This window comes from Vreelandella sp. 162(4c), from assembly GCF_058152265.1.
The window spans coordinates 517,881-575,551 of the sequence record NZ_CM176981.1; the positions used below are offsets into that span (position 1 = coordinate 517,881).

Consider the following 57,671-nt stretch of genomic DNA (forward strand, 5'->3'; position numbering starts at 1 on the left):
AAAGCGCAGTTTAACGGCACGCTCGGTTTCGTCTACCACGTACAGAGTGTTGCTTGCCAGCCACGCCACGGCAGCCAGACCACCAACAATCAGCAGGGATCGATTATTAATCATTTACCGGCCCTCCCTGCGGATGGAGCTACTATTGGTATTCGATGAAGAGCTGGAACTGCCCTGGGTGTTGCGTAACCGCTCAAGCACACTCGGGTCTAGCTGTTCATCGCTATTGGCGCTTCCGCTCGAAGAGTTATTTCGATTACTGCTCCCACCGCTAAGCTGATCGAGGGGCAGATACATCAGCGGCGCGTTTTCGCTTACATCCAACAGCACCTTCGGCGAATTACTAAACACTTCTTCCATTGTGTCCAGGTACATACGTTCACGCATGATATCCGGGGCATTTGTGTACTCGGAGAGTAGCGAGTTAAAGCGGTTGGCTTGACCCTGCGCTTCAGCGACTACTGACTCACGGTAACCCTGCCCCTGCTCAACAATACGCTGCGCCTGACCTTGCGCTTCCGGAATAATCGCGTTGGCGTAAGCAATACCCTGGTTGATCGTACGCTGACGATCTTCACGGGCCCGGATAACGTCATCGAAGGCGTCAATCACTGGCGCGGGCGCCGAAGTGGACTCGATGTTAATGGTTTGCAGGCGAATACCGGCACCGTAGTTGTCGAGATAGGACTGTAGACGACTAGCAACCGAGCTACCCAGAATCTCACGGCCAGAGGTTAAGATATCGATCATATCGGTACCGCCGACGACGTGACGTAGTGCCGAATCCAGCGCATTCTCAATCGAGATAGCAGGATCGCGTACGTTAAGCACAAAATCGCGTGGATTAGCTACTTGGTACTGAGCAGAAATTTCCACTTCGACAATGTTTTCGTCGCGGGTCAGCATCGACTGGGTCTGCGACAGAGAGCGCACACGGGTCACATTGACCATACGTACATCGTCAATCAGCGGCGGATTCCACTGCAGGCCTGGATCTACGATGCCCTGAAACTCACCAAACCGCAGCACAACGCCGCGCTCGGATTGATCCACGAGGTAGAAGCCCATTGCAGCCCAAATAGCCAGCGCAACAATAATCAGCAGGCCTGGCAGCGCGAAAGGGTTGCGGTTCTTATCACTACCGCCACCACCGGTTTTCTTGCCGCCGCCTTTTTTGCCGCCACCCAACATGCTGTTGAGCTTGTCCTGAAACTTTTTCAGCGCTTCATCCAGGTCAGGTGGACCTTGGTTGTTGCCCCCTTTATTGCCATTGTTGCCGCCGCCATTATTACTGCCACGGTTTCCATCGCCGTCGTTTCCACCGCGTCGGCCGCCACTACTCCAAGGGTCGTGCTGGTTGCCACCACCAGGCTCATTCCAGGCCATACTTCGTCTCCACTAAGGTATTCGCTAACGCTAATGGCATCACACTTAGGCGGCACCACCGCGTTTTGATATTATTGCTCTATAAACCTTGTACCATTTTTATACAAAACTGCATACATGCAGCGTACTAGGATGGGTAATTAAGTCGCTTACCACTCATTGGTTTCACGCAGCGCTTCAGGTAAATAGGTGTTGGCTCGCTCGCCCAGTTGGGCCATCAACTGATTAAAGTCACGCCGCGGCAAACGCACATCAAGCACTGAATGCCCCTGCTCATCAAAGGCTTCCTCGCGAACGGCATTGAGCTCGTGCAACCCTGCCCGCAGCTTACCCTGCTCGGGAGTCAGTGTCAGCGAAAAGCCAATGACATCATTTGCCAAGCGCTCGGTCAGCGCCTCATGGAGCAGCTCAAGCCCCTGGCCCTGCTGGGCCGAAAGCCAAACCACTTCGGGCACACCATGCCCATCACGCTCTATACGTGGGGCACTATCGAGCTTATCAATTTTATTCATGACTTTGAGTACCGGCACATCATCGGCGCCGATCTCTTTGAGCACTAGCTCCACCTGCTCCACGTTTAACTCGCGGTCAGGATCTGCGGCATCGATCACGTGTACCAACAACGACGCTTCAGAGGCTTCCTGGAGCGTCGCTTGAAACGCCTCAACCAACTTGTGCGGCAAGTGGCGAATAAAGCCCACGGTATCGGCCATCACTACCGGACCAACGTCTTCAATCTCAAGCCGCCGCAAAGTAGGGTCAAGTGTCGCAAACAGCTGGTCGGCTGCATACACCTCAGAATTGGTTAAGGCGTTAAATAGCGTTGACTTACCGGCGTTGGTGTACCCCACCAGCGATACGCTATGAATTTCCGCGCGCGCACGCGCTCGGCGATTCTGGTCGCGCTGGCTGCGCACTTTATCGAGCCGTTTGTGAATCGATTTGATCCGACCACGCAACAGACGACGGTCAGTTTCTAACTGCGTCTCGCCTGGGCCGCGCAGGCCAATCCCACCTTTTTGCCGCTCTAGGTGTGTCCAACCACGCACGAGGCGAGTCGACATATATTCAAGCTGAGCAAGCTCTACCTGCAGCTTACCTTCATGGGTTCTTGCCCGTTGCGCAAAGATATCGAGGATCAAACCAGTACGGTCGAGCACTCGGCACTTGAGCTCTTGCTCTACATTGCGCTCTTGAGAGGGACTTAAGCTATGGTTGAAGATCACCAACTCTGCCTCATGAGCCGCGAGCAGTGCCCGCAGCTCTTCCAACTTACCTGACCCAATAAAGGTGCGCGAGTCAGGTCGGTGGCGGCTAGCAGTGAGAAGAGTCGCAGGCTCTGCACCAGCAGAGCGTACGAGCTCTAAAAACTCACCCGGGTCTTCACGTTTTTGTTCATCATGAAAATCGACGTGAACAAGAACTGCCGTTTCACCGGCGTCTGGGCGTTCGAAAAACAATCAATACCTCGTGGACTCTCTTGCTTCTCCAGCGGTGTTAAATCTCCGCATCCTGCTCTGCCGGGTCTTGCGCAGGCAAGCGTACGTTGCGAGATGGAACAACCGTGGAAATAGCGTGTTTATAAACCATCTGACTAACGGTATTGCGCAGCAGGATAACAAACTGGTCAAACGATTCGATCTGGCCCTGCAGCTTAATGCCGTTGACCAAAAAGATAGAGACCGGAATGCGCTCCTTGCGCAGAATGTTCAAGTACGGGTCTTGAAGGGACTGCCCTTTGGACATGTTGCTCTCCCTAAAACTGTCGTTGGGGTTAATTATCAAATGGCGTGCCCTACTGGTGCTACGCCGCACTATTTTATTACTGCCCGAAAGGCCGAATGATGCCCGAAGAGCCTAGTGATATTCGAAAGGCTCAAACACCCAGCCAATCGAAAACACACTACCTAAATTACCAGCTTAGCGAACTATCTTACGCTAAGCACTGCTGTCACGCACGAGTTTCAACACCTGATCCAGTGCATCTGAGCGCTGTGAATCTACCCAGTTAAGTTCTGGCCAGCTTCTTAACCAGGTTAATTGTCGCTTGGCTAACTGACGAGTTGCGATCACGCCTCGCTCAACGAGGGAGGCATAGTCATACTCACCTTCCAGGTACTCCCACACTTGGCGATAACCAACACTCTTCATCGCCGGTAGGCCTAAATGTAAGTCATTACGCTTTTTGAGGGCGGCGACTTCATTTATCAAGCCCTCACCCAACATTACTTCGAAACGCTGGGCAATGCGTTGATGCAGCAAGCTGCGATCACTGGGCGCCAAAGCTATCGACAACACGCGCCAGGGAAAGGTTTCCGGCTGTTGCTCCGCCCACAGCTCACTCATTGGCCGCCCACTGGCGTAGTACACCTCCAGCGCGCGCATGACGCGCTGCGGGTCATTGGGGTGAATGCGCTGGGCGGATAGCGCATCCACCTCTGCCAGGCGTTGATGTAGCGACAATAGTCCTTCGTTTTGCCACTGTGCTTCAAGCCGCTGGCGAATAGCCGGGTCGGCAGAAGGCAAGTTTGCCACCCCTTCGACCAGCCGCTTGTAGTAAAGCATAGTACCGCCGACCAGCAGGGGGACTTTGCCTGCCGCGCTGATTTGTCGCATAAGAGAAAGCGCATCTACACGAAAATCGGCCGCCGAATAGGGCTCTGCTGGATCGCGAATATCAATCAAGTGGTGAGGCGCACGGGCAAGCTCACTCGCGCAGGGCTTGGCACTGCCAATATCCATACCGCGGTACACCATGGCCGAGTCAACGCTAATCAGCTCATGCCCCAGGTGCTCGTGTAGCGCCATCGCAGCATCGGTTTTCCCAGCGGCCGTGGGGCCCATTAAAAAAATCGCCCAGGGGCGGGTATCAGCCATGCGCGGTTCCGTTAGCTAAGAAAAAGGTGATTACTGATCGCGCAGCTGTTGTTCAAGCATCTATTGGCCGCGCAAGAAGAGCCGATCAAGCGCTTTGAGCCCCATCTGCGTCCAGGTGGGACGACCGTGATTACATTGGTCGCTGCGCTCGGTGCGCTCCATGTCGCGCAGTAGCGCGTTCATCTCGTCGATAGTAAGCCGACGGTTGGCACGCACGCTGCCATGACAGGCCATAGTAGAGAGTAGTTCATGCACCCTAGCCTCGACTTGATGGGTACGCCCATAGCGCGCCAGCTCTTCCAGCATCTGACGCACCAGCGCCTCAGGATCAGCCTGGGCAAGTAACGCCGGCAGTTGACGTACCAGCAGCGTCTCTGGCCCGGCGATATCCAGCTCAATACCCAGCTTGGCAATTGACTCTTGCTCGCTCTCTGCCGTGGCCACTTCGGCCCGGCTAGCGGCAATGGAGACGGGCACTAGCAGCGGCTGCGCATCCAACCCTTTGGCAGCGGCCAGCTGTGTCTTCATGCGCTCATAGACGATTCGCTCATGGGCGGCATGCATATCCACCAGCACCAATCCCTCAGCGTTCTGGGCCAGAATATAAATGCCGTGCAACTGCCCTAGCGCAAACCCTAGTGGTGGTGGCGCAGTGGGGTCGTTATCAGGCATCGCCAGGGGCGCTTCACGCACCTCACTACCTCGCTCACTGGGAGGGCTCGGCTGAGGCGTTAACAGCGTTTCTTCGTGATTGGGGTGTAGCGCCTGATAACCCTGCATAAAGCGGCGCACGCGCTCAGCACCGGGGTGGCGATCCGGCGAGTGGGTCAGCGCAATCCCCTGCTGCTGCCAGCGGGGTTGTTCAGCCCCCATTTCTGAAGCTTCGCCCTGTGGCGATGCGCCTGACGTATCAGCCACCTCGGCATCATGCTCCTCTGCACTCTCAGCGGGTTTAGCCGATGCCAGGGAGTGATGGAGGCTCGAATAGAGAAAGTCGTGAACCATACGACCATCACGAAAGCGCACTTCATGCTTGGTGGGGTGGACGTTGACGTCCACAACGTCTGGATCAAGCTCCAGATAGAGCACAAAGACCGGATGACGGCCGTTAAACAGCACATCACGATAGGCCTGACGCACCGCGTGGGCGACCAAACGATCACGCACCACGCGTCCATTGACAAAAAAGTACTGTTGGTCAGCCTGTGAGCGCGAGTGGGTGGGCAAGCCAACCCAGCCGCTTAGCCGTATACCGCCCGCTTCGCGCTCGATATAGCGAGCATGCTCGATAAAATTCTTGCCCAACAGCGAGGCAATACGCCGCTCCCGGGCCGCCGCAGAGTGACCGGCGGGCAACTGGTGAATGACTTTTTGGTTATGGCGCAATACCCAAGCGATGTCGTAGCGGGATAGCGCCTGACGGCGAAATGCCTCTTCTACATGGGCAAATTCGGTCTTTTCTGTGCGCAGAAACTTGCGCCGGGCGGGGGTATTAAAAAACAGATCGCGCACGCCAACGCTGGTACCACGGGGGTGTGGCGCAGGTGTCACCCGTGCTTCCATGCCCCGCCCTTCCGCAACCACCCGCCAGCCATGGCGGGGGTCGTCTTCGGCATTGGAGATCAGCTCCAGCCGCGAGACGGAGCTAATCGATGCCAGCGCTTCACCGCGAAAGCCTAGCGAACTAACGCCCTCTAAGTCTTCCAGGCTGCCAATCTTACTGGTGGCATGGCGGGCCAGGGCCAGCGGTAAATCCTCTTCGCCAATGCCAATCCCGTCATCGCGCACTTTGATCAGCCGCGCGCCCCCTTGCTCGATCTCTACTTCGATACGCTGGCTGCCAGCATCAATAGCGTTCTCTATCAACTCTTTGGTGACCGATGAGGGGCGCTCAACCACCTCCCCGGCGGCAATCTGGTTGGCCAACCGCGGGTCGAGTACCTGTATACGCGGTGCGGTAGCGGTCATATCAGTCAACACGGCACCTCATGAACGGGGAATCTGTAACACTTGGCCAACACGAATCACGTCACCATTCAGGTCATTGGCCTGCCTCAACTGATTAACCGGCACGCCATGACGCACAGCAATCGCTGACAGGGTGTCTCCCGACTGAATACGGTACTCGTTACCCGAAGGGCGATGCTGATTATCACGCTGCCAGGCAAGCAGGCTGGCCGGCGGTGGGAAGCGCTCGAAATGCTCGCGCAAACCGCTGAAGATAGCCTGAGAAAGCCCTGATTGGTGTACTGGGTCGCGTAGCCGACGCTCTTCGTCAGGGTTAGAGATAAAGCCAACCTCGATCAACAGCGAGGGGATATCGGGAGACTTCAGTACCATAAACCCAGCCTGCTCGACCCGCGACTTATGCAGCCGGTTAATGCGGCCTAACTGCTCCAATACCTGACCACCGATCGAGAGCGAGTCATTCAGCGTGGCAGTCATAGTCAAATCCAACAACACGCCGCGCAGCACCTGGTCTTTATCACGCAAGGAGAGACTGCCATCGACACCGCCGATAAGGTCGGAGCGGTTCTCACTATCCGCCAGCCACTGGGCGGTTTCCGAGGTGGCGCCGCGCTGAGAAAGCGCATAGACCGAGCTCCCTTGAGGTCTTGGGCTGGTGAAAGCATCGGCGTGTATCGAAACAAAAAAGTCGGCTTTCTGCTCACGTGCCAGTGCGGTACGCTGACGCAACCCTATATAGTAGTCACCATCCCGCACCAGCACGGCTTTAAAGCCCTCAGTACCGTTCACTTCAGCGGCTAGGCGACGGGCAATTTCCAGCACTACGTCCTTTTCCCGTGTGCCTGAAGGACCAATCGCCCCTGGGTCTTCACCACCATGACCGGCGTCGACGGCAATAATAATATCGCGCCTTGGGTGCGGCTTGGCTTCCTGCACTTCTGTCGGCGCTGCCTCGCTAGGCGGCGCCACGCTGTCCGACAGCTGGCCTTGAGCAGATTCCCGCTGGGCCTGAATTTCCTGGTCCCGAATCATCGCCTCAATGGGGTCAATCGGATTCTCGACGGCACTCTCACCAGGATATTCGAGATCAACGACCAGTCGGTGGCCGTACTGGTCGTTAGGTGTCAGGGTAAAATGGCGTGGCTCAATTTCTCGATTGAGTTCAAGCACTACCCGCAGGCCCCCACCCTCCCGCACGCCGGTACGCACCGAGGTAATTGCACTGTCGTGCAAAGGCAGCGTACTGGGGTCGGTATCCATTTGGGTATCATCTAAATCAATCACCAACCGCGCCGGGTTCTCCAGCGAAAATACGTTGGCATTAGTCGCAGCGGAGAGATCAAACACCAGCCGGGCATGATCTGGCGCCGCCCAAAGCCGCATGCTCTCTACGCTGGACGCTTGTACATCAACCGCCGCCAGGGCAAAAAAACCGGCGGCTAATAAGCGATATACACCTGCCGCTATGCCCTTCATTTCCATTGAATCACACCGTTCTCCAACTGGTCAGAACCTTCTTTACTGACTGCACTTACCTTGCTACTTACCTTACTTCGCAATAATTCAAGCATACGCTGACCGTTATCACTACCCGCAGCTAATGAGACTAAACGCCCTTGCGCCACTACTTCCAAGGTTAGGCGCAGGTCAGGCGCTGGCAACCACCCTTCACCGCGGCTGGGCCACTCAATAATGGTGACTGCATCGTCGGCCAGCACGTCTCGACCACCAATAAACTCAAGCTCTTCTGGATCCGCTAAGCGGTATAAATCCAGATGATAAACCCGCTGATCGTTCAACTCATAAGGCTCTACCAAGGTGTAAGTGGGGCTTTTAACCGCCCCTTGATGGCCGTAAGCCCGCAGGATGCCACGCGTTAACGTGGTTTTACCGGCACCTAGCTCACCCTCTAGATAGACGAGCCCGCGTCCTTGCAATACGTGCCCGAGAGTTTCGCCAAAAGCGACCTGGGCCTCTTCGTTGTCTAATTGCACCTGCATGTGGGCTGCCTTCACGGATTAATCAATTTTCGCGCATAGGATGCCAGATCGCTGGCCAGCAGGCCACGCTCGCCTTCTTCCGCTGCCGCGCGATCGGCCGCTAACGCATGCACCATGGCACCTAGCCAGACACTAAACTCCACCTCGCCCCGCTGAGCAACCAACGCCCCCAGCATGCCGCTGAGCACATCGCCCATGCCGCCGCTGGCCATACCGGGGTTCCCGTAAGGGCACACCACCAAACCGCTAGGCCCAGCAATTAAACTGCCCGCGCCTTTTAAAATCACCACACCACCCCGAGCGCGTTGCAATGCCTGGGCAGCAGCGGGCCGGTCGGATTGGATATCGGCAACGGAACAGTTCAATAGTCGCGCGGCCTCACCGGGGTGTGGAGTCAAAATCCAGTTATCACGGCGAACCTCCGGCCACTGGCGCGCCAGGAGGTTAAGCCCGTCGGCATCTACCACCAGCGGCTTATCTGCCTGCAGCGCACTCTGCAGCACCGCCTGCCCCCAGGCAGCTTGGCCAAGCCCTGGCCCGACCACCACAACGTCAGCGTTACTGGGCAGTTCAGCGGCCTCAGCGCCACCGCGTACGCCATGAGCCATCACCTCCGGGCAACGCACCAAACTGGCGGCAATATGTTCTGGGGCAGTCGCCAAGCTTACTTTACCCGCCCCTAAGCGGGCAGCAGCCTGACAGGCCAGCAGCGCGGCACCTCCGAAACCAGGGGCGCCGCCCATGATCAGCACATGGCCCATGTCGCCTTTATGGCTGGTACGCAGGCGTGGTGCAAAAGCCTCTGCCAGCAGCGAATCATCCAGCCGCCAAGCCGTGGGGGGAATATCGAAATAGGCCTGGGCTTTGACACCCAGGGGTCGAAAGTCGATCTCGCCAGTATAGGCAGGGGCATCACCTGTATGTAATCCAACCTTATCGCCAATAAAGGTCACCGTGCAGGAGGCCTTCACAGCAATACCCGGTACCGCACCGGTGTCGGCAACCAATCCAGAGGGAATATCAATCGCCAGGACTGGCTGCTTTGCAGCGTTGATCGTTTCAATAGCACGCTTGAAGCGCCCCTCTACTTCACCGGTCAACCCGGTACCCAGCAATGCATCAACAATCACTTCGCCGGTGAGCTCAATCCCAGCGTGCCACTCCTCGCAGCCCACGCCCGCGGATGTTGCTAATTCTGCGGCACGGGCCGCGTCGCCGCTGAGCTCTTCAACGGACTTAAGGGTTATCCGCTGCACTTTGAGGCCCGACTGCATGGCTAGCGCTGCCAGCACGTGACCATCGCCACCGTTGTTGCCACTCCCACATAGCACGGTGATACTACGTGCTTGTGGCCAGCGGGAGCGGAAGCTGTGCCAGGCGCTTGAGGCGGCGCGCTGCATCAATGCAAAGCCATCGATACCCCCGGCGATCGTGCGCCGATCGAGTTCCTGAACCTGGGCGGCTTTATAGAGGGGGCGTAGCATGGAAGTATTCGGGACTGTCACGATCGCTCCTTTCACATGTTTTGATGGCTGCCAATGCGTTAGCATAGCGCGCTTAATGCCTTGCTGTTGATTGACTATGTCGAATTCCACTGCCTTTGCACGTTCTGATGGTGCAATGACTGATCAGAAACTTGCTCGCCTTGCCGACCTGATTAAAACCTGGGGGCGAGAGCTGGGTTTTCAGCAGGTGGGCATCACCGATACTGAACTGTCGGCTCATGAAGACCACCTCGACGCGTGGCTGGAAAAAGGCTACCACGGCGAAATGGGCTTTATGGCCAAGCATGGCACCAAGCGCACTCGCCCAGAGGAACTGGAACCCGGCACTCAACGCATTATCAGCGTGCGTATGGATTACCTGCCCGCCGAAGTGGAGAGCACCAAGGTGCTCGGTCAGCCCAACCGCGCCTATGTATCGCGCTACGCCCTTGGCCGTGATTATCACAAGCTAATCCGCAAACGGTTAGCCCTATTAGCAAAAAAAATTGAGCAGGAAGTCGGCAGCTTCGGTTACCGCGCTTTTGTCGACTCAGCGCCGGTGATGGAACGCGCCCTGGCTCAAAAAGCGGGGCTCGGCTGGTTTGGCAAAAACGCCATGCTGCTCAACCCCAAGGCGGGTTCGCTGTTTTTTCTTGGCGAACTCTATACTGACCTTCCATTGCCCATTGACGCACCGTTTGAGCACGAACACTGCGGTAGCTGTAACGCGTGCAAAGTGGCCTGCCCCACCGGTGCCATTGTTGACGATAAAGTGGTCGACTCGCGCAAGTGCATTTCGTATCTCACTATTGAGTTGCACGGGGCGATTCCAGTCGAGTTTCGTCGCGCCATGGGCAACCGTATTTACGGCTGCGACGACTGCCAATTGGTATGCCCTTTTACGCGTTTTACCCATATCACCCAGGAAGATGACTTTGCGCCGCGCCATGACCTGGATCGCGCATCGCTTATTAGCCTGTTTGGCTGGGGCGAAGCGGAGTTTCTGGATAAAACCGCTGGCAGCCCCATTCGGCGCATTGGCTACCAGCGCTGGCTGCGCAATATCGCCATTGGCCTGGGTAACGCGCCCTGGAGCGAGGCCGTTGAAGCCGCGCTCTGGGCGCGCAGAGCCTACCCAAGCTCGCTGGTGCGTGAACACGTCGCCTGGGCGCTTGAGGAGCAGCGTCTTAAACGCAGTGAGCGCATTGCCACTGACGCGTCTTAAACGCTACTCTTCTTAGCTATTCTTCTTCGTCGCTGCGCTGATCAACGCGTAAAAATGTATTGCGGTAGTGGGCCAGCTCGGCAATCGACTCTTTAATATCGTCCATGGCCAAGTGCACATTCTGTTTACTAAAGCCCGCCAGCGCACCGGGGTTCCAGCGTTTGGCCACTTCTTTTATGGTAGACACATCAAGATTGCGGTAGTGGAAAAAGTTGAGCAACGCAGGCATTTCACGCTCGAGAAAACGACGATCCTGATGGATGCTGTTGCCACACATGGGCGACGAACCTGCCACTGCGTACTGCTGCAAAAACGCCAGGGTTTGCTGCTCAGCTTCAGCGGTTTCCACTTGGCTTGCCTTCACGCGTGCGACTAAGCCTGATTCGCCGTGGGTTTTCTGGTTCCAGTCATCCATCTGCGCCAGCAGACTATCGGGCTGCTTCACCGCAATAACCGGCCCCTCGGCGACCACATTCAAATCCGCATCTGTAATGAGCGTGGCTACTTCAATGATGCGCTCTTTATTAGGATCGAGACCGGTCATCTCTAGATCAATCCACACCAGCAGATCATTCCGCGGCGCTGTTTTTCCTTCTGTTGCACCCGTCGTATCGTTGCTCATTACCGTTATCCTTTTGCCTAAATGGCTATTCAAATCATGCCATTGTGCCTTAAATTTACGCTTACAGTTAAACAAGGGCCTGTGGACGTTTCAGCGTGAATCACGACGAAACGTCCACAGGCCCTATAAATTCTCGCACTTTAACACGAGAGGAAACAGTTCCGCATCTGCCGCTGAAGCTATATCATCAGCAAACTATGCCGTTTTAATTATGGGTAAAGATTCACAAGCAGATCTCTGATTTAATTGGCATTTAAGTAGAAACAATGTTCACAAGATCGCCGTCACCCTTGGAAAGTTTATTAATATTGCGTGCCATCGTTAACTGGCGGCGCTTTACCGTACCGTGTGTCCATCCTGACATGTGCGGGGTCATAATCACGTTGTCTAATTCATGGAAAGGAAGAGAAGCGGGTAAAGGGTTAGACTCTGAGCCTGCTGGATAGACATACCAAGTATCTATGACCGCGCTAGCAATTCTCGACTCATTTAGGGCATCAAATAACGCTTTCTCATCAACCACGCGGCCACGACCAACATTGACAAAAACAGCGCTCCTTTTCATATCTTTAAACTCTTTTTGACCAATAAAACCTTCAGTATCTTTAGACAGCGGAAGCGTATTAACGACAATATCGACATCTTTCAACATAGAAGATAGATCATCAAAAGCATAATATTTTTTTATTTGGCTAGACGCTTCAACTATGCTCCTATTTGCTATTGAAACATCCATTCCAAAAGCATGAGCTCGACTTGCCAATTCTTTCCCAATATGTCCAAAACCGATGATACCTATGGATTCAGAAGATAGCTCAGTGCGTAGGCCTGATGCACCACCAGCCCAATACTCCCAGTCACCATGTCTTAATTTTTTATCAGCATCCGCTAGAGGAACATGTCTCAGCAGCAGAGCTGATATAATATACTCAACGATGGCTTGCTCATGGCCAAAACAATTACAGACCGTTGTTGTGCTTGGAAGCAGAGAGAGGTCTAAACCGTCATAACCAGCGCCTGGGACATGAAACAACTTTGTTTTTGTTAAAGTAGGTAGCGATGAATCATGTTTGACACCAACAATGACATCGGCACCGGCATAGCAAGCAATATCTTCTTCGGATTCGAGCGTATCTGGCAACAGTTTTATGGTGTGATCGTCCTCAAGAAGGGATTCAAAATTGCTAAAAAATGTTTGTGCATTTTTGCCATGAAAGACTATGTCCATGGAAGCTCCAGTATTGTTATTAAATTAAGGTTGTTTAAATTCCATTCTTACATCAAAGACACTAGGAGGTAATTCATCGCTTAAAACCGGCAACATATCTTTCACAAAGTCAATAAGCTTATCAGATGCCAGTGCGGCTTGTTCTGGCTTACCGGAAAGTATGGCATCCAGGACAGCGATATGACCTTCCACGGTACTATCAAGACTTTCCCCACCGGCAGTATAGGAATGATAAACCCAGCCAATTCTTCGAAAAATAGTATGCAGAGGTCTAAGCGTATACTGTAGAAAAGGCTCACCGCACGCGGAAAGCACCATTTGGTCTATTTTGCTATCATAAGCATTGAATTCAGAGATAGTTAAAGACTCACTTGTTTTTAACAAGTTAGCTATGTGGCGAAACTGACTTCTTTGCGCGTCGCTTGCCCTTTGGCTAGCCAGCGATATAACAAACCTTTCAAGGTCTCGACGTAAGTCAAGCAGTAATGAAGCACGAGACAAGTCTATTGGTGAAATCTGGACACCTTGTCGCGGATGAATAATCATTAACGTATCAGCAGCCAAACGAGTTGTCGCCTGATACACCGGCATTCGATTAAAGCCTGTCATCGTTTGTAAGTCTTGAATCCTAAGATGGCTGCCTGGCTTTAGCTCGCAGGTGACAATGAGTTCTTCAAGCTTATCATAGGCGAGATCAAGCAGGTTCTGACCCGCATTACTAGTTTTATTGCTCATATCTATTCAGCCATTGTTATCGGACAAAACTTACCTATTTTTCCATGCATAAGCTCGCCAAATAAAATATTATGCTTGGTAAATAAATAAAAATACTCATCGCACCTTTCATAGCAAACATAAATTTAACATTCAATCAACCTCTATCAAAAAAGCACAAAAAATTACCATGTAAAAAACTCATTTTCCGTCAAAATCAAGCTGAACTTTCATGGATTTTTCACGCAGAGAAGCTAGATCGAAAGCAGACTTTGCCTCTCCAAAAGGTATAACTGAAGATACGAAAGGTTTTAAATCAACCACCTTTCTATCAATAAGATCAGCTGCCTGGGAAAATTCCTCGTCAAAGCGGAAGCTCCCCATCATCTTAACCTCTTTAGCAACCGCTAAATTTAAGGGAAATGGAATCTCACCACCTAAACCGACCAAAATAATAATACCGCCGGGCTTAATAATCTCTAATGCCGACGCAAGTGCTTTGGGGCTACCCGAGCATTCAAAGATAACATCTTGGCTACCCTTCCCGTGAGCAAGGGAGGTCAACGCATCTGGTTGGCTATTGAGATTAACACTACGATGCGCACCTAATTGAGCCGCAATCGCTAAAGGAGCATCAGAAAGATCTGTCGCGGTAATATATTGAGCCCCAGCACGAGCAGCAGAAAGTACCGTTAAGCAGCCAATCGGCCCGCATCCCGAGACTAATACGTTACTCCCGACCAAAGAGCCTGCTTGGCGTACAGCATGGAGGCAAACGGCTAAAGGCTCTGCGCAAGCAGCATATGTCAGGTCAGTATCGGGTTGTAGCGGGTAGAGTTGTTGGGCTGGAATCGTGACATTTTGGCGAAACAACCCCTGTTGATGAGGAAAACGCATGGCACTTCCAAAAAAACGCATGTCTTCGCATTGGTTTCGTTGGCCATTTTGACAGTACTGGCATGTGCCACAAGGCATAGAAGGATTCACAGCCACCTTATCGCCCACTTTCAAATGTGAAACACCTATGCCAAGTTCCGCGACAACACCAGCTACTTCATGCCCTAGAACCATAGGCTCTTGCAACCTTACCGCACCAAAACCGCCGTTATGGAAGTAATGAAGGTCAGAGCCGCAAATACCACCTTTACTAATCGTTATTTTTGCTTCACCTGAACCAGGCGGATGCGCTTCTTGATGCTCTTCGACGCGCAAGTCACCGGGGGAGTGTATAACTATTGTTTGCATAAAGGCCCCCTATAGCACTGATATCATGCCGCCATCAGCATAAATTATTTGTCCATTAACATAGGCTGAAGCAGCGGAGCTAAGGTAAATGGCTGTTCCTGCGAGTTCCTCAGGCTTTCCCCAACGACGGGCAGGTGTTCGGCTTTTTACCCATGCATCAAAATCTGGGTTTGAGGTTAGGGCTTCATTCATATCAGTCAACATATAACCAGGCCCAATGGCGTTAGCCTGGATACCATGCTCTCCCCACTCAGCAGCCATGGCTTTAGTCAGCATTTTAACGCCGCCCTTGGCTACCGTGTAGGGAGCAACCGTTGCCCGGGCTAGCTCACTGGTTAGGGAACCTATATTAATTATCTTGCCGTAACCACGCTCAATCATTCTTTTTGCCGCTTCTCTGCCGACAACAAAAGCTGAGGTTAAATTAGTATCTATTACACGGTGCCAATCGGATGTTTCAAGCTCAACCATCGACTTTCTAAACTGCACTCCGGCATTATTAATCAAAATGTCAATATTGATACCAGCTTTATCGAATTTAGCGAAGGCTGATTTAACCTCGCTTTCATCGGTGACATCAAAAGCAGCGATTTCGACATGATAGCCACTCTGAGTCATCTCTCTTTCAGCAACTTCTAGTCGCTCTCGGTTCATTCCGTTAAGGATGATCGAAGCTCCAGCACTGGCAAGCCCCTCGGCAAAAGCGCGACCCAAGCCCCGTGAAGAGCCGGTAATGAGAGCGGTTTTACCTGTTAAATCAAAAAGATTCGTTGCCATGGGTATCTCCTTTAAAGTGACGTTTTTCTCACGCTCAAATCGGAGCGTTTAAAGAAAGTGGGCAGAAGCTCAACGCCAAGCCCTGGCCCCTCCATGGGGTATACAAAGCCATTCTCGATTTTGGGTACAACCGTTACCAACTCGGTGTACCAGCCTCGATAAAAAGCTCTTACACTCTCCTGAATGAGCGTGTTTGGCTGACTAAACGACATATGAATGGCGGCCACAAATCCAACCGGGCCAATACAGTCATGAGGAGCAAAAGGGCGATGCCAGGTTTCGGCAAGGGAGGCTATTTTGCGCCCTTCTGTTAACCCCCCAGTCCAGCAGAGATCGACCATAACCACATGGGTTGCGTCACGATCCAGCATGTCTTTATAGGGCCAACGAGAACCAAGCGTTTCACTGGCACACGTCCAAACAGAGGTAGAAGCGGCAAACTCAGCAAGTGCTTGCGGTGAGTTCATTCGGATGGGGTCTTCATACCAAGTGGGATTAAATTGCTCCAATTCCTTAGCAATATTTTTTGCAGTAGGTAAATTCCACTGAGAATGGAACTCAACCATAATGTCCATATCATCGCCAACGGCCTTACGTATTTCTTCGAAGGGCTTTATGGCTTTTTTCATTTGCGGTGAGGTGATGTACTGGCCACGCGTTTCAGCAGCAATAGGGTCAAATGGCCAGATTTTCATTGCCGTAATACCCGACTCCAGGAGATTTTCAGCTAACTGCGCTGGGCGGTTCATAAAGCCGTCCAGATCCTCATAAGGCCCCTCTGAGGCACCTATATTCCAATTTGAAACCGGCTTGATATTGTTGGTTCGAACGTAACGATAACCTGCGCAAGTGTTATATATACGAATTTTCTCCCAACAAAGCCCCCCTAACATTTGGTGGACTGGCTGGTTACATACTTTACCAAAGATATCCCAGAGAGCTATGTCGATAGCAGAGGCTGCGCGGTATTCAGCGCCTGTTGAAGACTGCGCCATGGGGAGTGATACCATCTCTTTGTGCAAAGCCTCAATATGAAGAGGATCTTTGCCCAACAACCGCTCGGAAAGTGTTTCGTGTATATGGGCCTCTACAGCCCCAGCACCATAAAATGTTTCACCTAAACCGACGATACCAGCATCCGTTTCAACGTGCACCCAAAGCACATTGGAAAATTCTTTTAGTCGATATGTTTTTATCGCTGTTATTTTCATTTTTAATCCTTTTTAGCTGAGTGCGGCAGGCAACCAAAGTGCTATACCAGGAAAAGCCAACATAAATACCAGTATTGCTATTTGTATAAGCATAAATGGCCAAAGCGAAGCGTATATTGTTTGAAGGCTGATCTCAGGTGGGGCAACACTTTTTAAATAAAATGCAGCCGGCCCAAATGGAGGTGACAAAAATGCAACTTGCATCGTTAGTGAAAAGAGCACACCAAACCATACTGGGTCATAACCTAAATGAGTTACAATTGGTACAAAAATAGGAATTGTAAGAAGCAGTATTCCAATCCAATCCATAAACAGTCCAAGCACAAAAAACACTAGCATCATAACCAAGATTGTTGCAAAAGGAGAAATACCTAGCCCAGCAATAAAGCTAGTAACATACTGTTGCCCCCCTGAGAGATTGTATATTCCAATTAATACCGCTGCGCCAAAAGTTACCCATAAAATGATACCGCATGACAGGAGCGTCCTTTTAAGCGCTTGCCACACTAACTCTTTGCAAAGCTCTTTGCGTGCATATATCACCATAAGGGTGGCGCCCACAGCTACCCCAGCTGCTTCTGTAATTGATGTTACTCCTCCATAGATGCACCCAAACACGATAAAAATTAGCAACAGAAACGGAAGGAAACCATGAATGATGTCCTTCCAACCAATGGCTTCGACTTCTACTTTATCGGGCATTGGGGCTAGGTTTGGATTTAACGTACAACGAATATAGATATAAGCATAATAGGCAAGCGCTAATACAAAGCCTGGAACAAATGAAGCGAGAAACAATTTATGCACTGAGACTTCGGCGGTGAGCCCATAAACAATTAGCACAATTGACGGAGGGATCATTGTCCCCAAGGAACCGCCAGCACAGATCACTCCAATTGCCAGTTTTTTATCATAGTTAAGCCTCAACATTTGAGGTAGTGCCACTAGACCGAGCAGAACAATCTCACCACCTATGATACCGCTTATGGCAGCCATAAAGATGGATATAACAAGCGTAACGGTCATTACGCCACCTTTTCGGTGTCCAAATAGTTTATTGAGACTATTGTAAAGGTCGTGGGCTATTCTCGATCTTTCTAACAGCGTTGCCATAAATATAAACAACGGAATAGAGAGTAACGCATACTCAGTAGCCAGCCCATATATAGTTTTGTGGGCAATGGCGATGACGGGAGTACCATAATTAAAGTAAGCGGTTGTGATCGCAAGAGAGCCCGCAGCAAAGGCCAGCGGCACACCTATGGCCATCAGAAATAGAACGCCAAGAACAAGTACTAGGGTAATTAACTCAATCGACACGTCCCTTCTCCTCAGCCAGTGAGCGAGTGTCGATCCCCCGCATATTGTTGACGAAATTGATAATCGCGTAGATCGCTATTATCAGTGCTGCGCATACTATGGCAGGCTTGACTGTCGCAGGTATGGGAGGGTTCCAAGCGGTACCAAAGCGCTCCCACGTTGACAATGCTTTCCATGAACTGGGCCAACCGAACCAGGATACCGCCAAGCAGTAAGTAAGCACGCAAACAAGCTGGATACAGTCGAATACTCGCTTTAACCAAGATGGCGAAGCGTCATATAAGACGGTAATACGAAGGTGCTGGTCGAGCTGCATTGCATAGACTCCTGCCGCCGCATAAAGAATCGCAGATAACCAAAGTGCCAACTCATTGGCCCAAAGGGTGGGAGCTTTAAATATATACCTGGCTAACACTTCATAAAAAGTGACGGCCACAATCACGAGTAGTAGCAAAGAAAAAAGTGCCGTTATTGTTTTTGCAATCGATGACTTATGCTTAGCAGGTGGCATAGAGTCTCTCCTTGAGTAAGCCGAGACCTAATGGCCTCGGTTTATTGGCATTTTCATCTATTCAAGGATGCCTATTTTCGTCATATAGGCGATATGTGAATCGTACGCGGCTTTTGCTTCAGGACTACGTGTCGACCAATCTTCCCACACTGCTTGAGCTGCTTCTCTGAATGCCTGACGGTCTTCCTCGCTCCAATCGTGTAGAGTTACGCCTTCTTGCCTAAGTTCTACTGCTGCTTGACGATCAAGCATCGTGGAGTCTTGAACTATCTCCAATGCAATGGTATCCAGAGCAGAACGAAGTATTTGTTGCTCTGCTTCACTAAGACTATTCCACTTTTCAAGATTCATCGCCACGTGCTCAATGGGGGCGGATGCAGACTCTGAGTGCAACACACTCACTGGATGGTTGATGGGCTTTCATGGTACTTGGTCATCAGCTCGCTCATCACTTCTATCGGACATTTAAACCCAAAGCGTTTTCGAGGTCGCATATTTAGCTCAAAGGCAATGGCGTCTAGCTCTTCCTGGCTATGCACTGAAAGATCCGTTCCTTTCGGTAAATATTGACGGATTAGGCCATTGATATTCTCATTGGCCCCCCGCTGCCAGGGGCTATGGGGATCGCAAAAGTAAATCGCAACACCGGTTTCTTGAGTAATTTTTGCATGGTGTGCCATTTCACGCCCCTGATCATAAGTCATGCTTTTTCGAGCGGTGGTCGGCATTCGGTTCAGGGCAGCACTAAAGCCTGCGACGGCGGATGTGGCGGTGGCGTCATCCATTTTTGCGAGTATCAGATAGCCACTACTAAGTTCTACCAAGGTGCCTACCGCAGACGCGTTATTCTTACCTTTAATCAGATCGCCCTCCCAGTGGCCGGGCATTTCACGCTTACTGACCTCGGGCGGACGTAAGTGAATGCTGACCATGTCAGGGATCTGTCCACGTCGATCCACTTCGCCACGGCGAGGCTTGCGTGTGGTTTTACCTTGTCGCAAGCAGTGAATCAGTTCCTTGCGAAGGTGGCCAACAGGCAAGGCATAAATGGCCGTGTAGATGGTTTCTCGGCAGACGTAGGCATCGCGCAAATCAGGTAGTTTCATCATTTTGAGCTTGCCGCTAATTTGTTCAGGAGACAAGCGTTGTCGCAACATATAAACGATGAGGTCAAAACGCTCCGTGCCCGGCACAAGCTTCTGTGTCGGGCGACAGGCAGCTCGACGCTTTTCTCGCTGACGTTGAGCGTGCCGGGCACAGTAACCGTTCTGGGCTATTTGGTTACGGCGTATTTCACGAGAGATGGTTGAAGGAGCTCGCCCTAAGAGCTGGGCAATATGCCGAAGGCTCATCCCTTGGGCTTGACCCACTTGGATGCTGGCACGTTCTTCAATGCTGAGTTCGAGGTAAGACATGGGACAACACCTTAGCGAAATGCTCAGGTGTTGCACTCAATTTCTGCGGCCAAGGGGCATTGAATGAAAACCCGGATAAGTAGCGTGCTCTGCTATATCGTAGAGACCTAAACCTTTATTCACTGCCAAGGTGGATGCATCCGCGCCGGAAACGGTTCCTGTGGACATCGCCGTAAACACTTCACCAAAAGGCATTACAACTGGGCCAGCTCCCAAACTTGCAAATATTTCAGACTCCATACCAGGAGGAGAGCGGAACTTCCAACCATCTATATCTTCTATCCCCGCCAACTCAGTAGTCGAGCTGAGAGCTTCAGGAGTCGCGACAAACACTCCAACCAAGTGCATATCAAATTTGTGGTATAGTTCGTTAGCTAGCTCTAACCCGCCTCCATCTTTATACCAACCGATTAACTCGAGAGGTGTGTTGTACCCTCCCATGATATCGCCATAAAATTGAAAGGCTGGATTTTTACCCGTTATATATCCTGCCCCCGTTGCATCACCATCAATAATACCCATACTTGCTGACTCAAATGCCTCAGACGCTTTCACTACTGCTGAGTCAGTATGCATTTTTATATCTAAACTACCGCCTGACATTTCGTTTGCCAAATCGGCAAATCGATTAAGTGCCTCTCCTTGTAATGATGAGGAACTATGATGTGTTTGGAAGTTAAGCGTTGTTACATCTTGCGCGTAACTGTTGGTTAAAGGCGAGAGTAAAGCAATGCCAAGCGCTGCTACGATAGATCTTTTTATAGTTTTCATAAGCTGCTCCATGTTTGCGATGCATGCCGTGATATATCACAAAATATTAATAGCAGCCCTCAGATTGCTGTGTCAAATAGCCCTTGGTGAAGATTTTTTAAAGACTCATAAAAAGACTAGTTAGATCTATGCTTATACAACCCTATAATGCAGCCTGGCTCAGATCATAAAATGTATAAGAATACATTTTATGTTATATAAAACATTTCCTTACGAGAGCCACAGCGATTTCAGATGCATACGACATAAGGTCATCTGATTTGACGCCCACAGTAAATGCGTAGTGAGCAGCTACAATGCCTTATACTAATTGATGAGTGCTCTTGAGACATTTCACCAGACAGAGCGAGCGCACAACCTTCGCGAATCTCACCTTGAGCACGGTTGCGATACCTTGTAATGCTTAGCCTTTTTAGGTGTTGATGAGAGCACTGCAATGAGTAGCAGACTTGAATGCAACCTGAATAGTGAAAAACAAAATAATACTTAAGGAGCCTCTGATTAACGTAATGAGTGAAGGCCAGACAAGGCAAAAATCAACGAAAAAGCGGAGTTTACGGGTTGTAAATGAGCATTTTGAGGCGATTTTTAACGCCGTATGGTCGAGCGCAATAGTTAATCAGAGGTTTCTTAAATAACACTGAAAATAGACCCTTCAAGCAGCTACAAAGGAGAGCTTGGCTACTTGATGGCATCTTTGATAAGTACAATCACACCTTTGATAGGTACAATGACATCTATTGTAGCGATCATCAGGTGGTCATGAGCAAACGTAAATTAAGTCGCCAGCAGCAGTGGCGAGTCGAGAAAGTCCAGGCGGAACGTGCCCAGCGCGCCGAAAAGCGCGATGTGCAAGACGCTGAAAAACTCTCCGCCGGTGAATACGGTGCCGAACAGCCGGGCCGTGTCGTTGCTCACTTTGGACGCACCCTGGAGGTGCGCAATAGCGATAATGAACCGGTGCGCTGTCACTTACGCGCCAACTTGGACGGCCTAGTCACCGGCGACAGAGTGATATGGCGCGCAGGACAAGAAGGCTCCGGCGTGGTGGTGGCTCGTGAAGAGCGCGATAGCGTGCTTAAGCGCCCAGACGCTCGCGGCCTGCTCAAACCGGTGGCCGCCAATATTGACCAGCTGTTGATCGTGTTTGCGGTAGAACCCGCACCTCACGCCAACCTTATCGATCGCTATCTGGTCGCCGCCGAGGCCACCGGTATAGCGCCAGTGCTGGTGCTCAACAAAACCGACCTGCTGCCAGAAGATGGCGGCGAGTTAGGCAAATTATTAGAACGCTATCGCAATTTGGGCTATCCCGTCGTGCGCACCACCACCGCTACCGAAACCGGGCTGGATGATCTGCGCAGCCAGCTTGAAGGCCGCACCTCGGTATTCGTCGGTCAAAGCGGCGTGGGCAAGTCTTCGCTAATCGACCTGCTGCTACCCGATGAAACCCTGCGCATTGGCGCGCTCTCGGAAGACTCGCGTAAAGGTACTCACACCACCACCACGGCACGCCTCTACACCATGAGTCGCGCTGAAGTGGCCGACGGCGATCTCATCGACTCACCGGGTATTCGCGAGTTTGGCCTGGTGCACCTCAACGAGCAGGAAGTCACCGACGGCTTTATTGAGTTTCACGACTATATTGGTCACTGCCGCTTCCGTGACTGCCGCCACCGCAATGAGCCAGGCTGTGCTTTACTCGCAGCGGTCGAGGCAGGCAAGATTCATCCAGCACGCTTTACCAGCTACCGGCGCATACTTGATAGCTTGGATAGCTAGGATTTAGAGGAGTTACTCATGAGCACCGAAAGCCAATCGTCGGAATCCAACCTGCTGCCGCTAATCGTTGAGCCTGAACAGCTGCAGGAACATTTGGATGACCCACAGCTGCTGATTATCGATGTACCGGTCAACGGCGATAGCTATCGCCAAGGCCATGTGCCTGGGGCTATCTTCCTCGATTTTCGCTACTTGATGCGCGGTGAAGGGCCTGTGCCCAGCGACGTTCCCAGCGTCGAGGCGCTATCAAGGCTGTTCAGTGCCCTGGGCTTAACCCGCGATACTCACGTGGTCGCTTACGACGACGAAGGCGGCGGTTGGGCGGCACGGTTACTGTGGACGCTAGACCTGATCGGCCACACTCGCTACTCCTATTTGAACGGCGGCATTCACGCCTGGCGCGATGCGGGCCTGGAGGAGAGCACAGAACCGACCGCCCCAACCCCCAGCGAATACCACGCTGAGTTTCTCAACCCCCAAGCCCTGATTACCTGCGACGAAATCAAAGAAAAGCTCGATGATAGGCAGTTTGCGGTATGGGATGCGCGCTCCAAAGATGAGTACGATGGCTTACGCGGTAACAACAAGCACCTGGGCCATATTCCGGGGGCGGTCAATATGGATTGGCTCCATGCCATGGATCGCAACCGCGCGCTACGTATACGCGATTACGCCGAGCTGATCACCGAGCTAGGCGCCCTGGGCCTCACGCCCGACATGGAAATTGCCACCCACTGCCAAAGCCACCACCGCAGCAGCTTCACCTGGCTGGTCGGCAAGGCACTGGGCTTTAATATGCGCGGCTACGCGGGTTCCTGGGGTGAATGGGGCAACCGCGACGATACGCCGATTGAGAAGTAATTCTCGACAGCTTGCGCCCTGGCGCCAGGAATACGTATAAGCAGACCGTCTTTTTCAGGGCCGGAAAGAGCTCCATGCAATTCCGGCATTCCCGCCATCCATGGCGGTCAGATGAAAAAGCCGAGCGCCCAGGGATGGGTTTACAGCGTGTCTGCGTTACGTATTGCTGGGTTAGCCAGGGCTGATATTTCAGCTCATTTAGGCTTTAAGCCACTGCTACGAAGATATTATTGTGACCCTTTCCCAAAAAGCCTTTTCGCTAATCCAATATCCGCTGCCTCACCACGCGATCTCGCGCCTAACCGGCCAGTTCGCCCAGTGTGACAATCCCTGGGTGAAAAACACCTTGATTGAAACGTTTATCAAACGCTTCAACGTTGATATGAGCCAGGCGCTAGAGCCAGACCCCACCGCCTACGCTACGTTCAACGACTTTTTCACCCGTGCGCTCAAAGCGGATGCCCGCCCACTGGGCGATGGCATCCTCAGCCCCGCCGACGGCACGCTCTCCCAATACGGACGCCTACAGGCCGGACAACTGGTGCAGGCAAAAGGCCACACCTACTCCGCGCAAACCCTGCTCGGCGGCGATACGGCACTGGCAGAAGAGTTCTTAGGCGGCAGCTTTGCCACCGTTTACCTCTCCCCTCGGGACTACCACCGGGTGCACATGCCGGTGACGGGTACGCTTAGGGAAATGATCTACGTGCCGGGGCTACTATTCTCGGTCAACCAAGCCACTGCCAACTGCGTGCCAGGCCTCTTCGCCCGCAACGAGCGCTTAGTATGTATCTTTGATACCGAGCACGGCCCCATGGCGATGGTACTGGTTGGTGCGATGATCGTCGCTGCCATCGAAACCGTCTGGTCAGGGCAGGTGACGCCGCTTGCGGGCTGCCCTCAGCGCACACAATTTAGCCAACCTATCACACTTGAAAAAGGCGCTGAGATGGGCCGCTTCAAGCTCGGCTCAACGGTGGTGATGTGTTTCGCCAAGCCGCCCAATTTCGCAAACAATCCGCTGGGCAGCATGGTGCAGATGGGGCAAACGCTGGGAGCTTATTGATGACCTTTCCCCCTGAACGACCTAGGTCGAAGCACTAGCCGCACCTGAGAGGAAGAGCTCGACACAGCGTCGAGCTCGAGCGTTGCACCGCGTCTCGTCAAGACGCACATGGCGACCAAGCAGAGCGTCAATGTGCCATTCACCAAGCAACATTCCCATAAACATACCGGCCGCTTCACGCGGATCGTCGAGGTCAAGACGGCCGCTATCCACCTGCTCGCTTAAGTAAGCAGCTAGCGCCTGACGGGTCTGGTCGGGGCCGCGAGTGAGAAACAGCTCACCAAGCTCCGGAGCCCGTTCGGCCTCAAAGGCTAAGCCGCGAACTAAACGGATCACGCCCGGCTCGAACACCAACGTCAGCATTCGGCGGCCTAGCTCGTACAGCACCTGCTCTAGGGCTTGGTGATCCCGTCGCCCCTCCTCCAGCACTGCCCAAGCGGTGGAGATATGACGCTCCATCGCCGCTGTGAATAATCCCTCCTTGTTACCGAACTGCTTATACAGCGTCGCCAAAGATCCGCCGGCGCGGGCAACCACTTCGTTAACGCTGGCACCGGCATAGCCCTGTTCAAGAAAAACATCCCGGGCAGCGTCCAGCAGACGTTCACGGCGCGCCACGCCGCGCGACGTTACGCCATCAGTTATGTTGGGATCTGGCGTGGTTGAGCGTGGCATTGACACTCCTATAGAGGTATATAAAGAAGGATTAATTATAAAGACGCGGCGCACAGAAGTAATATTTTTTGCCCTGGAAATGTAATGTAGCATTCATTACACTATTTGTCTTTTTCCCAAGGGAGGTGTCTTTGCCTCACAGGGAGCCCCTAGCAGGAGCGCTATTGCCTTAAGGAGTGGTCATGACATCGAATACTAAGCCGGGCGAGCCCCCGGATGAGCGCCAAAGCAGCCATACCGTCGCGGGTCAAGATGCCCACTCCAGCGGCAAAACTAGCCGCAAGTTACTCGCTATGGTGGCGGGGATTATCGTCCTGGCGGCGCTAATTTGGTGGGGCATGGGCTGGTGGCAAACCGGGCGCTTCATGGAAGAGACCGACAATGCCTATGTGCGCACCGACAGCGTCGCGGTACGCGCCGAGCTATCAGCGCGGGTCGTCGAGGTGGCGGTAGATGATAACCAAACGGTCAAGCAAGGCGATCTGCTGATACGTCTAGACGCCGAGAGCTACCGCGACCAGGTGACCCAGGCCGAGGCCCAGCAGGCAGTGGCCGCAGCCTCAATCGCCCAATCACACCGCCAGGTAGATTTGCAGCAGGCAGCTATCGATCAGGCCACGGCTCAGCAGCAGGCGGCCCAGGCTAATCTTGACCAGGCGCGCCAGCATCTGGAGCGCTCCTCATCGCTTGCCGCCAACAACTATGGCTCCCGTCAGCAGCGCGAAGATGACCAGGCCGCACTGAGTGTCGCCCAGGCAAAGCTTGCCGAAAGCCAAGCCGCGGTTGTCTCGGCCAGGCGGCAGCTAGCCGTGGCCGAGAGCGACGTGACCCGTGCTGAAGCCAATCTGGACGCCGCTAGCGCCGATCTTGACTATGCTCGCCACCAGTTGGATAAGACCCGCATCGTCGCCCCCCGGGACGGCGTGATTGGCAATCTACGCGTTGAGGTCGGCACCTTAGCGCAGCCGTCGCTGACGCTTTTGCAGCTGGTACCCATCGAGTCGGCCTACGTGGCAGCCAACTTTAAGGAGACCCAGCTCGAACGGATTCGCGTCGGCCAGCCAGTCGCGGTGCATTTGGATGCCTACCCGGATATTACCTACGAAGGCATCGTCGACAGCCTGTCGCCAGCCACCGGCACCGAGTTCAGCCTGCTGCCCCAGGACAATGCCACCGGCAATTTCAACAAAATCGTCCAGCGGGTGCCGGTCAAGATCCGCGTCACCGGCCCCACCGAGGCGCTGAGCCAACTGCGCGCCGGGCTATCGGCCGTGCCCGAGATCGATACTCGTCATCTTGAACCACAAAATGACTCCCGCCCTGCCCAGCAGTTGGCAGCGGAGCGGCCCAAGTCATGAGCGAGACGGTCGCCGGCTCGGTGACGGGCGTTAACGACATGCCACCCTGGCCACAGCGCATTGGCTTCATTGCTGCGGTGTTTGGCATGTTCATGGCAATTCTGGATATTCAGATCGTCGCCAGCTCGCTCAACGAAATCCAGGCGGGGCTCTCAGCCAGCGAGGATCAAATCTCCTGGGTGCAGACCGCTTACCTGATCGCCGAGATTGTGATGATCCCGCTGTCGGGCATGCTGATGCGCATTCTCTCCACTCGAGTAGCCTTCACCCTGTCGTGCGTCGGCTTCACCCTGGCGAGCCTGGGCTGCGCGCTGGCCACCTCGATCGAGCAACTGATCGTGCTGCGCGCTATTCAGGGCTTTATGGGCGGAGCGATGATACCCATTACCCAGGCAGTTAGCTTTTCGATCTTTCCCCGCCGGGTGATGGGCAGCGTGCAGGCGGTGATCGGCATGGTTGTCACCATGGCACCCTCTGTGGGTCCCACCGTGGGCGGCTACATCACCGAGACGCTCAGCTGGCACTGGCTGTTCCTGGCCAACGTGATCCCCGGCGTTCTGGTCTGCTGGGCCGCCTGGACATTTCTCGATATCGATAAGCCCAACCACGCGGTCGCGCGCCACCTGGACTTGATCGGCCTGGTATTGATCGCGGTATTTTTGGGCTCGCTAGAGTTTGTGCTTGAAGAAGGGCCCGGCGATGACTGGTTTGCCAGCCAGCGGATCTTGCTGTTCAGCCTGACCTGTCTGGTGGCGGGAGCCTGGTTCTTCATCCGCACCCTGCGCAGCGACCACCCAATCGTCGATCTGCGCGCCTTTACCAACCGCAACTTTGCCATCGGCGCCGTAATGGGCTTTATCATCGGCATCGCGCTCTACGGGCTGGTCTACATCATGCCGCTGTTTTTTGGCTATGTGCGCGGCTATTCGAGCCTGCAAATTGGCCAGGTGATGTTCGTCACCGGGCTGACGATGTTTCTTTGCGCGCCTATTGTCGGTCAGCTGTCCAACCGCCTCGATCTGCGCATTATGCTGTTTATGGGCCTACTGCTGGTCGGCGTGGGCACCATAATGAACGCCAATCTTACCGTGGAGTCGGGCTTTTGGCAGTTCTGCGTGCCGCAGATCGTGCGCGGCATGGGGCTGATCTTGTGTATCATTCCAGCCTCGCGTATTGCCCTGGGCACCCTGCCGCCGAGCGAGGTAGGCAACGCCAGCGGGCTTTTTAACGTGATGCGCAACCTGGGGGGTGCCATGGGACTGGCGCTGATCGATACGGTGCGCGACATCCGCGAGGACTTTCACTGGAATCAGCTCATTCCTGCTATCGATACTAGCCGCGAGGTCGTGGTAGCGGAGATCGCCAAATACCAAGCGATGCTCGCCGGCTCGGTGCCCGATACCTATCACACCGCCGTCGCCATGCTGGCGCAACGAGTCTCTCAGCAGGCACAAGTGCTGGCCTTTAACGACATCTTTACTTGGATGGGACTGATCTACATTGCCAGCGTACCGCTGGTATTCCTACTGCGGAGGATTTCGGCTTGACGGCTTGCAGCCTGTTAGCAACTAGCCGCTAACAGCTGGGCGTTGAGAATGTAAGCACGTCTTCCAGGCGTGCTTTGCCGAGTGCCAACTGAATCAAGCGATCTATCCCCAGCGCCACACCGGCGCCTTCGGGCATTCCGTGCTCAAGTGCGGCCAGCAGCCGCTCATCCACATCCACTTCCGGTAAGCCCAAACGGCGGCGCTCAGCGTTATCTTCAGCAAAGCGCGTGCGCTGCTCAGCCGCATCGGTCAGCTCATCGTAGCCGTTAGCCAACTCAATACCGTTAAGATAGACCTCAAAGCGGGAAGCCACCCACTCACCATCTGCATCTTGATGGCGTCGCGCCAAGGCTGCTTGGCTAGCCGGATAATCAACTACCACGCTTAGCTCCTGCTGGCCTAACTGCGGCTCGATCACCACGCTCATTAACAGGTCAAGACAGGTCTCGCGGCCTTCATCAGCTAAGGATTGGGCAGACATTTGTGCCCGCTCGGCAGCTATCGCCCTCAGCCTATCCAGAGACGTCGTGAACGGATCAACCTCTACGTAAGTATGAAACAACTCCCGGTAGCGGTAATGCACAGGTGGGCCGGGGAAACTGGGCAACAGTGACATAATGAGCGTCGCAGTCTCATCAATCAGTTGATCCAGCGTAAATTGGGGCCGATACCACTCCAGCATAGTGAACTCAATATTATGGCGGGCGCCGATTTCGCCATCGCGAAAACTTCGCGCAAGCTGAAAGATCGGCCCACTGCCCGCTGCGAGCAAGCGCTTCATATGGAATTCAGGGGAGGTTTGTAGCCATAGACGGCGCTGCCCTTTGTCCGTGCGCGCCAGAGTGTGCAGCGACACCAAATGGATATCCGTGCTTCCCCCCTGCCCCAGCACGGGCGTTTCCACTTCCAGCACGTCACGCTGGGCAAAAAAAGCGCGCACTTTGGCCATTAACCGCGCCCGTTCGCGCAGCGTTTCAAAGGACGCTGAGGGTTGCCAATCAATGGCCATAACGACTCCTTGAAAAAATCACCTTAAATAATAATGGCCACGCACAAAGCGTGGCCATTAAGACATACAAGCGCCCTGGAAAGCGATCAAGCGCGTGAGACGTAGTCCCCACTGCGCGTATCAATTTTCAGCACTTCACCCTGGTTGATAAACAGCGGTACACGCACCACAGCACCAGAAGACAACGTCGCAGGCTTAGAACCACCCTGTGCCGTATCGCCTTTCAAACCGGGATCTGTTTCCACGACTTCCAACTCGATAAAGTTAGGCGGCGTCACGGAAATAGCCTTATCATCCCAAAGCGTAATGATATAGGGTACCTGCTCTTTCAGCCACTTGATGGTATCGCCTAGCGCTTTTTTCTCTACCGCATACTGCTCAAACGAGCCATCGGTCTTCATGAAGTGCCACATATCACCATCGGTGTAGAGATACTCCATTTCTAAATCCATGACATCGGCACCTTCCAGCGAGTCACCGGATTTGAAAGTCTTCTCACCTACGCGGCCAGTCATCAAATTCCGCAGTTTAACTCGGTTAAACGCCTGCCCCTTACCGGGCTTGACCAGCTCGTTCTCAACGATCGCACAAGGATCGCCGTCGAGCATTACTTTCAGACCGGCCTTGAATTCGTTGGTAGAATAGTTCGCCATAATGTCTCTCAATCATCCATTTCAGTTATTTGTATCAACAGGTGGTGCGCGAAGCCATACTTTGCCGCTGTCAGCAGGTTTATATACCAGTAGCTATATGCCAGCAGCGTTGCAAATGGCGTCGTTAAATAAGTGCGCGCATGATAACCCGAAGGAGGGCTTTTTTGCAGGAGAACATCATTATTGCCGCGTCTGAAACGCAAAGCCATCGCGACTCACTAGCTCATTCCACTTGGCAGCAGCAGCTTTCTCATGCCATTCGCGATCCGCAAACACTTTGCGAACGGCTGGGCCTAAGCCACGACTGGTTGGCGGGCGCCAAGGCTGGACATGCACTGTTTGACGTATGTGTGCCTGAAGCGTACCTCAACAGAATAGCCTATGCCGACATAAACGACCCGTTGCTGCGCCAGATACTGCCGCTTGGCGAGGAAGCACTAACGCCACATGGCTACGTCGTCGATCCGCTTGAAGAAGCCGAACATCGGCCCATCAAAGGGCTGATCCATAAGTATGCTGGCCGGGTGCTGCTTATCGCCAGCCCCAACTGTGCCATCAACTGCCGCTACTGCTTTCGCCGCCATTTCCCCTACAGCGATAACTCCCCCTCCAGGGCGCAGTGGCAGGAAGCGCTGGATTACCTGCGCGCTGACACCACTATTCACGAAGCGATTCTGTCTGGTGGGGATCCGCTGGCCGCCAGCGATCGCCAGTTGGCATGGCTGGTGGAACAGCTAGAAAGCATCCCGCACCTAAAACGGCTGCGCATTCATACCCGCCTGCCGGTGGTGATTCCCAATCGGGTCGATGACGCCCTGCTTGGCTGGCTCTCCGCTACACGCCTGCAAAAGGTGGTGGTGTTGCATATTAACCACGCCAATGAAATCGACCAAGCGGTGGTAGACGCCTGCGCGCGCCTTAAGCAGGCGGGTGCAACACTACTCAACCAGAGTGTACTGCTGCGCAATGTGAACGATAGTGTCACGGCCCTTACCGCACTTTCTGAACGGCTATTCGAAGCAGGTATTCTGCCCTATTACCTGCATGTACTGGATCCTGTGCAAGGCGCTGCGCATTTTGATGTGCCGGACAGCGAAGCACGCGAGCTGGTTGCTCATCTTCGCGATCATTTACCCGGCTTCTTAATGCCACGCCTAGTGCGAGAAATTCCTGGAAGGGGAAGTAAAACGCCGTTGTGACGCATGTTGAAGAAACAGCCGGCACTGAGACGCTTGAATGGCTCAGTGCTGAAGCCTTAAGCCACAAGTTAGTTATACCCTCCGGATAGGCCCAGCATACTGAGCCACCAGCTCATCCGCAGTAAGCAGCAAAAATCCCTCAGCTTCTGCCTGGGCCACCAAAATTCGATCAAAAGGGTCTTTGTGGATGACTGGTAAATGAGCAACGTTAAGTGTATGCAATGAACTGATAGAAAGTTCTAAATAACCGTTATCCAGCAGCCCACGACGCAGCAAGTGCGGGTCAACGTGAAAATCAGGGCGTTGCAGACTGTTCTTAATGACCACTTCCCATATGCTGGCAGCGCTAAAATAGAGCCTGTTATCTTCGTCATTAATCATAGCTCGCGCATCAACAGAAAGCCTCTCCGGCGCTGCCGCCGCCCAGAGCAAAACATGCGTGTCCAGAAGTAGATTCACATCAACCTCCAAACATCTCGGCTATTTCCTCCTGTCCCATACGATCAAAATCATTAGGTATCTTAAACTGGCCTGCCAGAAATCCCAGACGCTTTTGCTGTCCAGAAGTAGGGCTATCAATGGCCGTCACGCGTGCCATCGGTTTGCCTGCTTTGGCAATAATAAACCCCTCCCCCTCGGCAGCCCTCGCCACTAGCTGAGACAACCGTGTTTTAGCTTCGTGAATATTGATAGCCTCCATATAAAATCTCCTAAAAATGCGACTTGGTTAGTAAGCTTAGTTTAATAGGTCTAGTTTAGCTGAGACGAACGCTTTTACAATGCCTCCCCTTCATTGAAAAAACAGCGCTGGGTGTTGCTACAGTTAATCAAGACATGTCACCCAGATCGTAAAAATATCGTTTTCTGCTAAAGTTATAGTGCTAACGATTTCTGACGTTGAATTAGCCTCAACGTTGGGCATCTCACTCAGCAGGAGGCCATAGCGTTATGTCACCATCCCTCTCGTCCAGACCGGGCGCTTTCGTCCTCTTAATAGCCTCGCTTGCCGGGCTGGCCATCGCTTTATATGCCTATTTCACACCACTAACCGGCGTCACTGGAACGCTTGGGGCACTGGTCGCCATTGTGGCCTGCCTCGCCCTTGCGGTGATGGCGTTACTTCTCTTTAAAGTTAGAGGGCGTGGTGCTTCCATCGTACTGCGGATACTCATACTGATGGGGCTTGCCGGTACATCTTTCGCCGGAATGCTGCTGCATCAGTGGTGGATCAGCGCAGCCATGGTAGTCGGTCTGATCGGCTTGATTGTTGATATGGTTCGCGCAACCCATCACGCCCGTCTCACCCACACCTGAGGAGCCGCCCATGCCGACATTATTACCCACCCCGTTTAAATCGATAACCCCAGGCTTAGGCGCAGTCACCGCCCTGGCGATCTGTTTTACGCCCTTGCCGTTACTGGCTCAGGGTCAACCCAGTGAGCAGGGGAATCCCGAGCAAGAAGAAGCGCCCAGTCGCGCTCCCATCCCGCTGGTGCCTGGCGAGCCGACCTGGAACAGCTTCCATGGCCAGCTTAATGCCCAAAAATATAGCCCGCTTGATCAAATCAATACTGATAACGTTGGCGAGCTGGAGAAGGTATGGGAAGTGCATACCGGCGATGTCGCGGATGGCTCAGGTGAGTTGCCAGCCACCGTTTGGTCAGCGACCCCGGTGTTTGCTAACGATACCCTTTATATTGGTACTCCCTTCTACCGCATACTCGCGTTAGACCCCGGTAGTGGCGAAGAGAAATGGAGTTTCGATACTCAATCCTCTCTGGAAGCGCTAACTCAACCCGCCTTGAAAAACCGTGGTGTGGCCTATTGGGAAGCCGACGATCCGGTAGCAGGCGAGCCCTGTCAGAAAATTATCTATATGGGCACCATGGATGCACAGCTTTTCGCGGTTGATGCCGATAGTGGCGAACAGTGCGCCGACTTTGCCGATAACGGTGTGCTCGACGTCAACCAGTGGAACGACACCAACGACCGCTGGCCGCTTTCGCTACTACAACCCCCTACCGTGGTGGGAGACCACTTGGTACTCGGCTGGGCAGGGATGGACTGGGCCTACGAACAGGCGCCACCCGGCACTGTTTACTCAATTAATGCCCGCACTGGAGAACGTGAATGGACGTTCCAGGCACTTTCCGATGAGATGCGCGATCAAAGCGGCACCGCCAATGTCTGGACACATATGTCCGCCGACGAGGAGCGTGGTTTAGTCTATCTGCCGGTTTCCTCACCCTCGCCGAACTACTGGGGCGGCAATCGCACCGAAGAAGTGCCTCTGGGCACATCCACCACTGCCCTGGATATCGAGACCGGCGAAGTGGTTTGGTCGCGGCAGTGGGTACATCACGATATCTGGGATTACGATATCAATGCCGCACCAACGCTGATGGACATCACAGTAGATGGTGAAGAAATACCGGCACTCATCCAGGCAACCAAAATGGGCTTTCTGTTCGTGGTTAATCGCGAAACAGGCGAAGACGTTTGGCCGATTGAGGAGCGCCCGGTACCCAGCGGCGACGGCAGCGTTGAGGGCGAAGTTTACGCGCCGACCCAGCCTTTCCCGACTAAACCGGAACCGCTGTTAGATCAGTCTGAAAAGCCCAACGTCTGGGCGCTGGCCGACGCGGTTAGCTTCGGAGAGTGTTCCGCATTGTGGGACGATCTTCACTATGAAGGCATGTACACCCCACCGACGACCCAAGGCGAAGGCACCCTTGGCTTTCCCATCAGCGCGGGCGGCGTTCAGTGGGGCGGCGTAGCCTTCGACCCCGAAAGCCAGACAGCGATCGTCAATACCTCGCACATTGTGCAGTACATAAAACTCTATAATCGCGAAGATTATGACAAAGCGGATAGCGGCTCCGGCAACGAAAGCGGCTTCGCCCCTCAAGAAGGCGCCCCCTACGGGATGCGCCTTGAGGTAGCGCTTAACCGGCTAGGCATGCCCTGCTGGGAGCCCCCCTTTGGCGAGCTTGTCGCCCTGGATATGACCAGCGGTGATATCAAATGGCGTCGTCCGGTGGGTGCATCGCAACAGTATGGCTTTTTTATGCCTGAGAGCTGGGGCTCGCCCACCATCGGTGGCCCGGCCGTAACCGCAGGCAATATTATCTTTATTGGCGCTTCCATGGATGCCAAGGTGCGTGCCTACTCCCTTGAGACCGGCGAGGAGCTCTGGTCAGACCAGACCGAAGCCCCCTCCGTCTCGAACCCCGCGGTCTACGAGTACAATGGCCGCCAATATGTCGCCTTTGTTTCCGGTGGCAATACCATTCTGAAAGACCAGGTGGGTGATCAGATCGCGGTCTACGCGCTGCCAGAGTAACCCTTAGCGTAAAACGGGGCGGCCTCAGAGGCTGCCCCGTTTACGTTAACAACTACTTTCTCTCACTGCTTCAGCCAAGATCACGGGTCTGAGGCTTGGTACGCCTGGCTAACTGATTGTTTGCCGCCCTAAAGCATACCCGCATCAGCGGCACCAGCAGCCACAGTATCGGCGTAAGTAGCCAGCGGTAAATAAAGCGCGCAATGAAGAGTACTGGCAGTAGCACGATGAGCCAGATAAGAAACTGACCGAGCCAAACCGGCCAGCCTAGCCAGGAAGAGAGGTTGGCGCCAAGTGCGCTCACAAGGCTTGGATGGCGAACCACTACATAGGCAGTGCCCGCCACAGCGGCTACTTTGGCCATACGTGGCAACGCCGCAAAACGCCCGCCACCACTCATTAACGCGCCTTGGCGCAAACCAGCACGAGTCCCCTGGGCTTCCACACTGCCCACCCGGGCAGCACGAGCGGCCTTGCCTGCCCGCAGCACCTTCACGGTGCTGGCCATCACGAGTAGATCGACACCGGCCCAGCCTAGATCGGCGGCGCCAATGTCGTCACCCCGCCGCCACTGGCTTTCCAAATCGCGTAGCCCGCTGGTGAAGAAATCGCCTAGGCCCGCAACCAGACGCTCACCCTGTAGCCACTCCACGTCGCCTTGTTCACTGACCACAAACTGGTTGAGCAGCGCGTGACCATTGGCATCCAGCAGCACAATGCCCATCTGCCCACGTCGATAAGGAGTAAACGCTGAATCCGCATCTCCCTCCTCATCGCTCCACCAGCGGCTGAATTGCTGATAACGCTCACCGACCCAGTACTGCGCCTTTAGCGTGGCCACATCGTGGTTGCGAAAGTAGCTAATGGGAAGTACGGCGTCAGCCCCATAGCGCACCAGTACTCGCTGAAAATTGGGCAGTAAGCCGTACTCCACTAATACATCGCGGGCCATATCACCGTGGCGCAAAATCGCCAAAGAGGCGCTCATCCACAGCGCCTGATCGTCAGCATAACTGAGAAACAGCGCATTGAGCTCCGCTGTTTCCTGCTGAAGCGCCGCCTCTAGCGAGGGCAATGCCCGCTGAGCTTCCAATCTTACCAGTTTGGACTCAAACGGCTCATGAGAGGCCAATGTTGATGCTAGCCCGGCGATCACTATCGCGGTTACTACCATTATCTGCCAGGGCCGCATTGCAATTCACCTCGCTCAACTGGTAACTGCAGGATTACCCCAACGTCTCTGCCGTTACGTTGGCCGCCGCAGGCTGGGTCGAATAGTGGCGATTGATCGCACTCAATACCCCCTTCATCGACGCGCTGGTAATGCTTTCATCGTTACCTACACCGAATACCGCTTTGCCGTCGATACGCACTTCCACATAGGCGATCGCTTCAGCGTCGGCGCCCTGGCCACGGGAGTGCTCGTGGTAGTCAATAATCTCTACATCGTGCCCTGCGGCTGCCAGTGCTTTAACAAAGGCCGCTAACGGGCCGTTGCCCTCGCCCTTTAACGTTTGCCGTGTGCCGCTCTCCTCAATTACGGCGTCCAGCGTGACTTTGGGGCTGTCGGGTTCAGACGACAAACGGTGGTTAACTAATGCAAAGGGCACTCGCTGCTCTAAATACTCATCCGAGAACGCCTGATAGATCATCTGCGAGGTGATCTCACGCCCGGTGCGCTCTGCCACTTCCTGAACGACCTGACTAAACTCGATGGAAAGCCGGCGCGGTAGCTCAATACCGTGTTCCTGCTCAAGCAGGTAGGAAACACCGCCTTTACCCGATTGGCTGTTAACCCGAATCACCGCTTCGTAGCTACGGCCCACGTCCAGCGGATCGATAGGCAAATAAGGCACATCCCAAACGGCATCAGGGTTGGCGCGACGATCCGCCATGCCTTTTTTGATCGCATCCTGGTGAGAGCCGGAGAAGGCGGTAAACACCAAATCGCCCACGTAGGGGTGGCGCGGATGCACCGGCAGTTGGTTGCAGTACTCCACTTCGCGCATGATGGGCGTGATATTGGAAAAGTCGAGCTGGGGGTTAACGCCCTGGGTATACATATTCATCGCCAGGGTGACGATATCAACGTTGCCGGTGCGCTCGCCATTCCCAAACAGCGTACCCTCAACGCGATCAGCTCCGGCCATCAGCGTCAGCTCTGCCGCCGCAACGCCGGTACCGCGATCGTTATGGGGGTGAACGCTGACAATCAAGTGGTCGCGGTTTTTGACGTGGCGACAGAACCACTCGATCTGGTCGGCGTAGTTGTTGGGCGTGGCGACTTCTACCGTGGCAGGCAGGTTCACGATCATGGGCTTATCGGCGCGGGTGCCATAAGCGTCCATGACCGCTTCGACGATCTCAACGGCAAAGTCCATCTCGGTGGTAGTGAAGAGTTCCGGCGAGTACTGGAACGTCCAGTTGGTTTCTGGTGCGGCGTCCATCTGCGCGCGAATCTGCTGGGTTGCTTCGACGGCGATTTGCACGCATTCAGCTTTATCGACATTGAACACTACCCGGCGAAACATGGGATCGGTAGCGTTATAGACGTGGACGATAGCGTTTTTGGCGCCTTGTAGCGCTTCAAAGGTGCGTTCAATCAAGTGCGGACGTGCCTGGGTTAGCACTTGAATGGTCACATCGTCAGGAATTTTATCCTGCTCAATCAGCGAGCGAACGAAATCGAAGTCGGTTTGGGAGGCTGACGGAAAGCCCACTTCTATCTGTTTAAAACCAACACTAAGCAGCATGTCGAATAAGCGCTGTTTGCGCTCCTGATCCATGGGGTCGATCAGCGACTGGTTGCCGTCGCGCAGGTCAACGCTGCACCAGATAGGCGCCGTCTCGATACGCTTGCTCGGCCACTGGCGGTCGGGCAGATCAACGGCCACAAAGGGGCGGTACTTTTTGGCAGGATCAGTCAACATCATGGCGGCTCTCCTAAAATCAGTCAGTTGTGGGCTTGTCGCTGTGCTTACCGCCCGCGTCATTCTGGTGTGTTGGGGCTGTCGAGTATGCTTGAGAGAGCGCTGACTCCATACGGTCAAGCTGCGCTTTCAGCCCGCGAACATCATTGCGCAGCGACTGCAGCTCGGCTTCTTCGCCTTCGCCGTTGTCCAGCGCCATTTGCGCGCTCTCTTTCTGCATCACGTCCAGCACAATACCAATCATCATATTGAGAAAGATAAAGGCGTTCAAAAAGATAAAGGTGAGAAAATAGATCCAAGCGTAGGGGTAGACCTCCATGGCCGGATACAGCACAGCGGTGGCCCAGCTCTCAAAGGTCGCCACCTGAAATAGCGTTAGCATGGCCAGGGAAATATTGCCCCACAGCCCCTCGTCTACATTGTGAAACAGAAAGCTCCCAATGGCAGCGTATATATAGAAGATGATAAACATCAGCAGTACCACATAGCCCATCCGTGGCACCGACTTCACCAGGGCGCTAAGTAGCATCTGAAGTTCAGGAATCATCGACACCAGGCGCAGTACCCGGAAAATGCGCAGCAGCCTGGCCAGTAGCACCATTTCCGAGTCATCCATGGGGATGAGACTGGCAGTCACAATCAGGAAGTCAAAAACGTTCCAGCCTTTTTTGAAGAAGTCGAGCAGGCTGCGCTCCGCGGCCATTCTGATTAAAATCTCAATCAGGAAAAATATCGTTACCGCGATATCGAGATAGAGCAGCCACTGCTCAACCTGAGTGGTTTCGTCGTAGGTTTTTGCCCCTATCACCAGGGCGGAAATGACGATAATGGCGATCACCATCGCTTCAAAAAACTTGTTTGACCGTAGCTTTTCAAAACGGGCCTGCCAGTTAGTAAAGGACTCACTCATGTAACAAAAAATCTCTCAACGGTTAATTCGCACACTTTATACTAAAATTACACACCTGCTACACAAGTGATATCCTGTTGTTTCACTTGATGTATCCTACGCCACCAGAACGCCTCTTTAGACGCCCTGTTGGTACTCTTTTGACTTTTTTTACTTTAGCCGCTGGATGATCCCCATGACACTGCTTTGGATAGCCTTATTGCCTCTGCTAGGCGTACTGGTGCCGGCACTCACCGCACGGCGCGGGCGCGGTTTCTGTTCCCTTGCAACGGCGGTGCTGCCCGCTACCGCCCTAGTAATGACGCTACTCAACGTGCCAGCTCTTTTAGATGGCGAGCAGCTACGTTTTTCGGTCACCTGGATGCCGGAACTGGCACTGAACTTGGCGTTCCGCCTGGATGGGCTATCGCTGCTGTTCAACCTATTGATACTCGGCATCGGTCTGCTGATTATTCTTTATGCTCACTACTATTTAGCCAAAGACGAACCCTATGGCCGATTCTACGCCTTCCTGATGCTTTTTATGGCGTCAATGGTGGGTATTTCAATGTCGGACAACCTGATTCTGCTATGGCTCTTCTGGGAGTTAACCAGCCTCTCTTCGTTTTTGCTGATCGGTTACTGGTCGCACCAGTCGGATGCCCGTAAAGGCGCACGCATGGCGCTAACAGTCACCGGCGCGGGCGGCCTTGCGCTATTGGCGGGCTTACTGCTGTTGGGCGATATGGCGGGCAGCTTCAATATGGGCGATGTACTGGCTAGCGGCGAAGTGATTCTGGCGGATTCCCGCTACCCGCTTATGCTGGGTTTGGTACTGCTGGGGGCGTTTACCAAATCAGCACAGTTCCCGTTCCACTTTTGGTTGCCCCACGCCATGGCGGCACCCACGCCAGTATCAGCCTATCTGCACTCGGCCACCATGGTTAAAGCGGGCATTTTTCTGATGGCACGACTGCACCCAGCCATCGCGGGTAGCGAGCTGTGGAGCGTGGTGGTCTCCCTAGTGGGCATCGTGACGATGCTATATGGCGCTTGGTTTGCACTGATGAAGACCGACCTAAAGGGTATTCTGGCGTTCTCCACCGTTAGCCATTTAGGCTTGATTACCGTGCTGTTGGGTATCGGCAGCCCCATGGCGATTTTAGCTGCCCTGTTTCACATTCTGAATCACGCCACCTTTAAAGCCGCACTGTTTATGAGTGCCGGTATTATCGATCACGAGACCGGCACCCGGGAGCTGAAACAGTTGGGCGGGCTGAAAAAAGCCATGCCAGTGACGGCACTCTTGACCACGCTAGCGGCTGCCTCAATGGCGGGCGTACCGCTATTTAATGGTTTCTTATCCAAAGAGATGTTCTTCACCGAAGCGCTAGCGACGCCCGTGTTAGGCGGCCTTAGTTGGCTATTGCCCGCGCTGGCAACACTGGGCGGTATCCTCTCTGTGGCTTACTCGCTGCGTTTGGTGCACGCCGTTTTCTTCAAACCGGCCCGTGAAGCACCACCGAAATCGCCCCACGAGCCGCCGCACCTTATGCGTTTGCCGGTAGAAATATTGGTAGCCCTGTGCGTGGTAGTGGGCCTGTTCCCGGCTTTTATGGCAACGGGATTATTAGAGCTCGCCAGCCAAGCGGTGATTGGTAGCCCACTGGATTTCCACCTGGCTATTTGGCACGGCGTGAATCTACCGCTCATCATGAGTTTGCTCGCCTTCGTGGTGGGTATTGCACTCTATTGGCGCTATGGCGAGGTGCGTCGATTTACCCAGCAGTTTGCCGGGGTCGATGCCCGGCGGGTGTTTGAGCGCATGCTTGTCTCCATGGGCTATCGCGCCGAGCAGCTTATTGCCAAGCTTGAAGGCAATTCGCTACAGCGTTATGTGGGCTGGCTCTGGCTAGGCGCATTAGTCATGGGTGGGATCGGACTGGTTCAGATCACTGACTTAACGGGTGCTGCTGGCAATCAAGAGCTGGATGGTATCCTCATACTCGGGGCGGGGATGCTGATGTTTGGCGGCGTGGCCACCGCTGCCACTCACCGCTACCGGCTGATCTCTCTGCTGATGCTATCGGTCGTCGGGCTCTTTGTGGCGCTCACCTTTGCTCGTTTCTCAGCACCCGATTTAGCGCTGACACAGCTTTCGGTGGAAGTGGTGACCATGATCCTGTTGATGCTGGCGCTATTTTTCCTGCCGCAGAAGACCCCACGGGAATCCAGCCCACTGCGCAACGTTCGCGATATGCTGCTGGCAGGCACGCTAGGCTTGGTGATTGCCAGCCTTAACTACGCGGTCATGACCCGCGAGACGCTGTCGATTTCCAGTTTCTTTGTGGAAAACAGCAAGCCCGGTGGTGGCGGCTACAATGTGGTCAACGTGATTCTGGTCGACTTCCGGGGATTCGACACCTTGGGTGAAATCACCGTACTCGCCATCGCAGGCCTGGCGATCTTTAAGCTGCTGAACCGCTTACGCCTGTTTATGCCGCACAGTGACGGCGAAGGCCGGGTATGGTCACCTGACCGCTACCCAGCGGTACTCACGTCAATTTCAATGACGCTGCTGCCACTGGCACTGTTGGTATCTGCATTTATCTTCCTGCGCGGCCATAATCAGCCTGGGGGTGGCTTTATCGCGGGGTTGATTACTGCGGTAGCCTTGATCCTGCTGTACATGGCCCGGGGTGTGGCGTGGGCGCAAGAACGTTTGGACTTCCCTTTCCAACCGGTAGCCGTCATTGGGGTGGCGATAGCCACTCTAACCGGGCTGGGTAGCTGGCTATTTGGTCACCCGTTCTTAACATCCGCATTTGGCTATTTCAGCCTACCGCTCATCGGCACCTTTGAACTGGCCACCGCGCTGCTCTTTGATCTGGGTGTCTACTTAGCGGTGGTGGGCGCTACGCTGATGATTCTTGCCAACCTTGGTAAGGTCACCACCGCTCACCGCCCGGTGACCGAAGCAAGCGAACAGGATGCCGACGCTAGCGCCGCCGCCACCTCTGCCAAGGAGCCTCGTTAATGGAACTGCTTTATGCGATGACCACCGGTGTATTGACCGCTTCTGGCCTCTATCTAACGTTACGCGGCCGTACTTTCCCGGTCGTGGTAGGCCTTACGCTGCTCTCTTACGCAGTGAATTTGTTCCTGTTTTCGATGGGAGGATTAACCACTGATGGAGCTGCCATTGTCTCCGAGGGTGCAGGTTTCGCCGACCCGCTGCCCCAGGCGCTAGTGCTCACGGCTATAGTGATCGGCTTTGCGATGACGGCGTTTGTGGTGATCCTGGCCATGCGGGCGCGGAGTGAAGTGGGGAACGACCACGTCGACGGTAAAAAGGAAGACCGAGAATGATGCAGCATCTAATTGTTTTCCCTGTCGTTCTGCCGCTAGTCGCGGGCATATTACTGCTCTATCAGCGCCAAGGATTAGTGCGTTACAAGCGCACGGTGAGTGTTGCTGCCACGGTGCTACTGCTGCTGGTTGCGATAGGCCTATTACGCCAAGCCGCCAGTGGTGAAGTCACCTACTACGCGCTGGGTGACTGGCAAGCCCCGTTCGGCATCGTGTTAGTGCTGGATCGCCTCTCGGCGTTAATGCTGCTGCTGACCGCCGTATTGGCCGTTGGCGCAGTAGTGTTTGCCTGCGCCGGTGACGATGAAAAAGGCAGCAACTTCCATGGCCTTTTTCAATGGCAACTACTGGGCATTAACGGTGCTTTTTTAACCGGTGATTTGTTTAACCTGTTCGTCTTTTTTGAAGTTCTGCTGCTGGCGTCCTACGCCCTGCTGCTTCACGGCGGCGGCAAAGCGCGCATTCAAGCCAGCGTCCACTACGTGGTGCTCAACCTGGCGGGGTCTTCGCTGTTTCTGATTGCAGTGGGGATTCTGTATGGCGCGACAGGCACGCTCAATATGGCCGATATGGCGATCCGGGTAGCCGAACTACCCGAAGAGCGTGACGGCTTAGTGAGCGCTGGGGCACTGATGCTGCTGGTCGTGTTTGGGTTAAAAGCCGCCATTCTGCCGCTCTACTTCTGGCTGCCCAAAGCTTACGCCTCGGCCCCCGCGCCAGTGGCGGCGCTGTTTGCCATCATGACCAAAGTGGGTATTTACGCCATTCTGCGCGTCTACTCGCTCATTTTTGGCGATAGCGCTGGCGGTTTGGAGGCGCTGGAACAGCCCTGGGTGTGGTGGCTATCGCTCGCTACCCTGGCTGCCGCAGGCGTTGGGGTAATGGCCGCAAGGGACTTACGACTGCTGGTTGCTTATTTAGTGCTGGTGTCAGTGGGCACGCTGCTGGCCGGTATCGGTATGCGCTCGCCACAGGCGGTCTCTGCGCTTCTCTACTATCTGATCCACACTACGTTGATCACCGGTGGTCTGTTCCTGCTAGCGGAAATGATTGGCCTACAGCGTGGCAAAGCGGGTACTCGCATAGTCAAGGGCCGCCCTATGGTGCAGGGCGCAGCACTCGCCATGTTGTTTTTCGTCGGCGCTATCGCCGTCGCAGGCATCCCGCCGTTCTCCGGCGCTTTCGGCAAAGCATTGATGCTCAATGCTGCCGAAGGCACCCAGCGACTATGGCTATGGCCGCTGCTGCTGCTAACCAGTTTAGCCTCGCTGATCGCCCTCTCCCGGGCTGGCTCTACGCTGTTTTGGCGTAGCCACCGGGGCACGATCAGCGGTACGCCGCTTTCCCGTTGCCAGTGGTTTGGGGTTATTTGGCTGCTGAGTGCAGCCCCTCTATTAGTCGCCATGGCTGGGCCAGTGAGCAGCTACACTCAAGCCACGGCTGAGCAATTAGCCACCCCCCAGGTGCTGATTCGCACGCTACTACCTGATGCTGGAGATGCCCAATGATTGCTCCGCGCTCCTGGCTACCCACGCCTGTTTTATCGCTACTACTGCTCGTCGTTTGGCTGCTGCTGGTACGCAGCTACGCCTTTGGTCAATTCGTACTCGGTGGCTCGTTAGCCATTTTGATCCCACTGCTGACCCACCGCTTTTGGGATGCGCGACCGCTTATCGCCAAACCATTCGCGCTTTTGCGGTTTATTTTCCGGGTGCTGGGCGACATTATCATCGCCAACTTTGAAGTGGCTTACTTGATCGCCAACCCGTGGCGCAAGCTTAAGCCTCACTTTATTGAATACCCACTCATGCTCGAAGAGCGCTTCACCATTACGCTGCTGGCCAGCACGATCAGCCTGACACCGGGCACCGTATCAGCCAATCTACGCATGGATGGCAAGTCGCTGCTGATTCACGCCTTAAACGTGGACGATGAGGAGGCGCTGATTAACCAGATTCGTGAGCGCTATGAACGCCCGCTCAAGGAGATTTACGAATGCTGAGCATTGCGCTTTATATCACCTTAGCCCTGGTGGTGATGGCACTGTTGATGAATCTCTACCGGCTTACCATCGGCCCCAGCCTGCCCGACCGGGTACTCGCCCTGGACACTATGTACGTCAACTCGATTGCACTGATCGTGCTGCTGGGACTATGGCTGAACAGCAAAACCTATTTCGAGTCGGCGCTGCTGATCGCGATGTTAGGTTTCATCAGTACCGTTGCGGTGTGCAAATATATTCTGCGCGGAGATATTATCGAATGAGTACCGTGATCGTCGCCTCCATAAAGAGGCAGCCGCTATGCCAGAAAGGCTCATGCCAGGGGGCGTTATGTCAGGAGTAATAGAGGCGGTTATTTCGCTGCTGCTGGTTGCTGGCGGCATCTTTGTGTTTATTGGTTCGCTAGGGATGGCCCACTTGCGTGACTTTTATATGCGCCTGCATGGCCCGACCAAGGCCACCACTCTGGGTATCGGCTGTATGCTGATCGCTTCGATGATGTATTTCTGGAGCGTGGATGGCAAACCCGATATTCAGGAAATGTTGATTACGCTCTTCCTGTTCATTACCGCCCCCGTTAGCGCCCACTTGCTGGCCAAGTCCGGCTTGCACCTGCGTTTAAAGCACGCTGATAAAACCCAGGGTAAGCCAGTAGAGCTGCGTCCGGAAGAAGTCGGCGATAAACCGGTACCCCACCCGGATAAAGGCCATGGCTGAAAGCTAAGCAACCTCGCTTTTGTCATTGCGAGCGAAGCGCGGCAATCTTGGGTTGAACTGCGCCTGCGCAGGTTGAGATTGCCGCGTCGCAGGCTCCTCGCAATGACACTTTGCGCGACTGTGCCAAAGCAGAATTTACGGGGTTAAATCCTGCTGGTGATAGCCCAGTAGATAGAGCACGCCATCAAGGCCCGAGGTTGAAATCGCCTGGCGCGCCTGGGCACGCACCAGGGGCTTGGCCCGAAACGCAATCCCCATGCCCGCTTTGGCAAGCATTTTCAGATCATTGGCGCCATCCCCTACCGCAATCGTTTGACCCAGGGTAAAACCTTCACGCTGAGCAATGGACTCTAATAGTTCGGCTTTGCGCTCGGCATCGACGATCGGTTCACTTACTTCGCCGGTTACCTTGCCATTTTCGATGATCAGTTCATTGGCATGGATCTCGTCAAAGCCCAGCTTCTCCTGTAAGTGGCGAGCAAAGTAGGTGAAGCCGCCGGAGAGGATGGCGGTGCGAAAACCTAAGTGCTTCAGGTTAACCATTAAGCGCTCTACGCCTTCCATTAGCGGCAATTCCTCAGCGATCTCCGCCAGCACGGACTCATCCAAACCTTCAAGTTTGCTCATCCGCTCACGAAAGCTCGCTTTGAAATCCAACTCGCCGCGCATGGCACGCTCGGTGACTTCTGCGACTTCATCACCCACGCCATGGCGGCGGGCCAGTTCGTCAATCACTTCAGCTTTGATCAGCGTGGAGTCCATATCGAAACACACCAAACGGGGCTGAACGTGATCGCGAGTATTCGCTTGGACAACAATATCGACACTCAGGGTTTCGCTCAGTACCAATGCCGCATTGCGGACAGCTTCAATATCCACCTCACCTACCAGACGGTACTCAATACAGTCGATGCACTTATTCTGCTGTAACGAGGCGTCGGCAAGGCGCTGGGTGCTCTTTTCTTGTAGGCCAAACTGCACGATCAGTGCATCTACCTGGGATTGAATATCTGCGGTTAAACGTGCCGCTAAAACGGTTAGGATCAAGTCACCGCCTGCCATCACTTAGCTCCTGCCATTATTTACTCTCCTGCCTCTAAACGGTCGACTTTCTGGAAGCCACGGGGCAACTTGCTACCGCGGCGGCCACGCTCACCGCGATAATAAGCTAAATCGTCGGCTTTTAGGGTTAGCTTACGCTTACCAGCATGAATCATTAACGCCTCACTGGCAGCGAGCACCACCATGCCGGTAACAAACTCCTCCCGGCGGGCGGCGCGTGGGCCAGGGATATCGAGCATCTTATTGCCTTTGCCTTTGGACATTTCTGGTAGTTGATCCAAGGGAAACAGCAACAGCCGACCTTCGTTTGAAACCGAGGCAACCCACAGCTCATCGCCCTCTGGCACTTCAACCGGCGCCATCACATTGCAGCCTTTGGGCAGGCTAAGCACCGCTTTGCCGGCTTTGTTTTTACCGGTAAGTGTATCGAGCCGTGCCACAAAGCCATAACCGCCGTCAGTGGCGAGCACGAAGCGCCGCTCCGGCGGTGCGAACATCAGTCCCGCCATTTTCGCCCCAGCGGCAACGTTCGCGCGACCGGTGACCGGTTCCCCCTGCCCCCGCGCACTGGGAAGATTGTGAGCAGACAGCGTATAGGCACGCCCGGTGTCATCCAGCAGCACCAGCGGCTGATTGGTTTTACCTTTCGCCGCCAGTTGGAAGCTATCCCCGGCTTTATAGGAGAGCCCCTCGGGGTCGATATCGTGCCCCTTGGCCGCACGAATCCAGCCTTTATCGGAGAGCACCACGGTAATCGGGTCAGCGCCCAGCAGCTCCACTTCTGAAAGCGCCTTGGACTCTTCGCGCTCGACCAGCGGTGAGCGACGCTCATCGCCATGCTCTTTACCTGCTGCGCGGATCTCTTTTTCAATCAGCGTAGTGAGCTTGGCTTCGCTGCCCAGCAGCCCCTCTAGATATTTGCGCTCTTTTTCCAGCTCATCCTGCTCGCCGCGAATTTTCATTTCTTCGAGCTTGGCAAGGTGACGCAGGCGTAACTCTAAAATGGCTTCGGCTTGGCGCTCAGAGAGACTAAACGTTGCTATCAGCGAGGCTTTAGGGTCGTCCTCCTCGCGAATAATGCGGATCACTTCGTCCAGATCAAGGTAGGCAATTAGCAAGCCTTCCAGGATATGCAACCGGTCTTCGACCTTGCCTAAGCGGTGCTCTAAACGACGACGCACCGTGCTGCGCCGGAACTGCAGCCACTCACCCAGCATTTCCGGTAGTGGCATCACCCGTGGGCGGCCATCCAGGCCGATCACGTTCATGTTCACCCGCACGTTCTTTTCCAGGTCGGTGGTGGCGAATAGGTGCGCCATCAACGACTCTACGTCAATACGGTTAGAGCGTGGTTCGATGACCAGTCGAGTCGGCTCTTCGTGGGTCGACTCATCGCGCAGGTCAGCCACCATGGGCAGCTTTTTGGCCTGCATTTGCGCGGCAATCTGCTCCAATACTTTGGCACCGCTGACCTGATAAGGTACGGCGGTGATAACAATATTGGCTTCTTCGCGGATGTAGCGGGCACGCAGCTTGACCGAGCCACGCCCGGATTCGTAGAGCTTCCGAAGATCCGCGGGCGGGGTAATAATTTCTGCATCGGTGGGGAAATCGGGCGCGGGCACGAATTCCATTAAATCAGCGGTGGTCGCCTTGGGGTTGCGCAACAGATGACAGGTGGCTTCGACCACTTCCGAGACATTATGGGGAGGAATATCGGTGGCCATGCCAACCGCAATCCCTGTGCCACCATTGAGCAGCACATGGGGTAACTTGGCCGGCAGTACCAGCGGCTCTTGCATGGTGCCGTCAAAGTTGGGCGCCCAATCGACGGTGCCTTGGCCTAGCTCGCCCAGCAGCACTTCGGCGAACTTGGAAAGCTTGGCTTCGGTGTAGCGCATGGCGGCGAAGGATTTGGGGTCATCGGGGCTACCCCAGTTGCCTTGGCCGTCTACCAGCGGGTAGCGGTAGCTAAATGGTTGCGCCATCAACACCATGGCTTCGTAGCAGGCGCTATCCCCATGGGGGTGGAATTTACCCAGCACGTCACCGACGGTACGCGCCGACTTTTTGTACTTGGCGTTGGCGTGCAGCGCCAGCTCACGCATGGCGTAAATTATCCGCCGCTGCACGGGTTTCATGCCGTCGCCAATATTGGGCAAGGCGCGGTCGAGAATGACGTACATCGAGTAGTCGAGGTACGCTTTTTCGGTGTAGTCGCGCAGGGAGAGACGCTCGACGTCTCCTTCCGCTACTTGAATATCCATGTCGATCATATCCTACCTTGACAACAAAACCGCCCCTGTTGGGGCGGCTGATAAGCGGACACGCGGCCACTTAACATGGCTCGCTATGTTAATTGATACCTTTCGTTTGATGCATTGGATAGCGCTGCCGTAGATGACGCTTCTTGAGAACTACCGTGAAACTCGTCTAACAGCCCTTTTAAGCGCTGAGCCTGTAATGACAGCTCATTGGCAGCACTCGCCGCTTCGCTAACCAACCCGGCATTTTGCTGCGTCACCGTATCCATTTGCGTGAACGCCCGGTTGATCTCATCAATACCGTTGGTCTGCTCGCCAGACGCTTGGCTGATTTCGCTAATACGTGCAGTAACCTCTTCAATCGCCACCACGATATCTTTCATGGCGGATTCAGCTGCTTGAGCATAGCCACTACCGGTGGCAATCTGCTCTGAGGTGGTTTTAATCAGCCCATTAATGTTTCTGGCAGAAGCAGCGCTACGCGACGCCAGCTCACGTACTTCGCTGGCCACTACGGCAAAGCCACGCCCATGTTCACCGGCTCGCGCCGCCTCTACAGAGGCATTTAACGCTAAAATATTGGTTTGGAAGGCAATGTTTTCAATCACATCGACTATCGAAGAGACCTCAGTAGAGCTTGCGTTGATAGCCTCCATGGATTGCGCCAGCCGTGATACCTGCTCTCCACCTTGTTTCACTTTTTCTGCTGACTCTTTCGCTCGCTGATCCGCCTCTTGAGCGTTGTCAGCATTGCGCTTCACCGTAGCGGCCATCTCTTCCATCGTAGAAGAAGTCTCTTGCAGAGAAGCCGCTTGCTGCTCAGTGCGGCTAGAAAGCTCGGTATTGCCCGCGGCAATTTCCGTCGATTCACTGGCAATGGCATCCGCTACGCCACGCACATCACCAAACAGGCGCTGCAACTTCTCCGCGTAGCGATTCACAGCACCGCGTAGCTCGCCGATTTCATCATCGCGATAAATGGTCAGTTCACGACTGGAACCGCCCTGGCCCAGTTGATCAATCTGCCCAGTAGTGCTGCGAATCTGACGTAACAAGATACGCCCACCCCACCAGCCTAGCGCGAGCAGCAGCGCCAACAGCGGTAAAATAAACATCAATAAATCACGCGTTAAGGTGCGCGCCAAGGCTGTTACCTGTTCGCTAGGCGTTACCAAGCCGAGTGTCCAGCCAGTGTCTGGCATATCAAACAAACGCACTGCCGCAGGCTCGTCCAATACGCCCGCACTTTCTACATTGGCCTCATCACGGCCAGCCTCAACGGCCTCTACAACGGGCTGAAGCCAAGGCATATCCCCCACTAAATCGCCCAGGCCGCGCATTTCATCCGACGCCTGCTCAACGCCCGGTAGGTCAATCACGTTGTGATCTTTATCCAGTACAAAGGCATAGCCGCCCGTTCCACCACCATTTTCGGCGAGAAACTCAGCAACACCGTTTAACTGCATATCAATGGTGGCCACACCGGCAAAGTCATTATCGAGGTAATAAGGCACACTACAGGTCACCATCGCGACGCCGGTCGCCGGATCGCGATAAGCAGCAGACCAAACACACTGCCCGGGGGTCGCATCACGGGCACTGCTGTACCATGCCTCATCATGATAGGCGGCAATATCGCTTGCGTTATAGTCATCCAAAAATTCCAGCTCGCCCTGGGCATTGCGTGCCCAAAAAAAGCTAAAGCGCTCGACACCCGAGGAAAATGCGCCGGGTTCAGGCCAAATACCGCCGCCCGCCACCGTGGCATTGCCGTTGTCATCAACGACATTTGGCAAGGCCTCAAGGTAAATGGCTTCTTCACGCGGCAGCGATTCGGCCAAAGCCGCCAAGCTCGATGTATTGCCTTCGACCCGGGCTAATTGACCATTGAGCGCATTGACAATCGAGCCCCCCGTACGCTCTATCAATGACTGGCTCGCATCGATAACCAGCGGCTGACCTCGCCACGCCATTACGCCGTAAATACTGGCCGCCATCAGAAGCATAAGTACGACTGCAGACAGCGTTAACTGTCGAGATATCGTGTTAAACAAAAGCCTTCCCCTTATATATGAATGTACGTTTATTACGTCTTTTTAGTATGTAAGCTCTACATTCAACTATCGGCTAAAGTACGCGTTACTGTAACAACGGCTTGTTAACGCTTGTCTGCTTTTACCTACACTTCGATATCGGCAAGATTGCCGTAATCTTCCAGCCATTTTTTGCGATCACCGGCACGCTTCTTGGCCAGCAGCATATCCATCATTTCCATGGTGCCGTCGCCGACGGTCAACGTCAGTTGCACAAGGCGACGGGTTTCCGTCGACATGGTGGTTTCACGTAGCTGTAGCGGGCTCATCTCACCCAGACCTTTAAAGCGCTGCACATTAGGTGTGCCACGCTTATTGGCCAGTTGCTTGAGAATGGCGGCTTTTTCGCTCTCATCCAGGGCGTAGTGCACTTCTTTACCCAGATCGATACGGTAAAGAGGTGGCATGGCGACATACACATGGCCTGCGTCTACCAGGCTCGGAAAATGGCGTACAAACAGCGCGCACAGTAGCGTGGCAATGTGCAAGCCATCGGAGTCGGCATCGGCGAGAATACAGATCTTGTGATAGCGCAGCTTTTCCAGATCAGCGCTGCCGGGGTCAGCGCCAATGGCGACGGCGATATCGTGCACCTCCTGGGAACCGTAGATATCGTGGGTTTCCACTTCCCAGGTATTCAGGATCTTACCGCGCAGGGGCAGTATCGCCTGGGTCTCGCGGTTACGCGCCTGCTTGGCACTGCCGCCAGCGGAGTCCCCTTCGACCAAAAACAGCTCACTCTGGGCAGGGTCTTGGCCGGAGCAGTCCGCTAGCTTACCGGGCAAGGCCGGGCCGGACGTGACCTTTTTACGGGCGACTTTTTTGGCTTTTTTCTGGCGATTTTGCGCCGCGCTGATGACCAGCTCGGCAATCGCTTCGGCTTGATCCACATGGTGGTTCAGCCATAGCGAGAAAGCATCTTTAACCACGCCGGAAACAAAACCGGCAATCGTGCGCGATGACAGCCGCTCTTTGGTTTGCCCGGCAAACTGCGGGTCGAGCATCTTCACTGAGAGCACAAAGGAGGTGCGCTCCCAAAGGTCATCAGCGGTGAGTTTGATGCCGCGGGGCAACAAGTTGCGGTATTCGCAGAATTCCCGCAGCGCGTCCAGCAGCCCGGAACGAAAGCCGTTTACATGGGTACCGCCCTGAGGGGTGGGAATAAGGTTAACGTAGCTCTCCAGCAGCGCTTCGCCGCCTTCTGGTAGCCATTGAATCGCCCAATCGACACCGTGCTCGTCGTCATTGAAGTGGCCTACAAAAGGCTCCTTGGGCAGTACTTCATAACCATCGGTGGCTTCAACTAAGTAGTCGCGCAAACCATCGGCGAACTCCCACTCTGTGGAAGTGCCGTCAGGTTCTACCAGCGTGACTTTCAAGCCGGGACACAGCACCGCTTTGGCACGCAGCAGGTGTTTCAACCGGGTTAGCGCTAACTTGGGGCTATCGAAGTAGCTCTCATCCGGCCAGAAACGCACCAAAGTGCCACTTGCCCGCTTGGGGGCTTTACCAATTTCATGCAGCTCTTCGACTTTCTCACCGAACTCGAAGGCCATGGCATGGCGTGCCCCATCCCGGGTAACTTCGACATCCAACCGGCGCGATAGCGCATTAACCACCGAGACACCTACCCCGTGTAGGCCGCCGGAGAAGCGGTAGCTAGTGGAGGAGAATTTGCCACCCGAGTGCAATTTGGTAAATATCAGTTCAACGCCCGAAACACCGTGTTCAGGGTGTAGGTCGATGGGCATACCACGGCCATTATCCTGCACCTCAATCCCGCCGTCGCTATGCAGCACGACGTTAATCATGGTGGCGTGGCCCGCTAGCGCTTCATCGACGCTGTTATCAATCACTTCCTGAGCAAGGTGGTTGGGGCGTGTGGTGTCGGTATACATACCGGGACGCTTACGTACCGGCTCGAGGCCCGACAGGACTTCGATGGAACTCGCGCCGTACTGAGAGGCATCAAACTGAGTCATGTAACGTCGGTTCCCTGAAAAATCGTACTGGCAGCCATATTGATTGCTGAAACGAGTGATTGGCGGCTGGCAAAGAGGCACAGGATAGCGGAAAAGCAAAAAGCTGTATATCTAGCCATGCTTCATGCTTGTTACCAGGGGCGCCGGGGATAGGTCGCAGAGGAGGTCATTTGCCATGGATGGCAAATGTAGCGCCCATGGATGGGTTTACAGCGCCTCCTCGTAGACCTGTCGCCGGGTTAGCCCCAGCTCGCTATCTGCTTAATTCACTCCTGCTCAGCCGCCCAAAATGCTTCAATCAATCCCTTACTAGAAGCATCCATCCGCGATAGATCTCCCTCATGGTCGATAATCTTTTGAGTATCCGTGGCAATCTGTTTGCCTAGCTCAACGCCCCACTGATCGAACGGGTTGATATCCCAAATCACCGCCTGAACAAAGACTTTGTGCTCGTAAAGCGCGATAAGCGAACCAAGGGTCGCTGGGGTGAGCTGGTCAAGCAGCACCGTCGTCGAGGGCTGGTTACCACGATAACGCTTATGCTCTGGCCGTGGGCCGTCGTCCTCCAAAGCGTCATCACCAAGCATTAATACGCGGGACTGCGCAAAACAGTTGGCCAGTGCCAAGCGATGCTGGGTTTTAAGATGGCGGCGGGTATCCGGGTCTTCCACCTCATCGTACCGCTTGAGCGGCGCGATAAAATCGCACACCACTGGTTGAGTTCCCTGATGTAATAGCTGATAAAACGCGTGCTGGGCGTTGGGGCCCAACTGCCCCCAGAGCACAGGGCAGGTGGAGTAGTTAATCGGCTGGCCTTGACGGGTAACCGACTTGCCGTTGGACTCCATCTCAAGCTGTTCAAGATAGGCGGCGAAATACTCCAAGCGCCCATCGTAGGGCAGAATGGAGTGCGCGCGGATATCCAGGAAATTGACATTCCAGATGCCCGCTAACGCCAGCAGCACGGGCAGGTTCTCCGCCATTTCTGCCTCAGCAAAATGGCGATCCATGGCGTGCGCACCGGCTAAAAACTCGCGGAAATTCGCCATCCCCACCACCAGCGCAATCGGCAAGCCAATGGTGCCCCACAGCGAGTAGCGCCCGCCGACCCACTCCCAAAAGGTTAACTGGTGATCCTCCGCAATGCCCCACTCGGTCATTTTCTCAGGGCTCGCCGACACACCAATAAAGTGCTGACGCACCACCAACTCAGCGCTAATCGGCGTCGCACCATGCTGGGTCAAGCGGCTAAGTAACCACTCCCGTGCGGTGTTAGCGTTGGAAAGTGTATCAATGGTGGTGAACGACTTGGATGACAACACAAAGATAGTAGTTTCAGGATTCAACCGGCTCAGATAGTCCGCTAGCTGGGAGCCATCCATGGTGGAGGCAAAATGCACCTCAACCGGATGAATATCTTTGGGCCGAAAATCTGCCAACGCATGGGTAACCATTAACGGGCCCAGATCTGAACCGCCTACGCCCAGGTTAACCACATGCCGAATCGGCTTGCCGGTGGCACCACGCCACTGCCCTGCGTGCAGCCGACTGACCAAGCGCTCCATTTGAGCAAGGCTTTCGTGTACGGCAGCGACAATATCCTCACCCTCAACCTCCAGCGTCGCATCAGCGGGTAAACGCAGAGCCGTATGTAACGCCGGGCGGTTTTCGCTGACGTTCACTCGCTTACCGCTCAACAGCGCTTCAATAGCAGAGGGTACGCCCGCTTCACTAGCCAGCGTAAACAGATGTTCGAGGGTATCATCATCCCAGCGCTGCTTGGAAAGATCTAGCGTCAAGCCCGCCACCTGGCGAGTAAAGCTTTCCCAGCGGGAAGGCTCGGTGCCAAACAGCGTTTTCAAGTGGACATGCTGCAGCGTTTCAGCGTGATGCTTTAACGTCTGCCATGCCGGTAACGTATCGGGTGTAGCGCTTGATGCTGAGGCCATTTAGCTTCTCCAGTGGCGTCGATCCTTGCAGCGGGGTTCATTAAACAGGTTAATAACCTTAAACAGGGCTGTTCTATGTGAGTCTGTGCTAGACAGGCCTGTTCTAGTCAATTAAGGGCGCGTAAACTAGCACGCCTTTTCCATGATCCCGGCTTGCCCATGAGTGATGCATCTTACCGTGACGCTATCTTTTCGACACCCCTTGACCGAGTCGCGCGGTTCTCTTTCGACGAAAAGGTGGTCGCCTGCTTTCCTGACATGATCCGCCGATCGGTACCCGGCTACGGGCAAATTCTTGGCATGTTGAGCTTAATTGCCCAGCGCCACCTGCGCCATGGCGCCCATGTCTATGATCTAGGCTGTTCGCTGGGCGCTTCCGGCCTTGCGCTGGCAGGGGCGCTGGCGCCTGACGCCTTTCGCTATACGGGCGTTGACCTATCGCCCGCCATGGTCGCCCAGGCTCGGCAAACCTTTGCTGACGAGTGCCCAGCGTACGCTATGCAGGTCGAAGAAGCCGACATTCGTACCCTCGAGTATGCATCTTCGGGCATGATCATTCTCAATTTTACCCTACAGTTTCTACCCGCCGCCGACCGCGATGCACTACTGGCGCGGCTTTATGCAGCGCTGGAACCCGGCGGCGTGCTGATTCTCTCGGAGAAAACCGTCGACGCCGACGAGCGCGACAACGCCTGGCGGGTAGAACGCTACCACGATTTCAAGCGCGCCAATGGCTACAGTGATCTGGAAATCAGCCAGAAGCGCACCGCTCTTGAGAACGTACTGGTGCCGGATACCCTCGATGCACTTCATGGTCGTTTGAAACAAGCAGGTTTTCCACGTTCGATGACCTGGTTCCAGTACCTTAACTTTGCCTCGCTGATTGCGTTTAAGGAGGGTTAAAGGTGGCGCCACTACCCGACGATCATCGCGCAATTTATCAGGCGTTTTTAGATCAAGCTACGCTTGATGCCTCACTAACGCCCTGGTTAGCGAAGCTTCCCGAGCAGTTAGCTCACGGGCTTGACCGTAGCCGCCACGGCGATTTATCCGCCTGGGAAAAAGCCGTGGCCAAGCTTCCGGTGCTGCCCGCCGAGCGGCGCGTGGATTTAAACAGCGACACCGTCAGCGTTGATCTCGATCTTAGCGATAGCCAGCAGCGCCAATGCTTTAACCTGCTTAGAAAGCTTGCCCCATGGCGTAAAGGCCCTTTTCAGCTAGGCGGCATTTATATCGACACCGAGTGGCGCTCTGACTGGAAGTGGCAAAGAGTGGCTCCCCACTTGGCGCCGCTAAAATACCGTAAGGTACTCGACGTGGGGGGTGGCAGCGGTTACCACGCCTGGCGGATGGCTGGGGCAGGGGCTGCTTTCGTATTAGTAATTGACCCTTCGCCGCGCTTCTACTGGCAATTTCAGGCGGTACGCCACTTCGTCGGCGATACCGATGACGGCAGAACTCAGTTTTTACCAGTGGGTATAGAAGATGTGCCGGAGAACCTGGGCTTTTTCGATACGGTATTTTCCATGGGCGTGCTCTACCATCGCCCTGCCCCGTTGGAACATCTTCAGCAGCTAAAAGCCACGTTAGTTCCGGGCGGCGAGCTGGTGCTAGAAACCCTGGTAGTCGAAGGCGACGAGCAGACCGTATTTGTGCCCGGCGAACGTTACGCCGCCATGCCCAACGTCTACTTCCTGCCCTCTTCTCAAGCACTCTGCCACTGGCTGGAGCGCTGCGGCTTTACCAACGTGCGCGTGGTCGATGAAGCCGTTACCACGTTAGACGAGCAGCGCTCGACGGAGTGGATGACCTACCAATCGTTGGCTGATTTTCTCGACCCCAACGACCGCACCCGCACCATTGAAGGCTACCCTGCACCGCGGCGGGCGGTGATTTTGGCGAATAAGCCGGGCCAAGTTAGCCGTTAGCCGTTAGCCGTTAGCCGTTAGCCGTTAGCCGTTAGCCGTTAGCCGTTAGCCGTTAGCCGTTAGCCGTTAGCCGTTAGCCGTTAGCCAAGTGTGCGAAGAAGGTGTCAAAACCGCCCCGGCGTCCGCCAAGCCGCATTGAATTGCCCCCCCCAAATATTGACTTATACTAAAACTCATAGTAACAGTAACTTTTCCGAGGGGTGCCTGTTATTCAGGCTGAGATGGAGTTATCCAAACCCTTTGAACCTGATCCGGCTGATACCGGCGTAGGAACGGACATAAACCATATATGAATCTGTTTTGACACCTACGCCTGTATTATCCGAATCTCAATGCAGGAGTGTATCGTGTCGCAAGGTAACTCAACGCCCGCTAACGCATCTACGCTCAGTAGTACCTCCCCTTTTAACACGTCTGATAAAAACCGCCTGAACTCCGTACTTGCCAAGCCACGCTTGGCAGCAATCGCCGTAACTCTGCGTAATAATGAAGTTCTCCTCGTCCAACGCAGTAAAGAACCTCAACGGGGCACTTGGGGCTTCCCCGGAGGATCAGTGGAACCGGGAGAAAGCCTACATTGTGCAGCAAAGCGCGAATTAATGGAGGAAACCGGTATCACAGCATTGGTAGGACCGTTAATTGATGTAGTAGAAGTAATCGGATATGACCCAGAGGGAAGTCACCACCACTTCGCCTTGGTTGCCCTTTTATGTCACTACGTTGATGGCGAGCTACGGCCTGGTGATGATGCTGCGGACTGCCGCTGGGCGAAAGTTATAAACGGAGAACTCAACTTCAATGAAGCCTTAGCTGATCACGTCGCAGATACTGTCGTGAAAGCCTTTAATTTGCACAGTTTGGCCATCAAAGAAAAATCAAACGCGATTCACGGCTCCAATTCAGCTTTTTAAACTACTCGCCATCATTCGTATCAGCAAAATACGCCTCTTTGCCCACCGAAAGAGATGAATATAATGATGCACAAACATTATACGAATTTCACCAGCCTCTACAGAGATACACTGCATAAAATTTGCTTTGAATATGAATATGTTAACTCACCTAGAGGAAATAAAGAGCGAGAACTCATTGGCTTCAATATCCGACTCGACAATCCTCCTGATCGTTTTTGTCTAAGCAAAATACGCAAACAAAATATTGTTTTTAATTATGCAGAAGCGTTATGGTATTTATCAGGTAAAAACGACTTAGCATTTATTTCCTGGTACGCCCCTTCAATGCAACGCTACAGCCCAGATGGTATAAGCTTACCTGGTACTGGTTACGGAGCTCGTCTTAAAAACTTTGGTGCAGACACGCTCGATCAAATCGAACGAGTGATTGATATCCTTAAAAATGACGATCCCGACAGTAAGCGCGCTGTCCTTCAAATATTTAGTGCGGAAGAAGATCTTTATCGACGCAATATCGACGTTTCATGTACCTTGGGTCTTCAGTTGCTACTCCGCGAAGAAAAGTTGAACATGGTCAGCTATATGCGTGCAAATGATGCCTACGTTGGCATGCTGAACGATATTTTCTCTTTTACTTTCTTGCAAGAGTATATTGCTGCCCGCATAGGCTGCAAAATCGGTCACTACACACATCAAGTTGGTTCTATTCACGTCTATGAAAGCACACATGAGCGTGCGCTTGAACTTTTGAATAGTAATGAAACTATACCCCAGCCAGGCACAGTACCTTTAATGCCAATTGGCACCTCCCCGACTACCATACGCAAACTATTGGAATATGAGTCAGAGATCCGTAGCGGCTTGTTGACGTTTAATGATATGGCTAATCTTAACCTAACGACGTATTGGCGAGATGTGCTGATGTTGTTCTGGATCTATCGCCAAATAAAGATAGGGAATGCGCTGCCTCAAAAGGCGTTAGAGATAATTAACCCCTACTATCAACCGTTTCTTATTAATCGCTGGGGATAGTACAAGCATTCATACATGAGCAAATATTAGGGGATTTATTTTTATGAATACTAATTGGACTGAACAAAATATCGCCGAGCTTTTTGACGCTTATGATGATTGGGTGGAGAATGCTTTTGGCTATCAACCACTCATCGCGGAGTTAACCTGCTCTTATGGCAAGGGAATTAGTGTATTGGACTACGGCTGTGGCAGCGGCAAAGTGTCCAGAAGATTAAGAGACGACGGATTCGACTATGTCACCGGTGTTGACATCTCTCCAACAATGATTGAAAAAGCAATATCCGCAGGCA

At 54.0% G+C, this 57,671-nt stretch carries 53 protein-coding genes and 1 riboswitch (2 of these 54 cut by a window edge); of the genes, 20 read left to right on the forward strand and 33 right to left on the reverse strand.

Features of this window, described 5'->3' with window-relative positions:
* The 9 genes from hflC to AC4EYZ_RS02410 form a co-directional block, all read right to left on the reverse strand.
* Positions 1 to 114, reverse strand: partial view of a protease modulator HflC gene (gene hflC / locus AC4EYZ_RS02370; protein WP_009287760.1) — the start only. 783 nt of this gene lie to the left of the window's left edge; only the first 114 of its 897 coding nucleotides appear in the window; the start codon lies at positions 112 to 114; its stop codon lies off the left edge, out of view.
* Positions 115 to 1,386, reverse strand: a complete 1,272-nt coding sequence (hflK, locus tag AC4EYZ_RS02375) for an FtsH protease activity modulator HflK (protein ID WP_027959067.1) — start codon at positions 1,384 to 1,386, stop codon at positions 115 to 117.
* Positions 1,387 to 1,535: 149 nt separating this feature from the next.
* Positions 1,536 to 2,846: a ribosome rescue GTPase HflX gene (gene hflX, locus AC4EYZ_RS02380; RefSeq protein ID WP_009287759.1), complete on the reverse strand. Its 1,311-nt coding sequence runs from the start codon at positions 2,844 to 2,846 to the stop codon at positions 1,536 to 1,538.
* A gap of 37 nt (positions 2,847 to 2,883) precedes the next feature.
* Positions 2,884 to 3,132, reverse strand: a complete 249-nt coding sequence (hfq, locus tag AC4EYZ_RS02385; RefSeq protein WP_007114649.1) for an RNA chaperone Hfq — start codon at positions 3,130 to 3,132, stop codon at positions 2,884 to 2,886.
* A gap of 192 nt (positions 3,133 to 3,324) precedes the next feature.
* The gene (miaA, locus tag AC4EYZ_RS02390) at positions 3,325 to 4,263 is read right to left on the reverse strand and encodes a tRNA (adenosine(37)-N6)-dimethylallyltransferase MiaA (protein ID WP_474191299.1); all 939 of its coding nucleotides are present in this window, start codon (positions 4,261 to 4,263) and stop codon (positions 3,325 to 3,327) included.
* Positions 4,264 to 4,323: 60 nt separating this feature from the next.
* Entirely contained in the window at positions 4,324 to 6,231 is a 1,908-nt protein-coding gene (gene mutL, locus AC4EYZ_RS02395; protein ID WP_490204279.1) for a DNA mismatch repair endonuclease MutL, read from the reverse strand.
* 18 nt (positions 6,232 to 6,249) lie between these two features.
* On the reverse strand, positions 6,250 to 7,713 hold the full coding sequence (locus AC4EYZ_RS02400) for an N-acetylmuramoyl-L-alanine amidase (protein WP_490204078.1): 1,464 nt from the start codon (positions 7,711 to 7,713) through the stop codon (positions 6,250 to 6,252).
* Positions 7,704 to 8,231, reverse strand: coding sequence for a tRNA (adenosine(37)-N6)-threonylcarbamoyltransferase complex ATPase subunit type 1 TsaE (gene tsaE, locus AC4EYZ_RS02405; RefSeq protein WP_035539154.1), 528 nt, complete (start codon positions 8,229 to 8,231; stop codon positions 7,704 to 7,706). Before tsaE ends, AC4EYZ_RS02400 begins: the two co-directional genes overlap by 10 nt.
* 11 nt (positions 8,232 to 8,242) lie before the next feature.
* Positions 8,243 to 9,715: a bifunctional ADP-dependent NAD(P)H-hydrate dehydratase/NAD(P)H-hydrate epimerase gene (locus tag AC4EYZ_RS02410; RefSeq protein ID WP_035539151.1), complete on the reverse strand. Its 1,473-nt coding sequence runs from the start codon at positions 9,713 to 9,715 to the stop codon at positions 8,243 to 8,245.
* A gap of 97 nt (positions 9,716 to 9,812) precedes the next feature.
* Here AC4EYZ_RS02410 and queG point away from each other — a divergent pair, with 97 nt between their 5' ends.
* Positions 9,813 to 10,940, forward strand: a complete 1,128-nt coding sequence (queG, locus tag AC4EYZ_RS02415) for a tRNA epoxyqueuosine(34) reductase QueG (RefSeq protein ID WP_414121098.1) — start codon at positions 9,813 to 9,815, stop codon at positions 10,938 to 10,940.
* A 16-nt stretch (positions 10,941 to 10,956) separates the two neighbouring features.
* Here the strand turns inward: queG and orn are convergent, their stop codons facing one another.
* From orn to AC4EYZ_RS02470, 11 genes are all read right to left on the reverse strand, one after another.
* The gene (orn, locus tag AC4EYZ_RS02420) at positions 10,957 to 11,562 is read right to left on the reverse strand and encodes an oligoribonuclease (RefSeq protein WP_039859766.1); all 606 of its coding nucleotides are present in this window, start codon (positions 11,560 to 11,562) and stop codon (positions 10,957 to 10,959) included.
* A gap of 253 nt (positions 11,563 to 11,815) precedes the next feature.
* Complete coding sequence (locus AC4EYZ_RS02425; protein ID WP_457546906.1) at positions 11,816 to 12,790, reverse strand: 2-hydroxyacid dehydrogenase; 975 nt, start codon at positions 12,788 to 12,790, stop codon at positions 11,816 to 11,818.
* Between the two features lie 24 nt (positions 12,791 to 12,814).
* The gene (locus tag AC4EYZ_RS02430; protein WP_051052087.1) at positions 12,815 to 13,525 is read right to left on the reverse strand and encodes a GntR family transcriptional regulator; all 711 of its coding nucleotides are present in this window, start codon (positions 13,523 to 13,525) and stop codon (positions 12,815 to 12,817) included.
* 180 nt (positions 13,526 to 13,705) lie between these two features.
* Complete coding sequence (locus tag AC4EYZ_RS02435; protein WP_027959059.1) at positions 13,706 to 14,749, reverse strand: L-idonate 5-dehydrogenase; 1,044 nt, start codon at positions 14,747 to 14,749, stop codon at positions 13,706 to 13,708.
* Positions 14,750 to 14,758: 9 nt separating this feature from the next.
* Positions 14,759 to 15,526 (reverse strand): SDR family oxidoreductase, encoded by a 768-nt coding sequence (locus AC4EYZ_RS02440; protein ID WP_474192823.1) that lies wholly within the window; start codon positions 15,524 to 15,526, stop codon positions 14,759 to 14,761.
* 11 nt (positions 15,527 to 15,537) lie between these two features.
* Entirely contained in the window at positions 15,538 to 16,737 is a 1,200-nt protein-coding gene (locus tag AC4EYZ_RS02445) for a mandelate racemase/muconate lactonizing enzyme family protein (protein ID WP_138800058.1), read from the reverse strand.
* A 12-nt stretch (positions 16,738 to 16,749) separates the two neighbouring features.
* Positions 16,750 to 18,057, reverse strand: coding sequence for a TRAP transporter large permease (locus AC4EYZ_RS02450; protein WP_190373430.1), 1,308 nt, complete (start codon positions 18,055 to 18,057; stop codon positions 16,750 to 16,752).
* Positions 18,047 to 18,568, reverse strand: a complete 522-nt coding sequence (locus AC4EYZ_RS02455; RefSeq protein WP_190373431.1) for a TRAP transporter small permease subunit — start codon at positions 18,566 to 18,568, stop codon at positions 18,047 to 18,049. Before AC4EYZ_RS02455 ends, AC4EYZ_RS02450 begins: the two co-directional genes overlap by 11 nt.
* A gap of 57 nt (positions 18,569 to 18,625) precedes the next feature.
* A complete protein-coding gene (locus tag AC4EYZ_RS02460) occupies positions 18,626 to 18,919 on the reverse strand; it encodes a hypothetical protein (protein WP_490204079.1) in 294 nt (97 codons plus the stop codon).
* 47 nt (positions 18,920 to 18,966) lie between these two features.
* Positions 18,967 to 19,983 (reverse strand): IS30 family transposase, encoded by a 1,017-nt coding sequence (locus AC4EYZ_RS02465; RefSeq protein ID WP_317998401.1) that lies wholly within the window; start codon positions 19,981 to 19,983, stop codon positions 18,967 to 18,969.
* Positions 19,984 to 20,019: 36 nt separating this feature from the next.
* Positions 20,020 to 20,754, reverse strand: coding sequence for a type 2 periplasmic-binding domain-containing protein (locus AC4EYZ_RS02470; protein WP_474193258.1), 735 nt, complete (start codon positions 20,752 to 20,754; stop codon positions 20,020 to 20,022).
* Between the two features lie 762 nt (positions 20,755 to 21,516).
* On the opposite strand from AC4EYZ_RS02470, the gene rsgA reads away from it, so the two are divergent.
* The 3 genes from rsgA (at position 21,517) to asd (ending at position 24,463) form a co-directional block, all read left to right on the forward strand.
* Complete coding sequence (gene rsgA, locus AC4EYZ_RS02475; RefSeq protein ID WP_190373432.1) at positions 21,517 to 22,536, forward strand: small ribosomal subunit biogenesis GTPase RsgA; 1,020 nt, start codon at positions 21,517 to 21,519, stop codon at positions 22,534 to 22,536.
* 18 nt (positions 22,537 to 22,554) lie between these two features.
* Complete coding sequence (locus AC4EYZ_RS02480) at positions 22,555 to 23,397, forward strand: sulfurtransferase (RefSeq protein WP_022523983.1); 843 nt, start codon at positions 22,555 to 22,557, stop codon at positions 23,395 to 23,397.
* A gap of 232 nt (positions 23,398 to 23,629) precedes the next feature.
* Positions 23,630 to 24,463, forward strand: a complete 834-nt coding sequence (gene asd / locus AC4EYZ_RS02485; RefSeq protein WP_474193166.1) for an archaetidylserine decarboxylase — start codon at positions 23,630 to 23,632, stop codon at positions 24,461 to 24,463.
* 21 nt (positions 24,464 to 24,484) lie between these two features.
* On the opposite strand, the gene AC4EYZ_RS02490 is transcribed toward asd, so the two are convergent.
* Positions 24,485 to 25,138, reverse strand: coding sequence for a TetR/AcrR family transcriptional regulator (locus AC4EYZ_RS02490; RefSeq protein ID WP_141441294.1), 654 nt, complete (start codon positions 25,136 to 25,138; stop codon positions 24,485 to 24,487).
* A gap of 182 nt (positions 25,139 to 25,320) precedes the next feature.
* On the opposite strand from AC4EYZ_RS02490, the gene AC4EYZ_RS02495 reads away from it, so the two are divergent.
* Both AC4EYZ_RS02495 and AC4EYZ_RS02500 read left to right on the forward strand, forming a co-directional pair.
* Entirely contained in the window at positions 25,321 to 26,496 is a 1,176-nt protein-coding gene (locus tag AC4EYZ_RS02495; protein ID WP_051430615.1) for an HlyD family secretion protein, read from the forward strand.
* Positions 26,493 to 28,043 (forward strand): DHA2 family efflux MFS transporter permease subunit, encoded by a 1,551-nt coding sequence (locus AC4EYZ_RS02500; protein WP_190373434.1) that lies wholly within the window; start codon positions 26,493 to 26,495, stop codon positions 28,041 to 28,043. Before AC4EYZ_RS02495 ends, AC4EYZ_RS02500 begins: the two co-directional genes overlap by 4 nt.
* A 28-nt stretch (positions 28,044 to 28,071) precedes the next feature.
* Here the strand turns inward: AC4EYZ_RS02500 and epmA are convergent, their stop codons facing one another.
* Complete coding sequence (gene epmA / locus AC4EYZ_RS02505) at positions 28,072 to 29,052, reverse strand: EF-P lysine aminoacylase EpmA (protein ID WP_009287746.1); 981 nt, start codon at positions 29,050 to 29,052, stop codon at positions 28,072 to 28,074.
* Between the two features lie 86 nt (positions 29,053 to 29,138).
* The gene (gene efp / locus AC4EYZ_RS02510; RefSeq protein ID WP_022523987.1) at positions 29,139 to 29,705 is read right to left on the reverse strand and encodes an elongation factor P; all 567 of its coding nucleotides are present in this window, start codon (positions 29,703 to 29,705) and stop codon (positions 29,139 to 29,141) included.
* Positions 29,706 to 29,869: 164 nt separating this feature from the next.
* Here efp and epmB point away from each other — a divergent pair, with 164 nt between their 5' ends.
* A complete protein-coding gene (gene epmB / locus AC4EYZ_RS02515) occupies positions 29,870 to 30,904 on the forward strand; it encodes an EF-P beta-lysylation protein EpmB (RefSeq protein ID WP_190373435.1) in 1,035 nt (344 codons plus the stop codon).
* A 72-nt stretch (positions 30,905 to 30,976) separates the two neighbouring features.
* On the opposite strand, the gene AC4EYZ_RS02520 is transcribed toward epmB, so the two are convergent.
* Both AC4EYZ_RS02520 and AC4EYZ_RS02525 read right to left on the reverse strand, forming a co-directional pair.
* Positions 30,977 to 31,375 (reverse strand): type II toxin-antitoxin system VapC family toxin, encoded by a 399-nt coding sequence (locus AC4EYZ_RS02520; RefSeq protein WP_202606295.1) that lies wholly within the window; start codon positions 31,373 to 31,375, stop codon positions 30,977 to 30,979.
* Entirely contained in the window at positions 31,365 to 31,604 is a 240-nt protein-coding gene (locus AC4EYZ_RS02525) for a type II toxin-antitoxin system Phd/YefM family antitoxin (RefSeq protein ID WP_161463459.1), read from the reverse strand. Before AC4EYZ_RS02525 ends, AC4EYZ_RS02520 begins: the two co-directional genes overlap by 11 nt.
* 248 nt (positions 31,605 to 31,852) lie before the next feature.
* Between AC4EYZ_RS02525 and AC4EYZ_RS02530 the strand changes: the two genes are divergently transcribed.
* Both AC4EYZ_RS02530 and AC4EYZ_RS02535 read left to right on the forward strand, forming a co-directional pair.
* The gene (locus tag AC4EYZ_RS02530) at positions 31,853 to 32,218 is read left to right on the forward strand and encodes a hypothetical protein (protein ID WP_022523991.1); all 366 of its coding nucleotides are present in this window, start codon (positions 31,853 to 31,855) and stop codon (positions 32,216 to 32,218) included.
* A 10-nt stretch (positions 32,219 to 32,228) separates the two neighbouring features.
* Positions 32,229 to 34,247, forward strand: a complete 2,019-nt coding sequence (locus tag AC4EYZ_RS02535; protein ID WP_474192297.1) for a pyrroloquinoline quinone-dependent dehydrogenase — start codon at positions 32,229 to 32,231, stop codon at positions 34,245 to 34,247.
* Positions 34,248 to 34,317: 70 nt separating this feature from the next.
* Here AC4EYZ_RS02535 and AC4EYZ_RS02540 read toward each other — a convergent pair whose 3' ends face one another.
* From AC4EYZ_RS02540 to AC4EYZ_RS02550, 3 genes are read right to left on the reverse strand one after another with little or no spacing between them, the layout of a single operon-like run.
* Complete coding sequence (locus tag AC4EYZ_RS02540; protein WP_138800051.1) at positions 34,318 to 35,439, reverse strand: hypothetical protein; 1,122 nt, start codon at positions 35,437 to 35,439, stop codon at positions 34,318 to 34,320.
* Between the two features lie 34 nt (positions 35,440 to 35,473).
* The gene (gene leuA / locus AC4EYZ_RS02545) at positions 35,474 to 37,180 is read right to left on the reverse strand and encodes a 2-isopropylmalate synthase (protein WP_161463463.1); all 1,707 of its coding nucleotides are present in this window, start codon (positions 37,178 to 37,180) and stop codon (positions 35,474 to 35,476) included.
* A 16-nt stretch (positions 37,181 to 37,196) separates the two neighbouring features.
* Positions 37,197 to 38,087, reverse strand: a complete 891-nt coding sequence (locus tag AC4EYZ_RS02550; RefSeq protein WP_035539138.1) for an ion transporter — start codon at positions 38,085 to 38,087, stop codon at positions 37,197 to 37,199.
* A gap of 175 nt (positions 38,088 to 38,262) precedes the next feature.
* On the opposite strand from AC4EYZ_RS02550, the gene AC4EYZ_RS02555 reads away from it, so the two are divergent.
* The 6 genes from AC4EYZ_RS02555 to AC4EYZ_RS02580 all read left to right on the forward strand — a co-directional run bounded on the left by AC4EYZ_RS02555 (position 38,263) and on the right by AC4EYZ_RS02580 (position 44,154).
* On the forward strand, positions 38,263 to 41,103 hold the full coding sequence (locus AC4EYZ_RS02555; RefSeq protein WP_041158019.1) for a monovalent cation/H+ antiporter subunit A: 2,841 nt from the start codon (positions 38,263 to 38,265) through the stop codon (positions 41,101 to 41,103).
* The gene (locus AC4EYZ_RS02560; RefSeq protein ID WP_022523997.1) at positions 41,103 to 41,435 is read left to right on the forward strand and encodes a Na+/H+ antiporter subunit C; all 333 of its coding nucleotides are present in this window, start codon (positions 41,103 to 41,105) and stop codon (positions 41,433 to 41,435) included. The genes AC4EYZ_RS02555 and AC4EYZ_RS02560 overlap by 1 nt, the downstream gene beginning before the upstream one ends.
* The gene (locus AC4EYZ_RS02565) at positions 41,432 to 42,943 is read left to right on the forward strand and encodes a monovalent cation/H+ antiporter subunit D (protein WP_457546899.1); all 1,512 of its coding nucleotides are present in this window, start codon (positions 41,432 to 41,434) and stop codon (positions 42,941 to 42,943) included. The genes AC4EYZ_RS02560 and AC4EYZ_RS02565 overlap by 4 nt, the downstream gene beginning before the upstream one ends.
* Positions 42,940 to 43,437, forward strand: coding sequence for a Na+/H+ antiporter subunit E (locus AC4EYZ_RS02570; RefSeq protein WP_161463464.1), 498 nt, complete (start codon positions 42,940 to 42,942; stop codon positions 43,435 to 43,437). The genes AC4EYZ_RS02565 and AC4EYZ_RS02570 overlap by 4 nt, the downstream gene beginning before the upstream one ends.
* Positions 43,431 to 43,700 carry a K+/H+ antiporter subunit F gene (locus tag AC4EYZ_RS02575; protein ID WP_008958594.1) on the forward strand — a complete coding sequence of 90 codons (270 nt, stop codon included), beginning with the start codon at positions 43,431 to 43,433 and terminating at the stop codon, positions 43,698 to 43,700. The genes AC4EYZ_RS02570 and AC4EYZ_RS02575 overlap by 7 nt, the downstream gene beginning before the upstream one ends.
* A 67-nt stretch (positions 43,701 to 43,767) precedes the next feature.
* Positions 43,768 to 44,154, forward strand: a complete 387-nt coding sequence (locus tag AC4EYZ_RS02580; RefSeq protein ID WP_027959043.1) for a Na+/H+ antiporter subunit G — start codon at positions 43,768 to 43,770, stop codon at positions 44,152 to 44,154.
* A 135-nt stretch (positions 44,155 to 44,289) separates the two neighbouring features.
* Here the strand turns inward: AC4EYZ_RS02580 and serB are convergent, their stop codons facing one another.
* From serB to pgi, 5 genes are all read right to left on the reverse strand, one after another.
* Positions 44,290 to 45,216 carry a phosphoserine phosphatase SerB gene (gene serB / locus AC4EYZ_RS02585; RefSeq protein WP_041158016.1) on the reverse strand — a complete coding sequence of 309 codons (927 nt, stop codon included), beginning with the start codon at positions 45,214 to 45,216 and terminating at the stop codon, positions 44,290 to 44,292.
* Positions 45,217 to 45,236: 20 nt separating this feature from the next.
* Positions 45,237 to 47,492 (reverse strand): DNA topoisomerase IV subunit A, encoded by a 2,256-nt coding sequence (gene parC / locus AC4EYZ_RS02590; protein ID WP_474191789.1) that lies wholly within the window; start codon positions 47,490 to 47,492, stop codon positions 45,237 to 45,239.
* 74 nt (positions 47,493 to 47,566) lie between these two features.
* Positions 47,567 to 49,534 (reverse strand): methyl-accepting chemotaxis protein, encoded by a 1,968-nt coding sequence (locus AC4EYZ_RS02595; RefSeq protein WP_474191788.1) that lies wholly within the window; start codon positions 49,532 to 49,534, stop codon positions 47,567 to 47,569.
* Positions 49,535 to 49,659: 125 nt separating this feature from the next.
* Positions 49,660 to 51,555, reverse strand: a complete 1,896-nt coding sequence (parE, locus tag AC4EYZ_RS02600) for a DNA topoisomerase IV subunit B (RefSeq protein ID WP_009287735.1) — start codon at positions 51,553 to 51,555, stop codon at positions 49,660 to 49,662.
* 266 nt (positions 51,556 to 51,821) lie between these two features.
* On the reverse strand, positions 51,822 to 53,504 hold the full coding sequence (gene pgi, locus AC4EYZ_RS02605; RefSeq protein ID WP_190373440.1) for a glucose-6-phosphate isomerase: 1,683 nt from the start codon (positions 53,502 to 53,504) through the stop codon (positions 51,822 to 51,824).
* Between the two features lie 159 nt (positions 53,505 to 53,663).
* Between pgi and cmoA the strand changes: the two genes are divergently transcribed.
* The 5 genes from cmoA to AC4EYZ_RS02630 all read left to right on the forward strand — a co-directional run.
* A complete protein-coding gene (gene cmoA / locus AC4EYZ_RS02610) occupies positions 53,664 to 54,407 on the forward strand; it encodes a carboxy-S-adenosyl-L-methionine synthase CmoA (RefSeq protein ID WP_022524005.1) in 744 nt (247 codons plus the stop codon).
* A gap of 2 nt (positions 54,408 to 54,409) precedes the next feature.
* Positions 54,410 to 55,432, forward strand: coding sequence for a tRNA 5-methoxyuridine(34)/uridine 5-oxyacetic acid(34) synthase CmoB (cmoB, locus tag AC4EYZ_RS02615; protein ID WP_490204080.1), 1,023 nt, complete (start codon positions 54,410 to 54,412; stop codon positions 55,430 to 55,432).
* Between the two features lie 186 nt (positions 55,433 to 55,618).
* A riboswitch (TPP riboswitch) is annotated at positions 55,619 to 55,722 on the forward strand.
* Between the two features lie 57 nt (positions 55,723 to 55,779).
* Complete coding sequence (locus tag AC4EYZ_RS02620) at positions 55,780 to 56,343, forward strand: NUDIX hydrolase (RefSeq protein ID WP_457546896.1); 564 nt, start codon at positions 55,780 to 55,782, stop codon at positions 56,341 to 56,343.
* A 63-nt stretch (positions 56,344 to 56,406) separates the two neighbouring features.
* Entirely contained in the window at positions 56,407 to 57,378 is a 972-nt protein-coding gene (locus AC4EYZ_RS02625; protein WP_022524008.1) for a thymidylate synthase, read from the forward strand.
* 43 nt (positions 57,379 to 57,421) lie between these two features.
* Positions 57,422 to 57,671 carry the 5' portion of a class I SAM-dependent methyltransferase gene (locus AC4EYZ_RS02630; RefSeq protein ID WP_009287731.1) on the forward strand. 485 nt of this gene lie beyond the right edge of the window, so only the first 250 of its 735 coding nucleotides appear in the window; the start codon lies at positions 57,422 to 57,424; the stop codon falls past the right edge of the window.

Bases quoted from the DNA above. Each gene is read 5' to 3' on its own strand.
- hflK (WP_027959067.1), bottom strand. From the start codon at position 1,386: ATGGCCTGGAATGAGCCTGGTGGTGGCAACCAGCACGACCCTTGGAGT.
- hfq (WP_007114649.1), bottom strand. From the start codon at position 3,132: ATGTCCAAAGGGCAGTCCCTTCAAGACCCGTACTTGAACATTCTGCGC.
- miaA (WP_474191299.1), bottom strand. From the start codon at position 4,263: ATGGCTGATACCCGCCCCTGGGCGATTTTTTTAATGGGCCCCACGGCC.
- mutL (WP_490204279.1), bottom strand. From the start codon at position 6,231: ATGACCGCTACCGCACCGCGTATACAGGTACTCGACCCGCGGTTGGCC.
- AC4EYZ_RS02400 (WP_490204078.1), bottom strand. From the start codon at position 7,713: ATGGAAATGAAGGGCATAGCGGCAGGTGTATATCGCTTATTAGCCGCC.
- tsaE (WP_035539154.1), bottom strand. From the start codon at position 8,231: ATGCAGGTGCAATTAGACAACGAAGAGGCCCAGGTCGCTTTTGGCGAA.
- AC4EYZ_RS02410 (WP_035539151.1), bottom strand. From the start codon at position 9,715: ATGCTACGCCCCCTCTATAAAGCCGCCCAGGTTCAGGAACTCGATCGG.
- queG (WP_414121098.1), top strand. From the start codon at position 9,813: ATGTCGAATTCCACTGCCTTTGCACGTTCTGATGGTGCAATGACTGAT.
- orn (WP_039859766.1), bottom strand. From the start codon at position 11,562: ATGAGCAACGATACGACGGGTGCAACAGAAGGAAAAACAGCGCCGCGG.
- AC4EYZ_RS02425 (WP_457546906.1), bottom strand. From the start codon at position 12,790: ATGGACATAGTCTTTCATGGCAAAAATGCACAAACATTTTTTAGCAAT.
- AC4EYZ_RS02430 (WP_051052087.1), bottom strand. From the start codon at position 13,525: ATGAGCAATAAAACTAGTAATGCGGGTCAGAACCTGCTTGATCTCGCC.
- AC4EYZ_RS02435 (WP_027959059.1), bottom strand. From the start codon at position 14,749: ATGCAAACAATAGTTATACACTCCCCCGGTGACTTGCGCGTCGAAGAG.
- AC4EYZ_RS02440 (WP_474192823.1), bottom strand. From the start codon at position 15,526: ATGGCAACGAATCTTTTTGATTTAACAGGTAAAACCGCTCTCATTACC.
- AC4EYZ_RS02445 (WP_138800058.1), bottom strand. From the start codon at position 16,737: ATGAAAATAACAGCGATAAAAACATATCGACTAAAAGAATTTTCCAAT.
- AC4EYZ_RS02455 (WP_190373431.1), bottom strand. From the start codon at position 18,568: ATGCCACCTGCTAAGCATAAGTCATCGATTGCAAAAACAATAACGGCA.
- AC4EYZ_RS02460 (WP_490204079.1), bottom strand. From the start codon at position 18,919: ATGAATCTTGAAAAGTGGAATAGTCTTAGTGAAGCAGAGCAACAAATA.
- AC4EYZ_RS02465 (WP_317998401.1), bottom strand. From the start codon at position 19,983: ATGTCTTACCTCGAACTCAGCATTGAAGAACGTGCCAGCATCCAAGTG.
- AC4EYZ_RS02470 (WP_474193258.1), bottom strand. From the start codon at position 20,754: ATGAAAACTATAAAAAGATCTATCGTAGCAGCGCTTGGCATTGCTTTA.
- rsgA (WP_190373432.1), top strand. From the start codon at position 21,517: ATGAGCAAACGTAAATTAAGTCGCCAGCAGCAGTGGCGAGTCGAGAAA.
- AC4EYZ_RS02480 (WP_022523983.1), top strand. From the start codon at position 22,555: ATGAGCACCGAAAGCCAATCGTCGGAATCCAACCTGCTGCCGCTAATC.
- AC4EYZ_RS02490 (WP_141441294.1), bottom strand. From the start codon at position 25,138: ATGCCACGCTCAACCACGCCAGATCCCAACATAACTGATGGCGTAACG.
- AC4EYZ_RS02495 (WP_051430615.1), top strand. From the start codon at position 25,321: ATGACATCGAATACTAAGCCGGGCGAGCCCCCGGATGAGCGCCAAAGC.
- AC4EYZ_RS02500 (WP_190373434.1), top strand. From the start codon at position 26,493: ATGAGCGAGACGGTCGCCGGCTCGGTGACGGGCGTTAACGACATGCCA.
- epmA (WP_009287746.1), bottom strand. From the start codon at position 29,052: ATGGCCATTGATTGGCAACCCTCAGCGTCCTTTGAAACGCTGCGCGAA.
- efp (WP_022523987.1), bottom strand. From the start codon at position 29,705: ATGGCGAACTATTCTACCAACGAATTCAAGGCCGGTCTGAAAGTAATG.
- AC4EYZ_RS02525 (WP_161463459.1), bottom strand. From the start codon at position 31,604: ATGGAGGCTATCAATATTCACGAAGCTAAAACACGGTTGTCTCAGCTA.
- AC4EYZ_RS02530 (WP_022523991.1), top strand. From the start codon at position 31,853: ATGTCACCATCCCTCTCGTCCAGACCGGGCGCTTTCGTCCTCTTAATA.
- AC4EYZ_RS02535 (WP_474192297.1), top strand. From the start codon at position 32,229: ATGCCGACATTATTACCCACCCCGTTTAAATCGATAACCCCAGGCTTA.
- AC4EYZ_RS02540 (WP_138800051.1), bottom strand. From the start codon at position 35,439: ATGCGGCCCTGGCAGATAATGGTAGTAACCGCGATAGTGATCGCCGGG.
- leuA (WP_161463463.1), bottom strand. From the start codon at position 37,180: ATGATGTTGACTGATCCTGCCAAAAAGTACCGCCCCTTTGTGGCCGTT.
- AC4EYZ_RS02550 (WP_035539138.1), bottom strand. From the start codon at position 38,087: ATGAGTGAGTCCTTTACTAACTGGCAGGCCCGTTTTGAAAAGCTACGG.
- AC4EYZ_RS02555 (WP_041158019.1), top strand. From the start codon at position 38,263: ATGACACTGCTTTGGATAGCCTTATTGCCTCTGCTAGGCGTACTGGTG.
- AC4EYZ_RS02560 (WP_022523997.1), top strand. From the start codon at position 41,103: ATGGAACTGCTTTATGCGATGACCACCGGTGTATTGACCGCTTCTGGC.
- AC4EYZ_RS02565 (WP_457546899.1), top strand. From the start codon at position 41,432: ATGATGCAGCATCTAATTGTTTTCCCTGTCGTTCTGCCGCTAGTCGCG.
- AC4EYZ_RS02570 (WP_161463464.1), top strand. From the start codon at position 42,940: ATGATTGCTCCGCGCTCCTGGCTACCCACGCCTGTTTTATCGCTACTA.
- AC4EYZ_RS02575 (WP_008958594.1), top strand. From the start codon at position 43,431: ATGCTGAGCATTGCGCTTTATATCACCTTAGCCCTGGTGGTGATGGCA.
- AC4EYZ_RS02580 (WP_027959043.1), top strand. From the start codon at position 43,768: ATGTCAGGAGTAATAGAGGCGGTTATTTCGCTGCTGCTGGTTGCTGGC.
- serB (WP_041158016.1), bottom strand. From the start codon at position 45,216: ATGGCAGGCGGTGACTTGATCCTAACCGTTTTAGCGGCACGTTTAACC.
- parC (WP_474191789.1), bottom strand. From the start codon at position 47,492: ATGATCGACATGGATATTCAAGTAGCGGAAGGAGACGTCGAGCGTCTC.
- parE (WP_009287735.1), bottom strand. From the start codon at position 51,555: ATGACTCAGTTTGATGCCTCTCAGTACGGCGCGAGTTCCATCGAAGTC.
- pgi (WP_190373440.1), bottom strand. From the start codon at position 53,504: ATGGCCTCAGCATCAAGCGCTACACCCGATACGTTACCGGCATGGCAG.
- cmoA (WP_022524005.1), top strand. From the start codon at position 53,664: ATGAGTGATGCATCTTACCGTGACGCTATCTTTTCGACACCCCTTGAC.
- AC4EYZ_RS02625 (WP_022524008.1), top strand. From the start codon at position 56,407: ATGATGCACAAACATTATACGAATTTCACCAGCCTCTACAGAGATACA.